This is a genomic window from Thauera butanivorans NBRC 103042, from assembly GCF_001591165.1.
Taxonomy (GTDB): Bacteria; Pseudomonadota; Gammaproteobacteria; order Burkholderiales; family Rhodocyclaceae; genus Thauera; species Thauera butanivorans.
Window position 1 is genome coordinate 1 of sequence record NZ_BCUG01000018.1, and the last position, 53,997, is coordinate 53,997.

Annotated in this window: 57 protein-coding genes (1 of these 57 only partly in view); 20 read left to right on the forward strand and 37 right to left on the reverse strand. The window is 68.7% G+C overall.

All coding sequences use genetic code 11. From position 1 onward, the window contains the following. Positions 1-135 precede the first annotated feature (135 nt). The 11 genes from TBU01S_RS08495 (at position 136) to TBU01S_RS08545 (ending at position 8,534) form a co-directional block, all read left to right on the forward strand. Positions 136-1,041: a DMT family transporter gene (locus tag TBU01S_RS08495; RefSeq protein WP_083953521.1), complete on the forward strand. Its 906-nt coding sequence runs from the start codon at positions 136-138 to the stop codon at positions 1,039-1,041. Positions 1,042-1,105: 64 nt separating this feature from the next. Continuing rightward, positions 1,106-1,714: a class I SAM-dependent methyltransferase gene (locus tag TBU01S_RS08500; RefSeq protein ID WP_068636217.1), complete on the forward strand. Its 609-nt coding sequence runs from the start codon at positions 1,106-1,108 to the stop codon at positions 1,712-1,714. A 251-nt stretch (positions 1,715-1,965) separates the two neighbouring features. Beyond that, complete coding sequence (locus tag TBU01S_RS08505; RefSeq protein WP_068636218.1) at positions 1,966-2,835, forward strand: urease accessory protein UreD; 870 nt, start codon at positions 1,966-1,968, stop codon at positions 2,833-2,835. 42 nt (positions 2,836-2,877) lie between these two features. Continuing rightward, positions 2,878-3,180, forward strand: a complete 303-nt coding sequence (ureA, locus tag TBU01S_RS08510) for an urease subunit gamma (protein WP_068636219.1) — start codon at positions 2,878-2,880, stop codon at positions 3,178-3,180. 10 nt (positions 3,181-3,190) lie between these two features. Next, on the forward strand, positions 3,191-3,574 hold the full coding sequence (locus tag TBU01S_RS08515; RefSeq protein ID WP_169802961.1) for an urease subunit beta: 384 nt from the start codon (positions 3,191-3,193) through the stop codon (positions 3,572-3,574). Between the two features lies 1 nt (position 3,575). Beyond that, positions 3,576-5,282, forward strand: coding sequence for an urease subunit alpha (gene ureC, locus TBU01S_RS08520; RefSeq protein ID WP_068636220.1), 1,707 nt, complete (start codon positions 3,576-3,578; stop codon positions 5,280-5,282). A 53-nt stretch (positions 5,283-5,335) separates the two neighbouring features. After that, positions 5,336-5,863: an urease accessory protein UreE gene (gene ureE / locus TBU01S_RS08525; protein ID WP_068636221.1), complete on the forward strand. Its 528-nt coding sequence runs from the start codon at positions 5,336-5,338 to the stop codon at positions 5,861-5,863. A gap of 35 nt (positions 5,864-5,898) precedes the next feature. Continuing rightward, on the forward strand, positions 5,899-6,585 hold the full coding sequence (locus TBU01S_RS08530) for an urease accessory protein UreF (protein WP_068636319.1): 687 nt from the start codon (positions 5,899-5,901) through the stop codon (positions 6,583-6,585). Then, positions 6,582-7,214, forward strand: a complete 633-nt coding sequence (gene ureG, locus TBU01S_RS08535; RefSeq protein WP_068636222.1) for an urease accessory protein UreG — start codon at positions 6,582-6,584, stop codon at positions 7,212-7,214. The genes TBU01S_RS08530 and ureG overlap by 4 nt, the downstream gene beginning before the upstream one ends. A gap of 58 nt (positions 7,215-7,272) precedes the next feature. Beyond that, a complete protein-coding gene (locus TBU01S_RS08540) occupies positions 7,273-7,845 on the forward strand; it encodes a HupE/UreJ family protein (protein ID WP_068636223.1) in 573 nt (190 codons plus the stop codon). A gap of 98 nt (positions 7,846-7,943) precedes the next feature. After that, positions 7,944-8,534 (forward strand): NADPH-dependent FMN reductase, encoded by a 591-nt coding sequence (locus tag TBU01S_RS08545; RefSeq protein ID WP_068636224.1) that lies wholly within the window; start codon positions 7,944-7,946, stop codon positions 8,532-8,534. 25 nt (positions 8,535-8,559) lie between these two features. Here the strand turns inward: TBU01S_RS08545 and TBU01S_RS08550 are convergent, their stop codons facing one another. Together TBU01S_RS08550 and TBU01S_RS08555 are read right to left on the reverse strand one after the other, a co-directional pair. After that, a complete protein-coding gene (locus TBU01S_RS08550; protein ID WP_068636225.1) occupies positions 8,560-8,907 on the reverse strand; it encodes a DUF1840 domain-containing protein in 348 nt (115 codons plus the stop codon). Between the two features lie 29 nt (positions 8,908-8,936). Further along, entirely contained in the window at positions 8,937-9,494 is a 558-nt protein-coding gene (locus tag TBU01S_RS08555) for a hypoxanthine-guanine phosphoribosyltransferase (RefSeq protein ID WP_068636320.1), read from the reverse strand. A gap of 150 nt (positions 9,495-9,644) precedes the next feature. Between TBU01S_RS08555 and upp the strand changes: the two genes are divergently transcribed. Beyond that, the gene (gene upp, locus TBU01S_RS08560; RefSeq protein WP_068636226.1) at positions 9,645-10,277 is read left to right on the forward strand and encodes a uracil phosphoribosyltransferase; all 633 of its coding nucleotides are present in this window, start codon (positions 9,645-9,647) and stop codon (positions 10,275-10,277) included. A 79-nt stretch (positions 10,278-10,356) separates the two neighbouring features. Here the strand turns inward: upp and TBU01S_RS08565 are convergent, their stop codons facing one another. The 3 genes from TBU01S_RS08565 to TBU01S_RS08575 are packed head-to-tail and all read right to left on the reverse strand — an operon-like array spanning position 10,357 to position 11,430. Further along, on the reverse strand, positions 10,357-10,704 hold the full coding sequence (locus tag TBU01S_RS08565) for a YqjK-like family protein (RefSeq protein ID WP_068636227.1): 348 nt from the start codon (positions 10,702-10,704) through the stop codon (positions 10,357-10,359). Positions 10,705-10,717: 13 nt separating this feature from the next. Beyond that, a complete protein-coding gene (locus tag TBU01S_RS08570) occupies positions 10,718-11,110 on the reverse strand; it encodes a phage holin family protein (RefSeq protein WP_068636228.1) in 393 nt (130 codons plus the stop codon). An 8-nt stretch (positions 11,111-11,118) separates the two neighbouring features. Then, positions 11,119-11,430 carry an ElaB/YgaM/YqjD family protein gene (locus TBU01S_RS08575; RefSeq protein ID WP_068636229.1) on the reverse strand — a complete coding sequence of 104 codons (312 nt, stop codon included), beginning with the start codon at positions 11,428-11,430 and terminating at the stop codon, positions 11,119-11,121. A 271-nt stretch (positions 11,431-11,701) separates the two neighbouring features. On the opposite strand from TBU01S_RS08575, the gene rquA reads away from it, so the two are divergent. Beyond that, complete coding sequence (rquA, locus tag TBU01S_RS08580) at positions 11,702-12,409, forward strand: rhodoquinone biosynthesis methyltransferase RquA (protein WP_068636230.1); 708 nt, start codon at positions 11,702-11,704, stop codon at positions 12,407-12,409. Positions 12,410-12,427: 18 nt separating this feature from the next. Here the strand turns inward: rquA and TBU01S_RS08585 are convergent, their stop codons facing one another. Next, positions 12,428-13,210 carry an exodeoxyribonuclease III gene (locus TBU01S_RS08585; RefSeq protein ID WP_068636231.1) on the reverse strand — a complete coding sequence of 261 codons (783 nt, stop codon included), beginning with the start codon at positions 13,208-13,210 and terminating at the stop codon, positions 12,428-12,430. A gap of 39 nt (positions 13,211-13,249) precedes the next feature. Here TBU01S_RS08585 and pyrE point away from each other — a divergent pair, with 39 nt between their 5' ends. The 3 genes from pyrE to TBU01S_RS08600 are packed head-to-tail and all read left to right on the forward strand — an operon-like array spanning position 13,250 to position 15,359. Continuing rightward, positions 13,250-13,894, forward strand: a complete 645-nt coding sequence (pyrE, locus tag TBU01S_RS08590) for an orotate phosphoribosyltransferase (RefSeq protein ID WP_068636321.1) — start codon at positions 13,250-13,252, stop codon at positions 13,892-13,894. Continuing rightward, positions 13,875-14,555 (forward strand): hypothetical protein, encoded by a 681-nt coding sequence (locus tag TBU01S_RS08595; protein WP_068636232.1) that lies wholly within the window; start codon positions 13,875-13,877, stop codon positions 14,553-14,555. Before pyrE ends, TBU01S_RS08595 begins: the two co-directional genes overlap by 20 nt. A gap of 12 nt (positions 14,556-14,567) precedes the next feature. Then, positions 14,568-15,359, forward strand: coding sequence for an NAD-dependent deacylase (locus tag TBU01S_RS08600; protein ID WP_068636233.1), 792 nt, complete (start codon positions 14,568-14,570; stop codon positions 15,357-15,359). A 113-nt stretch (positions 15,360-15,472) separates the two neighbouring features. Here the strand turns inward: TBU01S_RS08600 and TBU01S_RS08605 are convergent, their stop codons facing one another. The 4 genes from TBU01S_RS08605 to TBU01S_RS08620 all read right to left on the reverse strand — a co-directional run bounded on the left by TBU01S_RS08605 (position 15,473) and on the right by TBU01S_RS08620 (position 22,766). Continuing rightward, positions 15,473-19,354 (reverse strand): DUF3683 domain-containing protein, encoded by a 3,882-nt coding sequence (locus TBU01S_RS08605; RefSeq protein ID WP_068636234.1) that lies wholly within the window; start codon positions 19,352-19,354, stop codon positions 15,473-15,475. A gap of 242 nt (positions 19,355-19,596) precedes the next feature. Continuing rightward, entirely contained in the window at positions 19,597-21,906 is a 2,310-nt protein-coding gene (locus tag TBU01S_RS08610) for a DUF3141 domain-containing protein (protein ID WP_083953522.1), read from the reverse strand. Positions 21,907-22,045: 139 nt separating this feature from the next. Next, positions 22,046-22,282 carry a hypothetical protein gene (locus TBU01S_RS08615; RefSeq protein ID WP_068636235.1) on the reverse strand — a complete coding sequence of 79 codons (237 nt, stop codon included), beginning with the start codon at positions 22,280-22,282 and terminating at the stop codon, positions 22,046-22,048. Between the two features lie 79 nt (positions 22,283-22,361). Further along, positions 22,362-22,766 carry a YqaA family protein gene (locus TBU01S_RS08620; protein WP_068636236.1) on the reverse strand — a complete coding sequence of 135 codons (405 nt, stop codon included), beginning with the start codon at positions 22,764-22,766 and terminating at the stop codon, positions 22,362-22,364. Between the two features lie 115 nt (positions 22,767-22,881). On the opposite strand from TBU01S_RS08620, the gene TBU01S_RS08625 reads away from it, so the two are divergent. After that, entirely contained in the window at positions 22,882-23,244 is a 363-nt protein-coding gene (locus TBU01S_RS08625) for a PsiF family protein (RefSeq protein WP_245650875.1), read from the forward strand. A 97-nt stretch (positions 23,245-23,341) separates the two neighbouring features. On the opposite strand, the gene TBU01S_RS08630 is transcribed toward TBU01S_RS08625, so the two are convergent. The 3 genes from TBU01S_RS08630 to TBU01S_RS08640 all read right to left on the reverse strand — a co-directional run bounded on the left by TBU01S_RS08630 (position 23,342) and on the right by TBU01S_RS08640 (position 26,101). Then, entirely contained in the window at positions 23,342-24,208 is an 867-nt protein-coding gene (locus TBU01S_RS08630) for an FHA domain-containing protein (RefSeq protein WP_068636323.1), read from the reverse strand. A gap of 96 nt (positions 24,209-24,304) precedes the next feature. Continuing rightward, the gene (gene ttcA / locus TBU01S_RS08635) at positions 24,305-25,255 is read right to left on the reverse strand and encodes a tRNA 2-thiocytidine(32) synthetase TtcA (RefSeq protein ID WP_068636237.1); all 951 of its coding nucleotides are present in this window, start codon (positions 25,253-25,255) and stop codon (positions 24,305-24,307) included. 60 nt (positions 25,256-25,315) lie between these two features. After that, positions 25,316-26,101, reverse strand: coding sequence for a pteridine reductase (locus TBU01S_RS08640; protein ID WP_068636238.1), 786 nt, complete (start codon positions 26,099-26,101; stop codon positions 25,316-25,318). A 104-nt stretch (positions 26,102-26,205) separates the two neighbouring features. Here TBU01S_RS08640 and TBU01S_RS08645 point away from each other — a divergent pair, with 104 nt between their 5' ends. Then, positions 26,206-27,381 carry a class I SAM-dependent methyltransferase gene (locus TBU01S_RS08645; protein ID WP_068636239.1) on the forward strand — a complete coding sequence of 392 codons (1,176 nt, stop codon included), beginning with the start codon at positions 26,206-26,208 and terminating at the stop codon, positions 27,379-27,381. Between the two features lie 10 nt (positions 27,382-27,391). Here the strand turns inward: TBU01S_RS08645 and TBU01S_RS08650 are convergent, their stop codons facing one another. The 5 genes from TBU01S_RS08650 to TBU01S_RS08670 all read right to left on the reverse strand — a co-directional run bounded on the left by TBU01S_RS08650 (position 27,392) and on the right by TBU01S_RS08670 (position 33,370). Then, positions 27,392-28,195 (reverse strand): alpha/beta hydrolase, encoded by an 804-nt coding sequence (locus TBU01S_RS08650; protein ID WP_068636240.1) that lies wholly within the window; start codon positions 28,193-28,195, stop codon positions 27,392-27,394. A 168-nt stretch (positions 28,196-28,363) separates the two neighbouring features. Beyond that, positions 28,364-29,620: a multifunctional CCA addition/repair protein gene (locus tag TBU01S_RS08655; RefSeq protein WP_068636241.1), complete on the reverse strand. Its 1,257-nt coding sequence runs from the start codon at positions 29,618-29,620 to the stop codon at positions 28,364-28,366. After that, on the reverse strand, positions 29,620-30,264 hold the full coding sequence (locus tag TBU01S_RS08660; protein ID WP_068636242.1) for a glutathione S-transferase family protein: 645 nt from the start codon (positions 30,262-30,264) through the stop codon (positions 29,620-29,622). The genes TBU01S_RS08655 and TBU01S_RS08660 overlap by 1 nt, the downstream gene beginning before the upstream one ends. A gap of 158 nt (positions 30,265-30,422) precedes the next feature. Then, positions 30,423-31,382 carry a complex I NDUFA9 subunit family protein gene (locus tag TBU01S_RS08665; RefSeq protein ID WP_068636243.1) on the reverse strand — a complete coding sequence of 320 codons (960 nt, stop codon included), beginning with the start codon at positions 31,380-31,382 and terminating at the stop codon, positions 30,423-30,425. A gap of 41 nt (positions 31,383-31,423) precedes the next feature. Further along, positions 31,424-33,370 (reverse strand): lytic transglycosylase domain-containing protein, encoded by a 1,947-nt coding sequence (locus TBU01S_RS08670; RefSeq protein ID WP_068636244.1) that lies wholly within the window; start codon positions 33,368-33,370, stop codon positions 31,424-31,426. 37 nt (positions 33,371-33,407) lie between these two features. Between TBU01S_RS08670 and TBU01S_RS08675 the strand changes: the two genes are divergently transcribed. Further along, entirely contained in the window at positions 33,408-34,034 is a 627-nt protein-coding gene (locus TBU01S_RS08675) for a 5-formyltetrahydrofolate cyclo-ligase (protein WP_245650876.1), read from the forward strand. A gap of 40 nt (positions 34,035-34,074) precedes the next feature. Here TBU01S_RS08675 and ilvA read toward each other — a convergent pair whose 3' ends face one another. From ilvA to TBU01S_RS08765, 18 genes are all read right to left on the reverse strand, one after another. Continuing rightward, positions 34,075-35,595, reverse strand: coding sequence for a threonine ammonia-lyase, biosynthetic (ilvA, locus tag TBU01S_RS08680; protein WP_068636245.1), 1,521 nt, complete (start codon positions 35,593-35,595; stop codon positions 34,075-34,077). 97 nt (positions 35,596-35,692) lie between these two features. Beyond that, positions 35,693-36,640: an HPr(Ser) kinase/phosphatase gene (hprK, locus tag TBU01S_RS08685; RefSeq protein WP_068636246.1), complete on the reverse strand. Its 948-nt coding sequence runs from the start codon at positions 36,638-36,640 to the stop codon at positions 35,693-35,695. Then, positions 36,637-37,098, reverse strand: coding sequence for a PTS IIA-like nitrogen regulatory protein PtsN (ptsN, locus tag TBU01S_RS08690; protein WP_068636247.1), 462 nt, complete (start codon positions 37,096-37,098; stop codon positions 36,637-36,639). Before ptsN ends, hprK begins: the two co-directional genes overlap by 4 nt. Positions 37,099-37,341: 243 nt before the next feature. After that, positions 37,342-37,668 carry a ribosome hibernation-promoting factor, HPF/YfiA family gene (gene hpf, locus TBU01S_RS08695; protein ID WP_068636248.1) on the reverse strand — a complete coding sequence of 109 codons (327 nt, stop codon included), beginning with the start codon at positions 37,666-37,668 and terminating at the stop codon, positions 37,342-37,344. A 17-nt stretch (positions 37,669-37,685) separates the two neighbouring features. Then, entirely contained in the window at positions 37,686-39,146 is a 1,461-nt protein-coding gene (locus tag TBU01S_RS08700) for an RNA polymerase factor sigma-54 (protein ID WP_068636249.1), read from the reverse strand. A gap of 6 nt (positions 39,147-39,152) precedes the next feature. Continuing rightward, positions 39,153-39,875: an LPS export ABC transporter ATP-binding protein gene (gene lptB / locus TBU01S_RS08705; RefSeq protein ID WP_068636250.1), complete on the reverse strand. Its 723-nt coding sequence runs from the start codon at positions 39,873-39,875 to the stop codon at positions 39,153-39,155. Next, positions 39,862-40,311 (reverse strand): recombination regulator RecX, encoded by a 450-nt coding sequence (gene recX, locus TBU01S_RS08710; RefSeq protein WP_068636251.1) that lies wholly within the window; start codon positions 40,309-40,311, stop codon positions 39,862-39,864. The genes lptB and recX overlap by 14 nt, the downstream gene beginning before the upstream one ends. A gap of 20 nt (positions 40,312-40,331) precedes the next feature. Further along, positions 40,332-41,372 carry a recombinase RecA gene (gene recA, locus TBU01S_RS08715; protein ID WP_068636252.1) on the reverse strand — a complete coding sequence of 347 codons (1,041 nt, stop codon included), beginning with the start codon at positions 41,370-41,372 and terminating at the stop codon, positions 40,332-40,334. A gap of 133 nt (positions 41,373-41,505) precedes the next feature. Further along, positions 41,506-42,003, reverse strand: coding sequence for a CinA family protein (locus TBU01S_RS08720; RefSeq protein ID WP_068636253.1), 498 nt, complete (start codon positions 42,001-42,003; stop codon positions 41,506-41,508). 36 nt (positions 42,004-42,039) lie between these two features. Beyond that, entirely contained in the window at positions 42,040-42,522 is a 483-nt protein-coding gene (locus TBU01S_RS08725; protein WP_068636254.1) for a phosphatidylglycerophosphatase A family protein, read from the reverse strand. 64 nt (positions 42,523-42,586) lie between these two features. After that, positions 42,587-43,603: a thiamine-phosphate kinase gene (gene thiL, locus TBU01S_RS08730; protein ID WP_068636255.1), complete on the reverse strand. Its 1,017-nt coding sequence runs from the start codon at positions 43,601-43,603 to the stop codon at positions 42,587-42,589. A gap of 221 nt (positions 43,604-43,824) precedes the next feature. Beyond that, positions 43,825-44,358, reverse strand: coding sequence for a ubiquinone anaerobic biosynthesis accessory factor UbiT (ubiT, locus tag TBU01S_RS08735; protein WP_068636256.1), 534 nt, complete (start codon positions 44,356-44,358; stop codon positions 43,825-43,827). 66 nt (positions 44,359-44,424) lie between these two features. Then, positions 44,425-45,336 (reverse strand): U32 family peptidase, encoded by a 912-nt coding sequence (locus TBU01S_RS08740; protein WP_068636257.1) that lies wholly within the window; start codon positions 45,334-45,336, stop codon positions 44,425-44,427. 14 nt (positions 45,337-45,350) lie between these two features. Continuing rightward, positions 45,351-46,367, reverse strand: a complete 1,017-nt coding sequence (gene ubiU / locus TBU01S_RS08745; RefSeq protein WP_068636258.1) for a ubiquinone anaerobic biosynthesis protein UbiU — start codon at positions 46,365-46,367, stop codon at positions 45,351-45,353. A gap of 131 nt (positions 46,368-46,498) precedes the next feature. Continuing rightward, positions 46,499-47,926, reverse strand: a complete 1,428-nt coding sequence (locus tag TBU01S_RS08750; protein WP_068636259.1) for a high affinity choline transporter 1 — start codon at positions 47,924-47,926, stop codon at positions 46,499-46,501. Between the two features lie 247 nt (positions 47,927-48,173). Then, positions 48,174-50,282, reverse strand: coding sequence for an ornithine--oxo-acid transaminase (gene rocD, locus TBU01S_RS24970; RefSeq protein WP_068636260.1), 2,109 nt, complete (start codon positions 50,280-50,282; stop codon positions 48,174-48,176). 92 nt (positions 50,283-50,374) lie between these two features. Further along, positions 50,375-51,904 carry a ubiquinone biosynthesis regulatory protein kinase UbiB gene (gene ubiB, locus TBU01S_RS08760; protein WP_068636261.1) on the reverse strand — a complete coding sequence of 510 codons (1,530 nt, stop codon included), beginning with the start codon at positions 51,902-51,904 and terminating at the stop codon, positions 50,375-50,377. Positions 51,905-51,999: 95 nt separating this feature from the next. After that, positions 52,000-52,386 (reverse strand): hypothetical protein, encoded by a 387-nt coding sequence (locus tag TBU01S_RS08765; RefSeq protein WP_068636262.1) that lies wholly within the window; start codon positions 52,384-52,386, stop codon positions 52,000-52,002. A 279-nt stretch (positions 52,387-52,665) separates the two neighbouring features. Between TBU01S_RS08765 and TBU01S_RS08770 the strand changes: the two genes are divergently transcribed. Beyond that, complete coding sequence (locus TBU01S_RS08770) at positions 52,666-52,983, forward strand: hypothetical protein (protein WP_157659113.1); 318 nt, start codon at positions 52,666-52,668, stop codon at positions 52,981-52,983. 63 nt (positions 52,984-53,046) lie between these two features. Here TBU01S_RS08770 and TBU01S_RS08775 read toward each other — a convergent pair whose 3' ends face one another. Next, positions 53,047-53,997, reverse strand: partial view of a TonB-dependent receptor domain-containing protein gene (locus TBU01S_RS08775; protein ID WP_068636264.1) — the 3' portion only. 1,185 nt of this gene lie beyond the right edge of the window; 951 of the gene's 2,136 nt are visible here — the last part of the coding sequence; the start codon falls outside the window, past its right edge; its stop codon occupies positions 53,047-53,049.

Sequence of the window (53,997 nt, forward strand, 5' to 3'; positions counted from 1 at the left end):
AGACTCGGCGCTGGGCGAGGGCGGCCGGCGAGGCAGGCCGGCAGCAGGCTTCGTTCCGATCATGAAATCAGATGGTGGGATCGCACCCGCCACGCTGCCGCCCCTGCGGCTGCCGGCTTCGAGGAGACACGGTCGATGAATGGAAACGAGGCGGCGGCATCGCAGGATGCAGCCGGAGCGGCAAGGCAGGCCATGCTCATCGTCCTGCTGACGGCCGCCACCATGCTGGCTTTCGCGGCCAATTCGCTGCTTACCCGGCTGGCTTTGCAGACCACGGCCATCGACCCGACATCCTTCATCGTCGTCCGTCTCGCCTCGGGTGCGGCGATGCTGGCGCTGATCGTGATGCTCCAGCGCCTCAGGCTGCCGTCGCTGCAGAAATCCTGGCCGTCCGCCGTGCTGCTGTTCATCTATGCGGTGGCTTTTTCCTTCGCCTATCGCGGCATCGACACCGGTGCGGGGGCGCTGCTGCTGTTCGCCAGCGCGCAACTGACGATGATCGCCTACGGCTATGCCCGCGGCGAGCGTGCCAGCCTGCCGGGCGTGCTGCTGGCACTCGCCGGTCTGGTGGCCTTCCTGGCGCCGGGCGCGGCGGCGCCGGCGCTGCTGCCTGCCGGGTTGATGACGATCGCCGGCATCGCCTGGGGCGGCTTCTCGCTGCTCGGGCGCTTCAGCCAGGACACGCCGGTGGGCAACACCGCCAGCAGTTTCATCTGGGCCCTGCCGCTGGCGCTCGGCCTGATGTTCCTGCAGCGCGACGCCATCCGGCTGGACGGCGTCGGCGTGGCCTATGCGTTGTTGTCCGGCGCCGTGATGTCGGGGCTGGGCTATGCGGTGTGGTACTGGGTCCGGGTGCGGATGACCGCGATCGCCGCCGGTTCGGTGCAACTGAGCGTGCCGGTGCTCAGTGCCCTGCTCGGCATGATGATGCTCGGCGAGCACCTGGGCGCGGAGCGCTGGCTGGCGGGCGCGGCGGTGCTGGCCGGCGTGGCGATCACCACCTTGTCGGCGGCCAGGCGTGCCCGGCAGCGCAAGGGCTGAAGTCTCCCTGCCGGCATCCGCCGCGGTCTGCCCGGTGTGCCGGGGTGCCGGCGCGCGTTCTTTCATGTGTGTCGAAGGGCGGGACTATCTTCGCTGCGGACGCTGCGAGGCGACTTTTCTGCTGCCCGCGCAGCGCCCGGCGGCGGCGGCCGAGCGGGCGGAATACGCGCTGCATTGCAACGATGCCGCCGATCCGGCTTATCGCCGCTTTCTCGGCCGTCTGGCCGCGCCGCTGCTGGCCCGATTGGCGCCGGCGAGTACGGGGCTGGACTACGGCTGTGGCCCCGGCCCGGCACTGGCCGGCATGCTGCGTGCAGCCGGACATGCGGTGGCGCTGTACGACCCCTTCTTCGCGCCGGATGCTGCGGTGCTGGCGCGAAGCTACGACTTCATCACCTGCACCGAGGCCGCGGAGCATTTCCATGACCCGGCAGCCGAATTCGCCCGCCTCGACGGCCTGCTGCGGCCCGGCGGCTGGCTGGCGGTGATGACCTGCTTCCAGGCCGACGATGCCCGCTTCGCCGGCTGGCATTACCGCCGTGATCCGACGCACGTGGTGTTCTACCGCGAGTCGACCTTCCGCTGGCTGGCGGATCGTTTCGGCTGGCAGTGCGAAGTGCCGTGCAAGGACGTGGTGCTGATGAGGAAAGCGCAGGGCGGCGAAACGCCGTAAGGCAGGGCGCTGGCCGCTGCGGCTTCAGCCTGCGGGATCGGGGCACGGCAGCAGGTTCGATGCACTCGGTGGCCTTGCCTCGAGACGCCGATCGAGTTCATGCACCGAGATGGTGCAAGTCTTCGAGTGCAGACCGTCCGATTGCCTGCCATCGACCGCTCCGGTGCCGGAGTGGCGCTGAAATTTCCTTGATCGACAAGCAGATACGGCCTTCATGCCAGTGCTGGAACGCCGTTTGCTTGTCGTCCGGCATGAACGCCGTAAGCACGCCCGAAACCCATGCCCTGGCCGAGCAGCCCGCCGGCCGTGGCTGGCGGGCCGAATTGCGCCTTGGCTATGAGCGGCGCGGCGGGCGGACGGTGCTGGCGCGCCGCGAACATGTCGGACCGCTGGTGGTGCAGCGGGCGCTGTATCCCGAAGGGGAGGCGGTGTGCCACACCATTCTGGTGCATCCACCGGCGGGAATTGCGGGCGGCGACCGCCTGAGCGTCGATCTCGACGTCGGTCCGGGCGCGCATGCGCTGGTGACCACCCCGGGCGCGGGCAAGTGGTACCGCAGTGCGGGGCAGGTGGGTTCTCTGGTGCAGCGCATCGAAGTCGCTGCCGGCGGCGTCTGCGAATGGTTGCCGCAGGAGAGCATCGTCTTCGACGGCGCGCTGGGCGAGCTGTCCTCCGAAGTGCGCCTGCATGGCGACGCCTGCTTCATCGGCACCGAGATGCTGTGCTTCGGGCGCACCGCGTCCGGCGAGCGCTTCGGCCATGGCGAACTGGCGATGCGCACCCGGATCGAGCGCGACGGCCGCCCGCTGTGGCTCGAGCGCGGTGTGCTGGCGGGCGGCAGCGCTTTGCTCGGCGCGGCGGTGGGCATGCAGGGACAGCCGGTCGGCGGCAGCTTCGTCGTCGCCTCGCCGCACTGTGATGGTGCATTGCTCGAATGCTGGCGCGGCATCGAAACCGAGGCGGGCGAGGGCGCGGTGACGCTGCTGCCCGGCCTGCTGCTGGCGCGCTGGCTGGGGCCGGCATGCGAGCCGGGGCGGGCGTGGTTCGCGCGCCTGTGGGCGGCGGCGCGGCCGGTGGTGGCCGGGCGGCCGGCGCAGACCCCGCGCATCTGGAATACCTGATCAATTGTGTTGCAGGCGGCGCCCGGCGCCGCGGAGAGGACGATGGAACTGACGCCACGCGAGAAGGACAAGCTGCTGATCTTCACCGCCGGCCTGCTGGCCGAGCGGCGGCGCGCACGAGGCTTGAAGCTGAACTACCCGGAGGCGGTGGCGCTGATCACCTGCGCGATCCTCGAGGGCGCGCGCGACGGCCGCACGGTGGCCGAACTGATGAGCCACGGCGCGACGCTGCTGACGCGCGAGGAGGTGATGGAAGGGGTGGCGGAGATGATCCCGGACATCCAGGTCGAGGCGACGTTTCCGGATGGAACCAAGCTGGTGACGGTGCATGCGCCGATCGTGTGAGGAGAAAAGGATGATCCCAGGAGAATTCTTCGTCGCCGACGGCGACATCGAGCTCAACGCCGGCCGCGCCACGCTGAGCCTGGCGGTGAGCAATACCGGCGACCGCCCGATCCAGGTCGGTTCGCACTACCACTTTGCCGAGACCAATGACGCGCTGGTATTCGACCGCGCGGCGGCGCGTGGCTTCCGGCTGAACATCGCGGCGGGCACGGCGGTGCGCTTCGAGCCGGGGCAGTCGCGCACCGTCGAGCTGGTGGCGCTGGCCGGCGAGCGTGAGGTGTATGGCTTCAACGGCCAGGTGATGGGAGCACTGGGCGAACCTCCGCGCGCATTGCATTCGCTGCCCCCCATGGGGACGCGGGCCTCCCTCGGGGCGGCCCGGCAGGAGGCCTGAGATGGCAATGATTTCGCGCCGCGCCTATGCGGAAATGTTCGGCCCGACGGTGGGCGACCGGCTGCGGCTGGCGGACACCGAGCTCGTGATCGAGGTCGAGAAGGACTGGACGATCTATGGTGAGGAGGTGAAGTTCGGCGGCGGCAAGGTGATCCGTGACGGCATGGGCCAGGGCCAGGACGTGTCGGCCAACGTGGCGGACACCCTCATCACCAACGCGTTGATCATCGATGCGGTGACCGGCATCGTCAAGGCCGACGTCGGCCTCAAGGACGGGCGCATCTGGTGCATCGGCAAGGGCGGCAACCCGGACATCCAGCCGGGGGTGACGATTCCGGTCGGCGCCGGCACCGAGGTCATCGCCGGCGAGGGCATGATCCTGACCGCCGGCGGCATCGACAGCCACATCCACTGGATCTGCCCGCAGCAGATCGACGAGGCGCTGAGCAGCGGCGTCACCACCATGCTGGGCGGTGGCACCGGGCCGGCGACCGGCACTTTCGCCACCACCTGCACGCCGGGGCCGTGGCACATCCATCGCATGCTGGAGGCGGCGGATGCCTTTCCGATGAACATGGGTTTCTTCGGCAAGGGCAACGCCAGCCTGCCGGCGCCGCTGAAGGAGCAGGTGGCGGCGGGCGCGATCGGCCTGAAGCTGCACGAGGACTGGGGCACGACGCCGGCGGCGATCGACAACTGCCTGACGGTGGCCGACGAGATGGACGTGCAGGTGGCGATCCACTCCGATACGCTCAACGAGTCCGGCTTCGTCGAGACCACGCTGGCCGCGTTCAAGGACCGCACGATCCACACCTTCCACACCGAAGGCGCCGGTGGCGGCCATGCGCCGGACATCATCAAGGCGATCAGCCGGCCCAACGTGCTGCCGTCGTCCACCAACCCGACGCGGCCCTACACCGTCAACACCATCGACGAGCATCTCGACATGCTGATGGTATGCCACCACCTCGACCCCGCGATCGCCGAGGACGTCGCTTTCGCCGAGTCGCGCATCCGGCGCGAGACCATCGCCGCCGAGGACATCCTGCACGACACCGGCGCGTTCTCGATGATGTCCTCGGATTCGCAGGCGATGGGCCGCGTGGGCGAGGTGGTGATCCGCACCTGGCAGACCGCGCACAAGATGAAGCTGCAGCGCGGCCCGCTGGCCGAGGATGCAGGCAGCGGCCATGACAACTTCCGCGTGCGCCGCTACATCGCCAAATACACCATCAATCCGGCGATCACGCACGGCATCGCGCACGTGGTCGGTTCGATCGAGGAAGGCAAGCTCGCCGACCTGGTGCTGTGGCGGCCGGCCTTCTTCGGCGTCAAGCCGAGCCTGGTGCTGAAGGGCGGCATGATCGTGGTGGCGGCGATGGGCGACCCGAATGCGTCGATCCCGACGCCGCAGCCGGTGCATTACCGGCCGATGTTCGGCAGCTTCGGCCGCGCGCTGAGGACCTCCGTCACCTTCGTGTCGCAGGCCGCGCTGCACAACCCGGCAGTGGCGGCGCTCGGCCTGCACAAGCCGCTGGTGGCGGTGAAAGGCTGCCGCACGGTGCAGAAGCGCGACATGGTGCTCAACGGCGCCACGCCGGACATCGAAGTCGATCCTGAAACCTACGTCGTCCGCGCCGATGGCGAGCACCTGGTGTGCGAGCCGGCGGACACGCTGCCGATGGCGCAGCGCTATTTCCTGTTCTGAATCCAGCCATGACGACTACCCTGACTCCAGACACCGGTGCGCCGGCCGCCGGGATGCCGGCCAACGATACCCTGGTCGAAACCGCTGCGGTGTTGCTGATCGAATCGCTGCACGAGGGCGCCGAAGTGGCGGCCGAGGTGCTCGAACTCGATTTCAACTACCGCACCAAGAGCCGCCTGCGCGCGAAGCTGGCGTCGGGCGCCGAGGCCGGGCTGTTCCTGCCGCGCGGCACCATCCTGCGCGGCGGGCAGAAGCTGCGCGCGAACGACGGCCGCATCGTCGAAGTCCGCGCCGCGCCCGAAGAGCTGATCGAAGCCCGCTGCGCCTCGGCGGTCGAGCTTGCGCGCGCGGCCTACCACCTGGGCAACCGCCACGTCGCGGTGCAGGTCGGCAGCGATGCCGGCGGCGGCTGGCTGCGCATCCAGGCCGACCATGTGCTCGAAGGCATGCTCGCCGGCCTGGGCGCGCAGCTCGTGAAGCTGCATGCGCCGTTCGAGCCCGAGGCCGGCGCCTATGCCCATGGCCACCAGCACCCCGGCGACGGCAGCGGCGCGCGCATCCACCTGATGGCGGGGCGCTGAAGGTGGCCGTGCCGCTCGTTCCGGGCGCCACCGGCATGGGCTTGCTGCCCTTGCTGCGCCTGCTGCAGTTGAGCAGCCCGGCGCTGCCGGTGGGTGCCTACACCTATTCGCAGGGGCTGGAGTGGGCGGTGGAAAGCGGCGCGGTGCGCACCGAGGCGGAGGCCGCGGCGTGGATCGGCGGCCTGCTGGAATGGAGCCTGGCGCGCTTCGAGGCGCCGTTGCTGGCCTGCCAGCTCGCGGCCTGGCGCGCAGGCGACGATGGCGAGGTGCTGCGCCTCAACGACGACTTCCTCGCCAGCCGCGAAAGCGCCGAGCTGCGCGCCGAGAGCGTGCAGATGGGCTGGTCGCTGGTGCGCCTGCTGGCCGAGCTGGACGCTTTCGCCGCGCTGCCCGGCTGGCGCGAACGCCTGCTCGCCGTCGATACGCCGGCCTTCCCGACCGCGTGGTCGGCCGCCGCCGCGGCCTGGCGGGTGCCGGCCGAGCAGGCGCTGGCGGCCTACCTGTGGGCCTGGGCCGAGAACCAGGTGATGGCGGCGGTGAAATGCGTGCCGCTGGGCCAGAGCGCCGGCCAGCGCCTGCTCGCCGCGCTGGGCGAACGCATCGCGCCGCTGGCGGGCACGGCGCTGTCTCTGCCCGAAGCGCGCTGGAGCAACCACACCCCCGGCCTGGCGATCGCCAGCAGCCGGCACGAAACCCAATACACGAGGCTTTTCAGATCATGAGCACGCATGTCCCCAACCAGCGCGGACCCTTGCGCGTCGGTATCGGCGGTCCGGTCGGTTCGGGCAAGACCGCGCTGACGCTGGCGTTGTGCCTGACCCTGCGCGACAAGTACGACATCGCCGTCGTCACCAACGACATCTACACCGCCGAGGACGCGCAGTTCCTGGTGCGCAACGAGGCGCTGGCGCCGGAGCGCATCATCGGCGTCGAGACCGGCGGCTGTCCGCACACCGCGATCCGCGAGGATGCGTCGATCAACCTGGAAGCGGTGGATCGCCTCAACGCGCGCTTTCCGGGGCTGGACATCATCTTCGTCGAATCCGGCGGCGACAACCTGGCGGCGACCTTCTCGCCCGAGCTGTCCGACCTGACGATCTACGTCATCGACGTCTCCGCCGGCGACAAGATCCCGCGCAAGGGCGGGCCGGGCATCACCCGCAGCGACCTGCTGGTCATCAACAAGATCGATCTCGCGCCGCTGGTGGGGGCATCCTTGGACGTCATGGAGCGCGACGCATGCAGGATGCGCGGCCCGCGCCCCTTCGTCTTCTCCAACCAGAAGACCGGGCAGGGACTGGCCGAGATCATCGGCTTCATCGAACGCCAGGGCATGCTGGTCGCCGCCTGATGCGGCTGCAAACCAGGGACACCAGAAAGAACGACACCCGATCACAGGAGCCATCGCCATGAAGAGCCGTTTCGCACTTGCCGCAATCCTTGCCGCCGCCTCGGGCGCGGCACTCGCCCATCCCGGCCACGAAACGGCCGGCTTCCTTTCCGGCTTCGCCCATCCGCTGGGCGGCCTCGACCACCTGTTGGCGATGCTGGCCGTCGGCCTGTACGCCGCACGCCAGCCGGGCGCGGCGCGCTGGATGCTGCCGGCCGGCTTCGTGCTGGCGATGCTTGCAGGCGCCGGGCTCGGCGCCCTTGGCGTGGCGCTGCCGGCGGTCGAGGCGGGCATCGCCGCCTCGGTGCTGGTGTTCGGCCTGCTGATCGCATTTGCCGCACGCTTGCCACTGGCGGCCAGCCTGCCGCTGGTCGCCGCGTTCGCGCTGTTTCACGGCCATGCGCACCATGCCGAAATGGGCAGCGCCAGTCTCGCGGCCTATGCGCTGGGGTTTGCGCTGGCGACCATGCTGCTGCACGGCACCGGCTATCTGATTGCGCGCTGGATGCCGGAAACGCCCGTCGCGCAGGGCATCAGGCGGGCGCTGGGCGCGCTCGTCGCGGGAACGGGGGCGGTGTTGCTGGGGGTGTGATCCGGTGTGTCGGTGCCGCCGAATTCGGGCGTCGCCGCGAAAGTTGTGCCAGAGTACGGCCCGAAAAGCTGTTTCTCGCTGACACGGAGCAAGCGCGCATGAAAGAAACGCCCCGCATCGTCGTGATGGCCGGCAGCAGCCGGCGGGATGCCTTGTCGCGCAAGCTTGCCGCCGCCTGCGTCGCGCCCTTGCAGGCAGCCGGCGCCGAGGCGCGCCTGATCGAGCTTGCCGATTACCCCGCGCCGCTGTACAACGGCGATCTCGAAGCCGAATCCGGCCTGCCGCCGTGCATCGTCGAGCTGCAGCGGACGCTGTATGACAGCGATGGCCTGCTGGTGGTGAATCCGGAGTACAACGGTTCGATCACGCCACTGCTGAAGAACACGCTCGACTGGTGCTCGCGCCCGAATGCGGCCGATCGGACACGTTCAGGCGGCGCGGTGTATGCCGGCCGGGCGGCGGCGGTGCTCGGCACGTCGGCCGGTGCGCTGGGCGGCATGCGCGTGCTGTTCCACGTGCGCGACATCCTCGGCTATCTCGGCATGCAGGTGATTCCGCAGCAGCTTGCGATCGCCCATGCGGACAGAGCAGTCGGCGACGACGGCAGCCTGTGCGACGCGGCGCAGCGCACAGCGCTGGACAGGCTGTCGGCGGCCCTGGTCGATACCGCGCGGCGGCTGCGCGGCTGAAGCGCCGCGCAGGCCGGGTGCTGCCTCAGCTACCCCAGGTGACCGGCACCGCTTCTTTCTGCGCGGTTTCGAGCATGTCGAGCAGCGGCCAGGCGCGTTGCGCGAGCCCGACCGGCGCCGCCATGCCGCTGCGGCCGGCCTCGCGGTCGGCGGCATCGTCCTTTTCGGTGCGCTGGCGTTCGAGCTCGGCCTGGCGCGCGCGGTCTTCCTCGATCGCGGCGCGCAGGCGGACGATCGCATCCGGCAACTGCTCGACCGTGACGATGCCCTGGCTGTCGGCAGCGTCCTTGCCCATGATGGCGATGAGCTTCTTCGCCGAGTCGCCCAGCATCAGCACGTCGGCGCTGGCGGAAGACTTGAAGGTGTAGAGCATGGCGAGTCTCCTGGTGGTCGGGGTCGGTCTTACAGGCCTTTGACGGCGTAGATGCCCGGGGCGTTGCGCCAATAGCCCTTGTAGTCCATGCCGCAGCCGAACAGGAAGCGGTCGGCGACGTCGAGGCCGCTGAAATCGGCACGCATGCCGGGGCTGGCCTTGCGTTCGTGCAGCTTGTGTACCAGCACCGCGGACAGCACTTCGGCGGCGCCTTCGTGCTTCAGGTGTTCGACGATGGCTTTCAGCGTGTGGCCCTCGTCGAGGATGTCGTCCAGCACCAGCACGCTGCGGCCGCGCAGGTCCTGCGTCGGACGCACGCGCCAGTCGAGCTGCGTGCCCTGCAGCGCATGGCCGTAGCGGGTGGCGTGCAGGTAGGCGACTTCGAGCGGGAACTGGAGGCGCGGCAGGATGCGTCCGGCCAGGATGAGGCCGCCGTTCATCACCGCATAGACCAGCGGATTGCTGTCGGCCAGGCGCGCGGTGATGGCCGCCGCCATGCGGTCGAGCGCCGCATCCACGGTTGCGCCGTCGGCGAGGCAGTCCGCTTCCTCGCGGGCGCGTTTGATTTCTTCCAGATCTGCTTGCATGTCGATGAGCCGCGGAGCCATGCCTGGCGAATGTTCAGGCCTGTCATTCTAGCGCCGAACCGGAAACGGCGCCGGGTGCCGTGTGTTCTTGTGCGCGCTTCGGCGGCGCGGTAAAAGAGGCAGGTCTTTGCCCTGCAGCCTGGAACCGCCATGCCCATCCACGAAATCTGCCACCCGCTCGTGCGCCACAAGATCGGCCTGATGCGCGAAGGCGATGTCAGTACCAAGAAATTCCGCGAGCTCACGGCCGAGATCGCGCGCCTGCTGGCCTACGAGGCCTGCAAGGATTTTCCGCTGGAAACGGTCGAGATCGATGGCTGGGCGGGTCCGGTCCGGATCGAGCGCATCAAGGGCAAGAAAGTCACCGTGGTGCCCATCCTGCGCGCCGGGCTGGGCATGCTCGACGGCGTGCTCGACATGGTGCCGAGTGCCAAGGTCAGCGTCGTCGGCATCGCGCGCGACGAGGAAACCCTGCAGCCGGTGCCGTACTTCGAGAAATTCGTCGGCCAGCTGGACGAGCGGATGGCGCTGATCATCGATCCGATGCTGGCCACCGGCGGCTCGCTGGCGGCCACGGTCGATATGCTCAAGCGCAAGGGCTGCAGGCAGGTTCGTGCGCTGGTGCTGGTGGCGGCGCCAGAGGGCATCGCGCTGATGAACGCGCAGCACCCGGATGTCGACATCTTCACCGCCAGCATCGACAGCCACCTCGACGGCCAGGGCTACATCATTCCCGGGCTCGGCGATGCGGGCGACAAGATCTTCGGTACCCGCCACGACTGATCTGCGGTGTGCCGCGGCGGACCTTGCTTCCGGGCAATGAGGCCGCCGGCCGGCGGCACGTGGGGAATGATGGCGCCGTTCAGGCCGACAGCGCGCGCTTCAGCGAGCGCAGCAGGCGCCGCAGCACCGGGACGGCAAACGGCAGCAGACGGCTGCCGCGAGCCTGGCGCAGCAGCAGCCAGCCCAGCCAGGCGCGCCGGGCCAGGCGCAAGGTGAGGCGTGGCTTGAACAGCAGCACGGTGATCACGCCGATCGACAGCAGCGGCACCTTTTCCTTCGCCCACGACAACTGGTCGCGCACGGCATCGAGGCGCGACAGGCCGGCTTCGATGCCGGCCAGGCGCGCCGCCATGTCTTCGCGCTGGGCCTCGGCGCGAAGCTGCAGGCGCTGCTTGCGCAGGGCGATGTCGACGAGTCGCGGGTCCATGGCGGAAAGCCGTTCAGCCGTCGTCGTCGGGCGCGCGCAGGGCATCCCGGTCGCGGGCGAGTTCGGCGAGGCTGGCGGCGAACAGCCGGCTGCCCTGCTTGAAATCGCGTGCCACGTTGGTGGCGGTGAACAGCGCACCGCCGAGGCAGATCGCGGTGGACAGGCCGAGTGCGAGCAGGCGGTGCTCCTCCCAGAACAGCACGGTCAGGAACACCATCAGGAAGACCAGGCCGAAGCCCAGCAGCAGCCCGCACAGCACGATGTTGATCGCCAGGCGGGCGAGGCGCAGCTTTTCTTCCTGCGCCTCGAGTGCCAGCAGTTCGAGCCGCGTCTGCAGCGTCTGCAGCGCGGCATCGGCGATGCCGCGCAGGCGCCCGGCCAGGCGAGGCTTGCGGGCCTGCTCCATCTTCGGCGTCAGCGGCGGCTGGCGAGCAGGCCGAGCAGGAAGGCGACGCCGGCGGCGACGCCCAGCGACTGCCAGGGGTGCTCATGCACGTAGTCGTCGGTGGCGCGGGCGGCCTTCTTGCCCGAATCGATCAGCGCGGCTTCGGCGTCGGACAGCTTGGCCTTGGCTGCGGCGAGGCGTTCGGTGATGCGGCCGCGCAGGTCGCCCAGCTTGTCGCCGGTCTGGTCGGCGGTCAGGGCAAGCAGATCTTCTGCGTCGGTGATGATGGCCCTGAGATCATCGACGAGCTTGTCTTTCGAGGGGACTGCAGCTTTGGCCATGGTATCTCTCCTTGTTCATCCGTCATGAATGATCGCGCTTCTGCGCGCCCATCCACAGGCTAACGCCGCCGGGGGGCAAAGGCAATGCAAAAGCGGGTAACAAAAAATGGGTGCGTACCCTGAAATGGGCGCCAGTGCTGGCGCCGGAGGGTTTGTGCGGCGCAAAACCGCGTATAGTCCGACGAAGACCAACAGCCTGACGGCATCGTCCGGATACGCCATCCGTGTGGCGGGCGGCCAGCCAGGCAGCGATTCCCTTTCCCTCTGCCCGATGAGCATACGTACCGAATCCGTGCCGCAGGCCGGTAACAAGGCGTCCGGCGCGAAGCTGCCGGAATATCTGCGCCGCACCTATACCTGGGCCTACCTGAGCCCGCGCACCATGCCCTGGCTGGACCGGGCGCCGGTGGTGTCGGCAATCCTGTGGGGCAACGCCGGCCGCCTGATGCGCTGGGCGGCGGCGCAGTTCGCGCCGGGCGAGCACGTTTTGCAGGCGGCCTGCGTGTATGGCGATTTCTCGCCGATGCTGGCGCGGCGCGTCGGCCCGCAGGGGCGCCTGTCGATCCGCGACGTGGCGCCGATCCAGATCGACAACGTGCGGCGCAAGCTCGCCGGCCTGCCGCAGGCCGACGCCGAAGTGGCCGATCTCGTCGATCCACTGCCCACGCGTTATGACGCCGTGTGCTGTTTCTTCCTGCTCCACGAGGTGCCCGAGGCCGAGCGGCGGCGCATCGTCGCCAACCTGCTCGCGGCGGTGAAGCCCGGCGGCCGCGCGGTGTTCGTCGATTACCACCGGCCGCGCCCCTGGCATCCGCTGGCGCCGGTGATGGCGGGCGTGTTCCGTTGGCTGGAGCCCTTCGCCGAATCCCTGCTCGACGAGCCGCTGGGGACCCTCGCCGACGAGGCGGGCGACTTCGAGTGGCACAAGCAGACCCGCTTCGGCGGCCTCTACCAGCTCGTGGTGGCGCGCCGCCGCTGAGGCTGTGCGTGGCCTGCCCTACAGCGCCCAGTCGTAGTCGACCGTCAGCGGCGCATGATCCGAGAAGCGCTGCTCCTTGTACACCGCAGTGGCCAGCGCCGTGCCCGCGATGGCGGGCGTGGCGATCTGGTAGTCCAGCCTCCAGCCGACGTTCTTCGCCCAGGCCTGGCCGCGGTTCGACCACCACGTGTAGCAGGCATCGGTGGCCTCGGGGTGCAGGCGGCGATAGACGTCGATCCAGCCCTGCTCGTCGAACAGGCGGCTGAGCCAGGCGCGCTCCTCGGGCAGGAAGCCCGAGTTCTTCTGGTTCGATTTCCAGTTCTTCAGGTCGATCTCGCGGTGGGCGATGTTCCAGTCGCCGCAGACGACGACTTCCTGGCCGCTGGCGGCGAGCGCGGCCATGTGCGGCAGGAAGCGGTCCATGAAGCTGAACTTGATCTGCAGGCGCTCTTCCGAGCTCGATCCCGAGGGCAGGTACAGCGACACCACCGACAGCTTGCCGAAATCGAGCTGCAGGAAGCGGCCCTCGGCGTCGATGTCGGCGATGCCCAGGCCTTCGACGACGCGGTCCGGCTCGATGCGGCTGTAGATGCCGACGCCGCTGTAGCCCTTCTTCTCGGCATGGTGGAACCAGCCTTTCATGCCTTCCGGGCTGCGCATTTCCGGATTCAGGTCGCCGGCCTGTGCTTTCAGCTCCTGCATGCAGACGATGTCGGCCTGCTGGCGGGGCAGCCAGTCCAGGTAACCCTTGCTGACTGCGGAGCGGATGCCGTTGAGGTTGAGGGAGATGATGCGTAACATGGATGCTTTCCAGAAATGCTGCACAGCAGCCGGACAGCCGTGGATTTTAGCCGGGATTTCATCGCTCTCGCCTGTCGCAAGGGGGTGCTGCGCTTCGGCGCCTTCGTGACCAAGGCGGGGCGCAACTCGCCGTATTTCTTCAATGCCGGTCTGTTCGACGACGGTGCCTCCTTCCGCGAGCTGTGCGGCTACTACGCCCGCGCGATCCGCGCTTCGGGCGTGGCCTGCGACATGCTGTTCGGGCCGGCCTACAAGGGCATCCCGCTGGTCGCCGGCACGGCGATCCGCCTCGCCGAGGACGGCATCGACCTGCCGTTCGCCTTCAACCGCAAGGAAGCCAAGGACCATGGCGAAGGCGGCACCCTGATCGGCGCGCCGCTGAAGGGCGGCGTGCTGATCCTCGACGACGTGATCTCGGCCGGCACTTCGGTGCGCGAGTCGGTGGAGATCATCCGTGCCGCGGGCGCGACGCCGGCAGGCGTGGTGATCGCTCTCGATCGCATGGAGCGCGGCAAGGGGGCGCTGTCGGCGGTGCAGGAAGTACGCGAGCAGTTCGGCATTCCGGTGATCGCGGTGGCGACGCTCGAAGACCTGATCGCCTACCTGGCCGACAGTCCCGAGCTTGCGGCGAACCTGGGTGCAGTGCAGGCCTACCGCGAACAATATGGCATTGCGTCGAACTGAGCAGCCGTCCGGCAGGGGCGTGCTGGCGGGCGTGCTGGCCGCTGCGGCGCTGATGGCCGCCGATGGGGCGCTGGCCCAGGCGCAAGGCGGGCGCGTGATCTATTGCTGCGACGTCGGCAGCCAGGCGGTCTGCGGCGACATCCTGCCCCCTGTCTGCTATGGCCGGGCCTATCGCGAGATGAATCCATCGGGTACCGTGCGCCGCATCGTGCCGGCACCCTTGACCACCGAGGAAATCGCCCGGCGCAATGCGCTGGAACGGGAGCGCCGCGCCCAGGAGGCGCTCCGCCTGAAGCAACTGCGCATGGACGAGGCCCTGCTCGAAACCTATCGCAGCCTGCAGCATCTCGACGAGCGGCGCGACCGGGAAATCGGTGCGCTGGACAAGTCCATCCAGATCCTGCGCCAGCGCGAGGCCGAACTGATCGAGCGCCAGCACGAGCTGATCGAGGAAGCGTCGCGGGCGGGCGAGGGCAATGCCGACCCGGTGATCGAGGAGAACATCCGCAGCCTGGACGGCGAGATCGTCGCCCAGCGCAGCGTGATCGATGCCAAGATGCGCGAGCGCTCGGCGATACTCGACCGTTTCGACGAGGACCGGCAGCGCTACATCGAGCTGACCTCGCCCGCCTCTTCCGCCCCGCAGCCCGGGGTGCGCTGAGTTCCTCGAGCCATGTACCGCGATCATCCGGATCCCGAACTGGACCGCGTCGCCACGCTGCTGGCCCGGGCGCAGCGCATCCTCTTCATCACCGGCGCGGGCATCTCGGCCGATTCCGGCCTGCCCACTTACCGCGGCATCGGCGGCCTGTACCACGAGCGCCTGACGGCCGAAGGGCTGACGATCGAGGAAGCGCTGTCGGGCGAGATGATGGCGCTGCGGCCCGAGGTCTCGTGGAAATACATCGCCGAGATCGAGGCCAACTGCCGCGGCGCCCGCCCCAATGCCGCGCACCGCCTGATCGCCGCGCTCGAGCAGGAGAAGCCGATGGTCTGCGTGCTGACGCAGAACGTCGACGGCCTGCATGCCGATGCCGGCTCGCGCAACCTGATCGAGATGCACGGCACGGTGCACCGCCTGCGCTGCGACGACTGCATGAATGCGCGCCGGGTGGCCGATTACGCCGGGCTGCAGATCCCGCCCGAATGCCCGCGCTGCGGCGGCATCATGCGGCCGGACATCGTGCTGTTCGGCGAGCAGTTGCCGCAGCGTGCGCTGGAGCGCCTGGAGCACGTATTGCAGCAGCAGCTCGACCTGGTGATCTCGATCGGCACCACCAGCGTCTTTCCCTACATCGCCGGGCCCGTCGTATGGGCGGCGCAGGACGGCGTGCCGACGGTGGAGATCAATCCGGGCGATACCGAGGTCAGCAGCATCGTCCGCCATCGCCTGCGCATGACCGCGAGCGAAGCGCTGCGCGCGCTGTGGGACCGAACCCATCCCAGCGAAGCTGCCGAAGGCTGAAGCTGCGCTGCCCGGCGTGATGGCTGGGTCGTCCGGCCTTGCTGTAGCGGGGTCGAATGCAAAGGGCCGGGGTCTTGCGATCCCGGCCCTTTGCTTTGCTGCGTCGCCTCCGCCTACAGCAGCACGCGCTCGATGCCGCCGTTGTTGGCCTTGCCGACGTAGTCGGGCAGCCAGTTCTCGCCGAGCAGGTGGCGGGCGAGTTCGACCACGATGTAGTCGGGCTCGACGCCGCCGGCGTCGTTGGCGTAGCGGTGCATGCCCTGCAGGCAGCTCGGGCAGGAGGTCAGCAGCTTGATGCGGGCGTTGGGGTCATCCTCGCGCAGCTTGGCCGCGCCCTTCTCGATCTCTTCCTGCTTGCGGAAGCGCACCTGGGTCGAGATGTCGGGGCGGGCGACGGCGAGCGTGCCGGATTCGCCGCAGCAGCGGTCGGACAGGTCGACGCGCGTGCCCATCAGCTCGTTGGCCACCTTGATGCCGGAATGCACCTTCATCGGCGTGTGGCAGGGCTCGTGGTACATGTACTTCACGCCTTGCACGCCGTCGAGCTTGACGCCCTTTTCCATCAGGTACTCGTGGATGTCGAGCAGCCGGCAACCGGGGAAGATCTTCTCGAACTCGTACTTCTGCAACTGATCCATGCAGGTGCCGCAGGACACGATCACGGTCTTGATGTCGAGATAGTTCAGCGTGTTGGCGACGCGGTGGAACAGCACGCGGTTGTCGGTGGTGATCTTCTGGCCCTTTTCGTCCTCGCCGGCGGCGGTCTGCGGGTAGCCGCAGCACAGGTAGCCCGGCGGCAGCACGGTCTGGGCGCCGACGTGGTAGAGCATGGCCTGGGTGGCCAGCCCGACCTGGCTGAACAGGCGCTCGGAGCCGCAGCCGGGGAAGTAGAACACCGCTTCAGACTCGCCGTTGACTTTCCGCGGGTCGCGGATCACCGGGATGACCTTGTCGTCCTCGATGTCGAGCAGCGCGCGGCTGGTGCGCTTGGGCAGGTTGCCGGGCATCGGCTTGTTGATGAAGTGGATCACCTGGGCCTTGATCGGCGGCTTGCCGAGCGTCGCCGGCGGTGCCTTCAACTGCTGCTGGATCAGGCCGAACTTTTTCGCCATGTCGTGCGCCCAGCGCTGGGCCTTGTAGCCCCAGCCCATCATGCCGACGCGCATCGCCTTGATCGTGGCCGGGTCCTTGATGGTCAGGAAGGCCATCGCCGCCGCCTTGCCCGGATTGAACGACTTCTTGCCCTGCTTGCGCAGCAGGTTGCGCATCTTGATCGACACGTCGCCGAAGTCGATATCCACCGGACAGGGCTTCTCGCACTTGTGGCAGATCGTGCAGTGGTCGGCGACGTCCTCGAACTCGGCCCAGTGCGCCAGCGACACGCCGCGGCGGGTCTGTTCCTCGTACAGGAAGGCCTCGATCAGCAGCGAAGTGGACAGGATCTTGTTGCGCGGGCTGTACAGCAGGTTGGCGCGCGGCACGTGGGTGGAGCACACCGGCTTGCACTTGCCGCAGCGCAGGCAGTCCTTGATGTCGTGGGCGATGTCGCCGACGTCGGTCTGCTCCATGATGATGGACTCGTGTCCCATCAGGTTGAAGCTGGGGGTGTAGGCGTTGTCCAGGTTGCCCTTGATCGGCCCCTGGCGCATCAGCTTGCCGCGGTTGAAGCGGCCTTCCGGGTCGACTTTCTGCTTGTACGCCCAGAACTCGCCCATTTCCTCGTCGGTCAGGTAGTCGAGCTTGGTGATGCCGATGCCGTGCTCGCCCGAGATCACGCCGTCAAGGCTGCGCGCCAGCGCCATGATGCGGTCGACCGCGCGGTTGGCGGTCTGCAGCATCTCGTAGTGGTCGGAGTTGACCGGCAGGTTGGTGTGCACGTTGCCGTCGCCGGCGTGCATGTGCAGCGCGACGAAGACGCGGCCGCGCAGCACTTCGCGGTGGATGTCGGCGATGCGGGCGAGGATGCGCGCGAACAGCGCGCCGTCGAAGACCTGCTCGAGCAGCGGGCGCAGCTCGGTCTTCCACGACACGCGGATCGAGTAGTCCTGCAGGCGGTGGAACAGCACCGGATCGGCGGCGCGGTTGCTGAGTTCGCCGGCGTCGATGCCGTAGTCGGCGAACTGCGGCTCGGCTTCGGCCAGCGCCAGGTCGAGGTTGTCGAGCAGCCACTGCCAGCGCCGCCGCACCGCGGCGACGTAGGCCAGCGCCTGGGCGCGGTGGTCGGCGATCAGCGTCTCGCGGTCGACGATCTCGTCCTTGACGTCGAGCGGCAGTTCGCCGCGCAGGAAGGTTTCCAGCGTGTCGCACAGCTCGATCTTGTTCTGCAGCGACAGCTCGATGTTGATGCGCTCGATGCCGTCGCAGTACTCGCCCATGCGCGGCAGCGGGATGACCACGTCCTCGTTGATCTTGAAGGCGTTGGTGTGGCGCGAGATCGCCGCAGTGCGGCTGCGTTCGAGCCAGAAGCGCTTGCGCTGCTCGGGGCTGACGGCGATGAAGCCTTCGGCGCCGCGGCTGTTGGTCATGCGCACGACGTCGGAGGCGGCCTGCATCACCGCGTTCTCGTCGAAGCCGACGATGTCGCCGATCAGCACCATCTTCGGCCGGCCGTGGCGCTTGGCCTTGGTGGCGTAGCCGACTGCCTTGACGTAGCGTTCGTCGAGGTGTTCGAGGCCGGCCAGCAGCACGCCGGCGAGGTTGCCGGCGCCGCCCGGCTTGAAGTAGTCGGTGATCTCGACGATCGCCGGCACCGCCTCGCGCACCTGGCCGAAGAACTCCAGGCACACGGTGCGGGTGATCGGCGGCATCTTGTGCAGCACCCAGCGCGCGGCGACGATCAGGCCGTCGGTGCCTTCCTTCTGCACGCCGGGGATGCCGCCGAGGAACTTGTCGGTGACGTCCTTGCCCAGGCCGTCCTTGCGGCAGTGCGCGCCGGGCATCGACAGCACCTCCTCGCCCAGCGGCTTGTAGCTGAGGCCGTCGAAGCGGCGCAGGCGGAAGCGCGCGGTGTGCTGCTCGTGGATCTTGCCGAAGTTGTGGTCCAGGCGCTCGACTTCCAGCCAGTTGCCGTCCGGCGTGACCATCTTCCACCACGCCAGGTTGTCGAGCGCGGTGCCCCACAGCACGGCCTTCTTGCCGCCGGCGTTCATGGCGATGTTGCCGCCCACACAGGAGGCGCTGGCCGAGGTCGGGTCGACCGCGAACACGCGGCCGGCCAGCGCCGCCGCCTCGGACACGCGCTCGGTGACGACGCCGGCGCCGGTGCGGATCGTCGCGTAAGGCGAATCCATCGGCCTGCCTTCGGCATCGGGCAGCACCATGTCCTCGACCGCGCCGATGGCGATCAGCTTCTCGGTGTTGATCACCACCGAGTCGGCGTCCAGCGGCACGGCGCCGCCGGTGTAGCCGGTGCCGCCGCCGCGCGGGATGATGGTGAGGCCGAGCGTGATGCATGCGCGCACCAGCGGCGCCATTTCCTCCTCGGTGTCGGGGTAGAGGACGACGAAGGGGTACTCGACGCGCCAGTCGGTGGCGTCGGTGACGTGCGACACGCGGGCGTGGCCGTCGAAGCAGATGTTGTCGCGGCGGGTGTGGCGCGACAGCGCCTTGAGCACCGACTTGCGCCGCCGCGCGGTGGCGTCGAACCAGCTCTCGAAGCTGGAGATGGCATCGCGCGTGCGTGCGATCAGCAGGGTCACGCGGTCGTTGCCCTGGCGGCGCTTCTCGATCTCGGCCAGGCGGTGGTTCAGCGCGCCGATCAGCGCCTCGCGCCGCTCGCGGCTGTCGAGCAGGTCGTCCTCGAGGTAGGGGTTGCGGCGCACCACCCAGATGTCGCCGAGGACTTCGTACAGCATGCGCGCCGAACGGCCGGTGACGCGCTCCGCGCGCAGTTCGTCGAGCACCGCCCAGGCTTCGCTGCCGAGCAGGCGCATGACGATCTCGCGGTCCGAGAACGAAGTGTAGTTGTACGGAATTTCGCGCAGGCGTTGGGTCATCGGGATACCGGGAGAGCTGCTGCTGGGGAACGTGCCATTTTAGCCCACCGCAGTGCACCATGCAGCAAAAAACAAAACCTTACCGGGAGCGTGGGCACGCGTCGGCATGCTGGAGCCGGTTCAGCGTGCGGTGGGGATCAGCCGCTCACCAGCTTCGCCACGCCGGCGCTGATCATCACGACGTCCACGGTCTCCATGCGGAAGGGGCTCCTGTCGGTTGCGCGGCTGCCTGGGCCGCAGGGCTACTCGGTTGTACGGCGGCCGGCGGGCCTGCGCGGCCTGGTTTTTCCGCTCGAGGCTTTGCCGGTTCCGCCTGCCGCCGTCGTTCCTGCGGCAGTTTCCGTCGTTGCTTGGTGCGCCACCGCTTCGAATGCATCCAGCATCTGCCGAAGGCGCTCGGCTTCGCCGGCCGACAAGGGATCGCCGTGTCCGGTCATCGATTCCAGCACCTGGGCTGCGCTGCGGATGTCGTCCGGCGCCGCCTGCGCGAGCAGTTGCGGCAATGCTGCCAGCGCAGCCTGCGCGTTGCGGCGTATCAGCAGGGCCTGGCCGCGGACGTGCTGGCGGAATGCCGCGAAGTCGAAGCCGGGCTGGCTCACCCGCGGCTGGAGCAGGCTCCAGGCGTGGCGGAAGAGCCGCTCGTCGCTGCCGCCGCGCTCCTGCAGCACGTAGAACAGCGCGCGTTGCGTCGCTTCGACCAATCCGCCCGTCGTCATCTCGGCGTCCTGGCGAGCGAGCTCGCGGGCGAGATAGTCCCTGTGCTCCGGGGAACTGCCCGGATGCGATCGTGCCGGGGAGGCGTCATGCTGGCTGCGGCCTGCCAGTGCCTGCACCGCGGGCGAACCGTAGATGGCATCGAAGACCCGCGCATACATGAGGTCGCGCTGGTCGCGGTAATGGTCGAGGAAGCGCTCGATCGCACTGGACACCGCTTCCTGCACCTGCAGGAAGGGGTTGTCGGCTGCGGCCGGCTGCCGATGCCCGCGTACCCATTGCGCCTGCGCAGCCACCGGAGCGGCGAGCGGATTGCGGTCCGACCACGACTCGTAGCCGACCCGCAGCGGATGAAAAAGCTGCTGCCAGTGTGCGCCCAGCGGCGTCGCCAGCGTCTGGACCCAGGGCTGCATCAGATTGCGGTAGAACGCCAGGTTGATCTCCGAGATCCGCGCCGCTGCGGCGAAGCGGGCGTCGCGCCGGGGATCGGGTCTGACGATGCCGCGCACCTCCTCGACGCCACTCTTGCGCAGCCGCATCAGGTATTCGTCACCGGCCAGTTCGTCCGCCGGCATGCCGTCGGGCCGGTCCTCGACGGTGGCGCGGTAGATGCCGGCCGGCAGCAGGTCGATGATGTCGATGTTGCCGGCGAATTCGTTGTGTTCCTTGCGGCCGACGCTGCCCGAGACGAAGATGCCCAGGTGGCCGATGCTGTCGTGGGTGGCGAAGACGATGGTCTGGTCGTGGCCGACGACGTCGTCGTCGTCCCGGTAGAGGTCGGTGATCCAGCCCAGCGCCTGCCCCGGTGGCGTGATGTTGTCGCCGTAGGAGCAGAACACCACGATCGGCGAGCGGATGTTGCGGAAGTCGATGCGCAGGCCGTCGGAGGTGGTCAGCTCGGCGTTCGACAGGCGGTTGCCGATGAACAGATTGTCGACGATGTATTGCATCTCGCCGCCGTCCAGGAACACATGCCCGCCCCAGTATTTCTCGAACTCCAGGTAGCGCGGGCCCTCGGTGTCGACCTTGGCGTAGACGCCGTACTGCTTGGTCCACAGCGTGTTGGCCGGGTCGAGCTGCTCGAAGTTCTGCACCAGCCAGGCGCCGTCGAAGCGGCCGTTGCCGAGGTCGCTGGTCATCGCCGTCAGCCAGCTGCCGCCCATCAGGCCGCCGGCGTAGCGCATCGGGTTGTCGCCGGCCCAGTAGGACAGCGGCGTGCCGGCGACGATGATCGGGCCGAACAGCTCCGGCCAGATCGATGCCGTCATCAGCACCTGCCAGCCGGCCTGGCAGTTGCCGATCACCGCCGGCTTGCCGACGCTGTCCGGATGCAGTTCGGCGACCTTGCGCAGGAAGGCGGCTTCCGCGCGCATGACGTCCTCGATCGTCTGGCCCGGCACCGGATCGGGCAGGAAGCCGACGAAGTAGCACGGGTGCCCGGCCTTCAGCGCCGCACCGATCTCGCTGTCCGGCTTGAAGCCGCCGATGCCCGGACCGTGGCCTGCACGCGGATCGACGACGACGAAGGGGCGCTTGCGGGGATCGATCCGGATGCCGGCGGGCGGCACGATGCGCGCCAGTCCGTAGTTCGCCGGCTGCGGCAGGCTGAGCCCGGACATTACCAGCTCCGCCTCGAAGTGGAGCACGTTGGGCACCCTCTCCAGCATGTGCGCGCGGTACTGGTTGCCGCGCTGGCGCCGGATGTCCGCATACAGGATGGAGCGCTGCCAGGCGTCGGTGGCGTATTCGGTCGCTGCCGTTGCCAGTGCGAACGGATTCATCCAGCGGCTCCAGTTCGGCACGATGGCCGCGACGGCTGTCTTTTCGGGTTCGTTCATGCGGATGCTCCTTGGATGGTCTTGCCCGGTTGCGGTCGGCAAGCCGGCGCTCGTCACTCCTGACCGCTTGAGGCCGTTGACCGTTCCTGAGTGCCGGGGACCTTGCCCACGGCCTTCTGGATGGCGACGTAGCGGGTATTCAGCCGCCTTCGGCTTGCAGGTCGCGGCGGGCCTGCAGATGGCTGCGCTGGCTGCCGAGCACGGCGGCGAGGCCGGCGGTGCCGCTGCCGTAGCGGGCCTGTGCCAGTTGCCAGGCATCACCGGCGCTTCGCACGCGGAGCGCCAGTCGGTGAGTCTTTTGCTGCTCTGCAGTATAACTGCTCAGGGCGCCGCCGATTTCCCGCCAGGCCTCGAGCACGGTCGGCTGGCAGCTCACCGCGGCTTCCTTCCAGTTCGCGCAGTTGCACCACGCTCTTGCGCCGGCCGCACGTCGCCGGCATGCGCGGCGCCAGCTCTCACGCCATCAACCAGGCGATCGCGCCGTAGCGCAAACCTTTCCCCAAGGCCATCCAGGCCATGCAGGCGAGCCAGTTCAGGCGCAGCACGCCTGCCGCAGCGCACAGCGCGTCGCCGATCAGCGGTACCCAGGACAGCAGCAGGATCAGGCTGCCGTGGCGGCGCACCAGTTCGAGCCGCGGCGGCAGCTCCTTGCGTGGCAGCAGGCGGCCGAGGGCATACGTGCTCATGCCGCCCGCGGTGTTGCCGAGGGTCGCCAGTGCGAGTGCGGGCAGGCTCAGGTCCGGCCGAAGGACGACGAGGCCGGCGAACACCGCTTCCGAGCCGCCGGGCAGCAACGTTGCGGCGAGGAAGGCGGCAAGCGTCAGCGAGCCGAGCAGGGCGAGATCGGTGTCAGCGCCCATGGCAGGGGCGGCAGTGCGCCGCTGATGATGACGTTCGATTCAAATAAATTGACATTAGAATATGACGAAAGCAGAATCGGGCCGCAGCCTTGCTGCGTATCCCAGAGGAGATTCGATGATGAAGAACACATTGCACGCTTTTGTCGCCAGCCTTGCCGTCCTGATGCTGGCTCCTGCCGATGCATTGGCCAATCCGCAGCACGAGCGCATGAGGAATTGCAATGCCGAAGCCAAGGCGCAGGCGCTGAAAGGCGATGAGCGGAAAGCGTTCATGAGCACTTGCCTGAAGGGCAAGCACGCCGCGGCGGAGACGGGGGCTGCAGCCGCCGCGCCGGTCGCCGCCGAGCAGCCGGTTTCCCAGGCCGCGGTGCCGGATGACGGTGCCGACAAGAAGAAGGTCTGCAACCAGGCGGCGACCGAGCAGTCGCTGACCGGCGCCAAGCGCAAGGCCTTCATTGCCGAGTGCACCAAGGCCTGACGGGTTCTTTCTGGACATGCGCCGCCGACTCGCCAAGGGCGGGGAGGCGGCGCAATGCTTCGTGGGCGCCGGGAGATGGCGTGGCGGGGACTCGATCTCAGACGATGTCGAAGAACACCAGGTCGCGCTCGATTTCATCGGCGGAGAAGCCACAGCCGATCCGGCCAGGGCCGCGCAGCACCAGCTTGTCGTGACGGATGCGGCGCTCCTCGCCGCCTTCGATCGACACGAAAGTGCCGTTGGTGCTTTCGTCGATGAGGGTGAAGCCCTCGCGCTGCCGCTCGATGCGCGCATGCTGGCGCGAGGCGCGAGGGTCCATGATCACGATGTCGTTGCCCAGTTCGCGGCCCAGCAGCAGGACCGGCCGCTGTTCCTCGACGAACACGACGTCCTGCTGGTGGCGCAGGCGCAGGCGCTGCGACAGCCGTGCGGTGGGCGGGATGGACGTCACCGTGCCCATGCGCTGGGCGATGGCGTAGATCGGCCAGTCGAGCGCCTGCAGGGCCGGTGCCTGCAGCGGATGGGCGCTCGCGGTGTGGCGGGCGGCGGGCGTCAGCAGCAGCACTGCGGTGCTGCTGGCCAGTGCCTGTTCCGATTCGGCGTGGGCGGCGATGCGCTGGGCGATGTCGATGCCTTCCCCCGTTCCCTGCGATGGATCGACGATGCCGTAGTGCAGGCCGATCCGCACCGGTTGGCGCAGCCCGTTCATGCTCGGCAGGTTCCTGATCCGGTCGAGCATGTCGCTTGCCGCGAGCACGCCGGTGTCGCAGCGCTCGAAGGCCGCCACGATCGAGCCGCCCTGCTGCTGCAGCACTTGGCCGCCGTGTGCGGCGATTGCGCGCTCGATGCGGTTCAGGCAGCGTTCGGCCGCATGGCTGGCTTCCGTGCTGCCGAGGCGTGCGACGAAGCTGTCGTCGGCAAGCGCATTGGCGGCGAGCACGCAGAGGTTCTTGCGGTCGGGCATGGCTTCGATGTCGTCTGGATGCAGGGAGCGTGCGTGGCAGCGTCCAATGATGTTGAAATGCGGCCTGTTGCGCAAGCCCTCGCCGGGGCAGCGGCTTCAGTCCGCATCCTGCAGCCGCGACACGATCTGGACGGCCTGCGGCACCAGGCGCGGCAGTTCGGGCGGATCGAAGGCGGTGTCGCCTTCCTCCACTTCCGTCTGCTGCGTGAGACCGGTGAAATCGAACAGGCGCTGATCGGCCAGGTGCGAGGGCACGACGTTCTTCAGCGAGGTCGCCAGCGATTCGATGCGGCCGGGGAAGTCGCGTGCCCAGCCCTGCAGCATCGCCTTGATCTGCTTGCGCTGGGCGTTTTCCTGCGAGCCGCACAGGTTGCACGGGATGATGGGGAAGTCCATCGCGCGGGCGAAGCGGGCGATGTCGGCCTCGGTGCAGTAGGCCAGCGGCCGGATCACGACGTGGTTGCCGTCGTCGCTGACGAGCTTGGGCGGCATGGCCTTGATCTTGCCGCCGAAGAACATGTTGAGGAACAGCGTCTCGAGGATGTCGTCGCGATGGTGGCCGAGCGCGATGCGGGTGGCGCCGATTTCCTTCGCAGTGCGGTAGATGATGCCGCGGCGCAGGCGCGAGCACAGCGAACAGGTGGTCTTGCCTTCCGGGATCTTGTCCTTGACGATGGAATAGGTGTCTTCGGTGACGATGCGGTAGTCGACGCCGATCGATTCGAAATAGCCCGGCAGCACGTGGTCGGGAAAGCCGGGCTGCTTCTGGTCGAGGTTCATCGCCACGATGCGGAAATCGACCGGCGCGCGTTCGCGCAGCGCCAGCAGGCAGGACAGCAGCGTGTAGGAGTCCTTGCCGCCCGAGATGCAGACCATCACGGTGTCGCCGTCGCCGATCATGCCGTAGTCGCCGATGGCTTCGCCGACGCTGCGTTCCAGCTTCTTCTTCAGGCGCAGGAAGGTGTTCGAATGGCGGGCTTCCGGCCCGGCTCCGGTGGCATCGGCGGCGGGAGCAAGGGTTTCAAGCGGGGCGGTGACTGCGTTCACGGGGCGGCTCGATCAGTGAAAAAAAGCGAAGAATTATACACTTGGCGCTGTCCGCCGGACCTAGAGGTGGGCGCTGCGGCCGCCGTCGACGGCGATGATCTGGCCGGTGACGTAGGGGGCATCGAAGATCAGGAAGCGCACCGTGCGGGCGATGTCCGCTGCCGAGCCGGTGCGCTTGAGCAGGGTATCGCCGATGATCCGCTGGCGTTCCTCGGCGGAGAACTGGCCGTCCTCCGGCCATTCGATCGGCCCCGGCGAGATGCCGTTGACGCGCGCTTCGGGCGCCAGCTCGATCGCCAGCGCGCGCGTCAGCCCGGCCAGTCCGGCCTTGGCCGCGCTGTACACCGGGTAGTGCGGCAGCGGCCGTTCGGCGTGAATGTCGACGATGTTGACGATGGCGCCGTACCGGCGCCGGATCTCGGGCGCCAGCGCCTGCGACAGGAACAGCGGACCCATCAGGTTCGAGCCGACCAGTTCGTCCCAGGCGGCGCGGTCGATGCGGCCGAGCGGCGTGGGGAAGAAGCTGGAGGCGTTGTTCACCAGTCCGTCGATGCGGCCGAAGTGGGCGAGGGCGGCGGCGGCGACTTCGTCGGCGGTGCCGAAACGGGCGAGATCGCCGCCGACGGTGGCGGCCGAGGCGGCGCGTTGCGTGTTCAGTTCCGCCGCGAGCCTTTCAGCCTCGTCGCCGCTGTTGCGGTAGTGCAGCACGACGCGGGCGCCGGCGGCGTGCAACTGGCGGGCGATCTCGGCACCGACGCGGCGGGCGGCGCCGGTGACGAGGACGACGGGGGCGCTGCCCGTGGCGGGCGCGTTCGGATCGGTCTTGGAAGGATCGAGAAGCGTCATGTCGGATCGAAGTGTCGAAGGTTTTGGTCTGCCCACGGCATGAGCATGGACGATCGGGCTTGCCGGTACAATCCCGCACTTCCGTTTCACTGCCTGCCGCGCCCATGTCCTCATTGCCCCAGCCCTCCGCCGATGCGCTCGATCAGAGCTCCCGCCTGCTCCGACTCGTCGAGGCCGACATCGATGCGGCCGGCGGCTGGCTGCCGTTCTCCCGCTACATGGAGCGGGTGCTGTACGCACCGGGCCTGGGCTATTACAGCGGCGGCGCGCGAAAGTTCGGCCCCGGCGGCGATTTCATCACCGCGCCCGAACTCACGCCGCTGTTCGGCCAGGCGCTGGCCGCCCAGGTCGAACAGGTGATGCGGGCGAGCGCGCCGCAGGTGATCGAAGTCGGCGCCGGCACCGGCCTGCTCGCCACCGACCTGCTGCTCGAGCTGGAGCGCCGCGGCTGCCTGCCCGAGCACTACGGCATTCTCGAACTGTCGGGCGAACTGCGCGAGCGCCAGTTCGACACCCTGGCGCAGAAGGCGCCGCATCTGGCCGCGCGGGTGCGCTGGCTGGACGAACTGCCCGGATGCTTCAGCGGCGCGGTGGTGGCGAACGAAGTGCTCGACGTGATGCCGGTGCATCTGCTGGCTTCGCGCGCGGAGGGCCTGTTCGAGCGCGGCGTGGGGCTTGCCGACGACGGCGCCGGCGGGCGCCGCCTGTGCTGGGCCGACGTGCCGGCGGCAGGCGCGGTGTGCGAGGCCGCGCAGGCGCTGGCGCTGCCCGCGCCCGCCAGCGGCGAGTACGTGACCGAGCTGAATCTGGCCGGAGGCGCCTGGGTGGCGGCCTGGGCCGAGCGGCTGGAGTGCGGGGCGATGCTGCTGATCGACTACGGCTACCCGCGCGCCGAGTACTACCTGCCTTCGCGTTCAGGCGGCACCTTGCTGTGCTACTACCGCCATCATGCCCACGGCGATCCCTTCCTGTGGCCGGGGCTGAACGACATCACCGCCTTCGTCGATTTCACCGCAGTGGCGGAAGCGGGCTTCGCGGCGGGGCTGGACGTGCTGGGCTACACCTCCCAGGCCCATTTCCTGTTCAACTGCGGCGTGCTCGATTGCCTGGCGCGGCGCGGCCCGCAGGAAAGCGCCGACTACATCCGCGCCGCGCGGGCGGTGCAGCGGCTGACGGCGCCGCAGGAGATGGGCGAACTGTTCAAGGTGCTGGCGCTCGGCCGCGGCATGGCCGAACCACTGCAGGGCTTCGCCCGCGGCGACCGGCTGCACACCCTGTAGGCACGCCGCTTCAGCAGCGCTGCGCCTGCAGCCAGGCGGCGATGCGCTCGGCGACTTTTTCCCAGTCGCGCTCGAGCATCAGGCCGTGCCCCATGCCGGGGAAGATCTCCGCCTCGCGGCCATAGGTCATGGCGGTCATCCGTACCTGGTCGGGCGGGATCAGAGTGTCGTGTTCGGCGCCGAGGATCAGCATCGGCACCTTGCGTACCTGCATCGGGTTGGGCAGGTTGAACAGCGTCATGTCCCAGATCGCGCGGTGCGATTCGGGCTGGCACAGGCTGTAGTAGCGCTGCAGGTCGCGGGCGTCCACCGGCTGGTGGAACAGCGCCTCGCGCAGGCTGTCGATGTCGATGTCGTTGCCGGCCATGATGCGGTTGAGGTCGCTCATCAGCGTGGGGCGCTGCATCATCAGGCCGAGCGCCGAACTCATCAGCCCTTGCGGCGGCACCGAGGACATCAGCACGGCTGCGGGCGCGTCGTGCCGCTCGAGGTATTTCTGCACCACCAGGCCGCCCATCGAGTGGCCGACCAGCACCGGCGGCGCCGGCAGCGATGCGGCCACTTCGGCGACGTCGCGCACGTAGTCGTCGATGGAGTAGGTGTCGAGATGTTCCGGCTGCCGGCTGTAGCCGTGGCCGGACAGCGACACCGCGTAGGACGTCCAGCCGCGCGCGGCGAACCAGGGCAGGAAGTGCTCTTCCCAGCACCAAGCCGACACGTAGGCGCCGTGCACGAACAGCAGCGGCGTCGCATGGACCGGGGTGGCGGGCGAGTGGCAGAGGACTTCGAGGTCACCGAAGCGGCGAGTGTTCATTTGGGCTCCTGGGGAAGAGGGCGGCAGGCGCGGCACGGGGGCGTTCGTGCTCGGCGGAGAAGAGACGTGATGCGCTTTTTGTTCTTGAGGGGTGTCGTATCCGCTGTTGTGTCTGAAGTCGCAGGCCGATTTTTGCACGCAGCCTGCCGCGGCGCCAAGCCGAGTGGTTCACGTTCGCGTAATGTTTGCCGGATTCGGGCTGGCGGCAGAAGCGCGGAGGCCGAGCGCGCGCACCGCGTCGACCCGGGCGGCGTGGATGGCCTGCGGTATCCGGTCCTTGTTGGCGCAGCTGCGCGCGATCGCGCCGGCGTCGAGGCTGCGCACCGCGTCCAGCGCCGCCAGCCAGGCCGCGCGCGGCGCCCATTCGGGCCGCGGGCCGCCGCCGCGGCCGAAGTAATCGCAAGCCGCCGCATCGAGCGCGAGCGCGAAGCGTTCCGGCCGCCGCAAGGCGTCGCAGCGCTCCAGCACCTTGACCATGGTCTCGGGCCGCAGGATCGCCGCCTGGCCGAAGATGCCGTGCTCGCGCGCGACCATTTCGGCCAGGTCGCGGCAGTCGGCCGGCGCTTTCAGCCGCATCGACACTTCGCGCGCGCGCCGCGCGCTGGCCTGCTCGTGGCCGTAGTGGTGCGGCAGGATGCCGGCCGGCGTGTCGCCCTTGCCGAGATCGTGCAGCAGGCAGGCCCAGCGCACGGCGAGCGGCTGCCGGGTGGCGGCGGCATGGTCGATGACCATCATGACGTGCTCGCCGGTGTCGATCTCCGGGTGGTGCTGGGCGGGCTGGGGCACGCCGAACAGCCTGTCCACTTCCGGCAGGATGTGGGCAAGGGCGCCGCAGTCGCGCAGGCTGCGGATCATGCGCGAAGGCTTGTCCTCCATCAGGCCGCGGGCGAACTCCTGCCATACCCGCTCGGCGACGAGGTGGTCGACTTCGCCGGCCTCGACCATCCGGCGCATCAGCGCGAGCGTTTCCGGCGCGGTGCCGAAGTCGGCGTAGCGCGCGGCGAAGCGCGCCACCCGCAGGATGCGCAGCGGGTCTTCGGCGAAAGCCGGCGAGACATGGCGGAACACCCGGGCTTCGAGGTCGCGGACGCCGCCGTAGGGGTCGATCAGGCTGCCATCGGCGTCGCGCGCGATGGCGTTGATGGTCAGGTCGCGGCGCAGCAGATCCTCTTCGAGCGTGACCTCGGGCGAGGCATGGCAGACGAAGCCGGCATAGCCCTTGCCCGATTTGCGCTCGGTGCGGGCGAGAGCGTATTCCTCCTGGGTCTGCGGATGCAGGAAGACCGGGAAATCCTTGCCCACCGGGCGGAAGCCCCGGGCCAGCATGTCCTCGGGAGTGGCGCCGACCACCACCCAGTCATGGTCGGTGACCGGCAGCCCGAGCAGGGCGTCGCGCACCGCGCCGCCCACCACGTAGCACTGCATCAGTCGTACAGGTCCTCGGCCGGGATCGATTCGGTCTCGGCGCGTGCCGCCGCCGCCCAGTCCTGCATGTGCGGATTGGCCAGCATCGTGGCGAGGTACTCGCCGGCAGCGCCGTCCGGCTGCACGCCATAGGTCTGGAAGCGGAAGCAGACCGGCGCGAAGGCGGCATCGGCGAGGCTGAAGCGGCCGAACAGGTAAGGGCCGCCCTGGCCGAAGCGGGCGCGGCAGTCGTTCCAGATCGCGGTGATGCGGGCGATGTCGGCATCGACTTCCGGCGTGTGGCCGAAGCCGCGGTAGTCCTTGCGGATGTTCATCGGCATCTTGCTGCGCAGGGCCTGGAAGCCGGAGTGCATTTCCGCGGTGACCGAACGGGCGGTGGCACGCGCGGCAGCGTCGGCGGGCAACAGCGCGGGCTGCTTCTCGGCGAGGTATTCGCCGATCGCCAGCGAATCCCATACCAGCACGCCGTTGTCGTTGAGGCAGGGCACCTTGCCCGAGGGCGAGTGCGCCAGGATGCGTTCGCGGCTGCCCGGGATGAACAGCGGGATGTCGATTTCCCCGAAGCTGAAGCCGCCTTCGCGCGCGGCGAGCCAGGCGCGCAGGGACCAGGACGAGTAATTCTTGTTGCCGATGATGAGCTTCATGGCCGACTCCGGGTGGTTTGTGTGGTTAGCGGCAATGCTGTTCACTCAGGAGATTCCCGCTTGGCGTAGGAGCGGCTTCAGCCGCGAAAGGCGCTTGTTCGCGGCTGAAGCCGCTCCTACGGTGAAAGAAGCTCCTGCTTGAACGAACGGTATTGGGCTTAGCGGCGCGCGTGGCGCCGGAAGGGATAGTAGCGCGAGCGGACGGTTCCATCGCCCAGCCAGCTCGGCACCACCGCTTCGATGGAGGTCGGCTGCAGGCCGAACGGTAGCGGCGCGCCGTCGGTGACGACGTTGTCGACACGCATCGAGCGGACATTGTCGCGGCTCATCAGCGGCTGGGGCGCGAGCTCCAGCAGGCTGGCCTGCAGCATCGCCAGGCCTTCCGGCAGGCCGATCACCGGGCGCGGCTTGCCGATCTGGGCGGAAACGTATTCGACGAGCTGGCGCAGGGTGTAGACCCGGGGGCCGGCGACGTCGAAGATCCGGCCGGCCGCGCCCGGCGTGCTCAGGCTGCGCCAGACGACTTCGGCGACGTCCTCGACGTAGACCGGCTGGAAGCGGGTATCGGCGCCGGCCAGCGGCAGTATCGGGAAAGCCGAGGCGAGATCGGCGAACAGGTTGAGGAAGCGGTCGTCGCGGCCGAAGATCACCGAGGGCCGCAGGATGACCCAGTCGAGGTCGGCGCCGGTACTGCGGATCGCCGCTTCGCCCGCGGCCTTGGAGCGCTGGTAGCCGGAGGGGCCGTCGGCACTGGCGCCGAGCGCGCTGATGTGCACCAGCCGGCGTATGCCGGTGTTGCGGCAGGCGGTGACGATCTTCTTCGGCAGTTCGACGTGGGCCTGGGCGAAATCGGGGCCATAAGGTTCGCCGCCGCGCGAGTGCAGGATGCCGACCAGATTGACCACCGCGTCGGCGCCGGCGAGCAGATGTTCCAGCGTGGCGGGATCATGCACATTGGCTTCGACGGCCTCGACCGTCGGCAGCAGCACGACGTGGCCGGCACGGCTGCGGCGGCGGGTGGGGACGACGACCTGGACGCCGGCTTCGACGAGGCGGTTGGCGACGGCATGACCGACGAAGCCGGTGCCGCCGATGAGGACGACGCGTTTGATGTTCATGGCAGGGACTCGCTGTTGTTGCTCGATCGGAAAAGCTGTGTTCATTCGCTGGCCGGGCGCGGGCCGATCACGCCCAGCCGTGCTTTCAGCGACTGGGGCCGGTGCTCGAACATCGCGCCGTAGATGACTGCATTGACCATCACCTTCTTGACGTAGTCGCGCGTCTCGTTGAAGGGGATGGTCTCGATGTAGATGGCCGCTTCGAGCGGCTTGTCGTCGCGCCAGCGGCGGGCACGCCCCGGGCCGGCGTTGTAGCCGGCGCTGGCCAGCACCGGATGATCGTCCAGGTCGTTCAGGATCAGGCGCATGTAGCTGGTGCCGAGCAGCACGTTGGTGCTGGGGTCGTTCAACTGGCGGGGATGGTAGCCGCGCAGGCCGATCTTGTTCGCCACCCATTTCCCGGTCGCCGGCATCACCTGCATCAGGCCCTGGGCGCCGGCGCTGGAGCGGGCCGGGACGACGAAGCGGCTTTCCTGGCGCATCAGGCCGTACACCCAGCCCAGGTCGAGCCCCTGCATATGCACCTGCGGCTCGATCAACTCACGATAGGGGGTCAGGAAGCGCAGCGCATAGTTTGCGCGCGGGTTCGACAGTTCGGCGCTGTTGATGGCGCGGTCGTAGAGCTCGTTGCGCAGCGCGAGGTGGGCGGCGGCAAGGCGGAAGGTTTCGTCGCGGCCGCGCAAGGCCCAGGTCCATTCGCGGGTCGCTTCGGTGCGCAGGCCGAGCCGGTACAGCGCGAGGGCGCGGCGCAGCGCGGGATCGTTCTCGGCCTCGTCGAGCGGGGGCACGGCAAGCGAGTCCCCGCTTGCGGGAAGCGCAAAGGGCCGGCCGAGTTCCTCGGCGGCGAGGATGCCGTAGAAATGCGGTTCGGCGGCAATATGGCTGAACAGCGCCTCGGCGTCGCCGGCGCGGCCGGCGGCAGCATGCGCACGTCCGAGCCAGTATGTCCATTCGGGCTGCTGGCGCTCGGATTCCGGCATCGCTTCGATGGCCGTGCGGACGGCGGCCCAGTCTCCGGCCCGCAGCGCGGCGCGCACGCGCCAGGCACGCTGCAGCGGCGTCAGCTCGGCATTGCCCACCGCTCGGTAGAAGGCCATCGCCTCGGGCATCTGGTCGATGGCGGCATGCATGGCGATGACGGCCTGGATGTCGCCGCGCTCCTCGCTGCCAAGGCGGTCCTGCAACTGCAGCAGGCGGGCATGGGCGAGGCGGGCGTCCTGCCAGGCGATGCGTGTCAGTGCGGCGAGGACGAGCTCCCGGCCGGCGCGGGTGACGGCGAAATTGGCCGGCAGGCGGTCGAGCCAGGCGGCGGAAGAGCGCAAGGCCTGTTCGGCATCGGCGGCGGCCGGCGCGATTTCGGCGGGCAGCCAGTTCCAGCTCAGCAGCGCATCGTCGGGTTTGCGCGTGTCGGCCTGGCGGCGCGCACGGCGCCAGAGCGCGTCGTCATCGACCCTGCCGGTGGCATGGGTGGCACGCAGCGCGGTGTCGCAGGCCGCCGGCGCATTGTCCAGCGTGCGCCATTCCAGCGCGACTTCGTCGAGCGCGCGGGTGTCGCCGGTCATCAGGCGGGCGGTCCAGTCCGTGCAGCGCGTTTCGCGGTCGGGATTCAGCAGGCCGGGATAGAGCGCCGTGAAGCGCGTCCAGTCGCCATCCGTCGCCAGCCGGCGCAGCCAGTCGGCACGCAGGCGCTCGGCCAGCACGGTGCCGGCTTCCCGCTGCAGGAAAGCCTCGAGCTCCCGCGCCGGGGGAGGCAGTTCGGGGCGCGCCAGCACATTGACGAAGCGCCAGTAGCGGACGTAGGCATCCAGCACGTGCGGGCTGGACTCGGCGGCGAGCACGTCGAGCGTGTCGCGGTCCCCCTTGCGCACCGCCTCGTGAGCGGCGACGATGCGATCGTCGCCGAAAGCCCGCGGCACCTGGGCCGGCGCCGTCGCCGGCAGCAACATCCCGGCGACGCAGAGCGCAGCCGCCATCAAGCCCGTTTTCATACTTCCCCTGCTCTCCATTGCAAGCAACCATACCACAGTGACGAAGCCTGTTTCCGACCCCGCCGATGACATCGAGAAACGCCGCAGATTCCTGCGGCAGCAGGCAATCCAGGCCCGCGAGGCGCTGGACGAGGCGCAGCGGGCACGGCTCACCGCGCGCCTGTCAGCCCATCTCGGCGGCGTGATCGACGAACTGGCGCCGCGTACGCTGGGTTTCTGCTGGCCTTTCCGTGCCGAACCCGATCTCAGGGACTGGGTCCGGCACTGGCTGGCCGGCGATGCGCTGCGCGTGGCGGCCTTGCCGGTGGTCGTCGCAGCAGGGGCGGCGATGCATTTCCGCCGCTGGACGCCGGGGGCCGGGATGGTGTTCGACCGCCATGGCATCCCGCATCCGGCGACGCCGGAGGAGGTGGCGCCCGAGGTCGTGATCGTGCCGCTGAACGCCTTCGATGCGGCCGGTTACCGCCTGGGTTACGGTGGCGGCTATTTCGACCGCACGCTGGCGGGGATGGACGTGATTGCCATCGGCGCCGGCTTCGAGCTGGGCCGCGTGCCGAGCGTGCTGCCGCAGCCGCACGACCGGCCGATGGACTGGATCGTCACGGAAGCGGGGGCAGTCCGCGCTGGCGCGGTACCCATCGGCACGGCCCGCGCCAGCCGCTGAAACGCGCGCAGCACACCGCCGGAAACCCGGCGGAAGAGCGTCAGGCGGCGAGGAACAGCCGGTAGGCGGGGTTGTCGGTCTCGGCCACGTATTCGTAGCCGAGCCGTTGCAGGAAGTCCTCGAAGGCTTGCGTGTCCTCGGGCGGAACCTGCATGCCGATCAGCACGCGGCCGTAGTCCGAACCGTGGTTGCGGTAGTGGAACAGCGAGATGTTCCAGTCCGAATGCAGCTTGGAGAGGAAATTCATCAGCGCGCCCGGCCGTTCGGGGAAGACGAAGCGGTAGAGCACTTCGTTCTTGGCCTGCGGCGAGCGGCCGCCGACCATGTAGCGGCCGTGGGTCTTGGCCAGTTCGTCGTCGGTCAGGTCGATCGCCGGCAGTTCGTGGCGTTCGAGCATTTCCACCAGGCGGCCGGCTTCGTTGCGGTTGTGCACCGTGACGCCGACGAAGATGTGGGCCTGCTCGGGGTCGGCGTAGCGATAGTTGAACTCGGTGATGTTGCGGTTGCCCAGCAGGCTGATGAACTTGCGGAATGCACCCGGCCGCTCCGGAATCGTCACTGCCAGCACGGCTTCGCGCTGTTCGCCGAGCTCGGCGCGTTCGGCGACGAAGCGCAGGCGGTCGAAGTTCATGTTGGCGCCGGAGGCGACGGCGACCAGGTTCCTGTCGCGCAGCTTGTGGCGCTTGGCGTATTCCTTGGCACCGGCAATGGCGAGCGCGCCCGAGGGTTCGAGGATCGAGCGGGTGTCCTCGAAGACGTCCTTGATCGCGGCGCAGATGGCGTCGTTGTCGACGACGATCATCTCGTCCACGTACTGCTGGCACAGGCGGAAGGTCTCGGCGCCGACCTGCTTGACCGCGGTGCCGTCGGCGAACAGGCCGACCTGTTCCAGTGCCACGCGCTTGCCGGTGGCGAGCGACTGCGTCATCGCGTCGGCGTCGACGGTCTCGACGCCGATGATCTTCGTCTCCGGGCGCACCCGCTTGACGTAGGCCGCCACGCCGGCGAGCAGTCCGCCGCCGCCGACCGCACAGAAGATGGCATGGATGGGCCTGGCATGGGCGCGCAGGATCTCCATGCCGATCGTGCCCTGGCCGGCGATGACGTCCGGGTCGTCGTAGGGATGGACGAAAGTCAGCTTCTCGCTCTTTTCCAGTTCCTGCGCATGGGCGTAGGCGTCGGAATAGGATTCGCCGGCGAGCACGACTTCGCCGCCGCGCGCCTTGACCGCGTCGATCTTGATCTGGGGCGTGGTGCTGGGCATCACGATGACGGCGCGGGTGCCGAGCCGTGCCGCCGACAAGGCGACGCCTTGGGCGTGGTTGCCGGCCGAGGCGCAGATGACGCCGCGCTTCAGGGCCTGCGGCGACAGCCGCGCCATCTTGTTGTAGGCGCCGCGGATCTTGAAGCTGAACACCGGCTGCATGTCCTCGCGCTTGAGATGGATGCGGTTATGCACGCGCGCGGACAGGTTGGCGGCGAGATCGAGCGGCGTCTCGACGGCGACGTCGTAGACGTGGGCGTTGAGAATGCGCTCGAGGTAATCCGTGGGGGTGCTCATCGAAGGCTCGCGGGGCAGCAAAGCCGTCGAGGTTAGCAGCCGATGCGGCACTGCGGCAATAGCACCGCCGATAGGCCGCTTGCCGGCCGGGGCGTGCTTACGCCGCGCCGTCGCCGTCGGCGGCGCTCATCGCCTGCATCTGGCGGTCGATGAACTCCTGCATCGCGTCGATGCCGCGCAACTGCAGGATGGTCGAGCGCACGGCGGCTTCGAGCAGCACCGCGAGGTTGCGGCCCGCGGCGACGGGCAGCACCACGCGCATGACCTTGACGCCGAGGATGTCCTTCACTTCCTGCTGCACCGGCAGCCGGCTCGGGTCACCGTCGCCGGGCTGGCGGCGTTCGAGATGGCAGACCAGGCGCAGGCGCATCTTCCGGCGGCAGGCGGTCTCGCCGAAGATGGTGCGGATGTTGAGGATGCCGAGGCCGCGGACTTCGATGAAGTCCTGCAGCATCGGCGGACAGCGGCCCTCCAGCACGGTCGGGGCGATGCGCGAGAACTCGACGACGTCGTCGGCGACCAGGCCGTGGCCGCGCGAGATCAACTCGAGCGCGAGCTCGGATTTCCCCGCGCCGGAGTCGCCGGTGATCAGCACGCCGACGCCGAGCACGTCCATGAAGACGCCGTGCAGCGAGATCTTCTCGGCCAGCTCGCGCGACAGGTAGAGCCGCAGCTGGTCGATGACGCTGGCCGAAGGCTGGGGGGTGGTGAAGAGCGCGACGTCGTGCGCTTCGCAGACGCCGCGGATGATGTTCGACACCGCGCAGCCGTCGGCGACGATGATCGCCGGCGGCTGGCTGGACAGGATCTCGTTGAGGTGGTGGGCGACCTTGTCGGTGGTCTGGCGCTGGGCCCAGGCCAATTCGGCGGCGCCGACGATCTGCAGCCGGGAAGGATGGATCAGGTTCAGGTGGCCGACGAGGTCGGCCGGCCAGATCCGTTCTTCGGCCACCGCCAGCACGGCATCCAGCCGTCCGCTGACATGGCTGAGCTGAAGGAGCTCCCGTTCAGCCTCGAACAGCCGCGCGACGCTGGTCTGCCTCATTCATCGGCGCCCCAGTTCACGAACAGCTTGTGGATGTGCGCGGCGTCGGGTGCGTCCAGCAGGGCCTCGCGGAATTCGCGGTCGCTGAACATCTGCGCCAGTTCGGACAACAGCTGCAGATGGGTCTCGTTGGCCTGTTCGGGCACCAGCAGCACGAACAGCATGCTGACCGGCTTGCCGTCGGGCGAATCGAACTGAACCGGCGCCGCCAGGCGGAGAAAGGCGCCCGCCGCGTCCTTGAGGCCCTTGATGCGGCCGTGGGGAATGGCGATACCCTGGCCGAGGCCGGTGGAGCCGAGCCGTTCGCGGGCGAACAGGCTGTCGAATACGAGGCTCTGGGCGATGCCCTGGTTGTTCTCGAACAGCAGGCCTGCTTGTTCGAAGACGCGCTTCTTGCTGCTGGCGTCCAGATCGACCACCACGTTCGACAGTGGCAGGAGTTGAGATATCAGGCTCATTCGCTATGGAGCTTGCGCAGCGCCGTTACCGCTGGCGCCACGTTGGGCGACGGGGGTTGGACCGGGGTGCGTTGAAGCCGCGTCTTGAAAACGCGCGCATTATAACCACACCCCGGAAGGAAAGCCGCAAGAGACGATCCACCGGTTCGCCTTCGAAGCGATGACCGCGTTGCCCAGCCTTGCCGTGCAATGAGCACCGTCTGCGGCTTCGCGTCTTGTCCTCGCTTCGAATGCAAGCCGGTATCAGGCCTCGGGCGGCGCCTGGTGCTTCAGGGCTTCGTGGTTGTGGTCGGCCATTTTCTGCTTGTACTTCTGGACCTGGCGATCGAGCTTGTCGGCCATCGCGTCGATGGCGGCGTACAGGTCGGTATCCTCGCTTTCGACGAAAATGTCCTTGCCGCGCACGTGCAGCGTGACTTCGGCCTTCTGCTGCAGCTTTTCGACCGAGAGGATCACCGCCACGCTGGTGACGTTGTCGAAGTGGCGGATGACGCGGTCGAGCTTGGCGCCGACGTAGTCGCGAATGGCCGGCGTGACTTCGACGTGGCGCCCGGTGATGTTGAGATTCATGCTAACTCCTGTTGTTGTCAGATCGATTTGCGCAAACTGACCGGCGGGATATTGAGTGATTCGCGGTATTTCGCGATGGTGCGACGTGCGACCACGATACCCTGCTGGCCCAGAACTTCTGCAATTCGTGCGTCGGACAAGGGTTTCTTCCTGTCCTCTGCGTCCACCAACTGGCGGATCAGTGCGCGGATTGCCGTTGAGGAAGCTGCTCCGCCGGTGTCGGTGGAAACGTGGCTGCCAAAGAAATACTTGAGTTCGAACACGCCACGCGGTGTCGCCATGTACTTCTGCGTGGTGACGCGTGATACGGTGGATTCGTGCAGCTCGAGCTGGTCTGCGATCTCCCGGAGGGTCAGTGGCCTCATCGCCACGTCACCATGATCGAAGAACTGTCTTTGCTGGTCAACGATGGCCTGGGACACGCGCAGGATGGTGTCGAAGCGCTGCTGCACGTTCTTGATCAGCCAGCGAGCCTCCTGGAGCTGGCCGGTGAGTCCGCCGCCCTGTCCCCTGTTCTGCTGCAGCAGGCTGGCGTACAGGCGATTGACGCGCAGGCGCGGCATCGCCTCCTGGTTCAGGCTCACGCTCCAGCGCCCGCGGACCTTGCGCACGACGACGTCGGGCAGCACGTAGCGCGTTTCGGAAGCCGAGTGGCGCAGGCCGGGATGCGGGTCCAGGCTGCAGATCAGGGCGTGCGCGGCGCGCAGTTCGTCGTCGTTGCAGCCGGTCAGCTTCTTCAGGCGGACGAAGTTGCGTTCGGCCAGCAGTTCGAGGTGCCCGTCGACGATCTCGAGCGCCAGCATCTGGATCGAGCTTTCGGGCATCGCGCGCAGCTGCAGCGCCAGGCACTCCTGCGGCGTGCGGGCGCCGATGCCCGCCGGGTCGAGGTTCTGCACGTGGCGCAGCGCGATCGACAGATCGTCGAGGTCGATCTCGAGCTCGGGCGGCAGCAGTTCGAGCAGTTCCTCGAGCGGCTGGTACAGGTAGCCGTCGTCGTCGAGCGCTTCGATGATGAAGCGCACCAGTGCGCGGTCGAGGTCGTTCAGCGGCGACAGCGCGACCTGCTGGTCGAGGTGTTCGCGCAGCGACAGCTCGGCGGCCTGGATTTCCTGGAAGTCGACGTCGTCGTCATCGTCGCGCTTGGCCGAGGTGCCGGTGCCGACGTTCGACCAGTCGATGCCTTCGTCGCCGCCTTCGCGCTCGGCTGTACCGCCGTTGTCGCCGTCGCCGCCCCCGTCGGTGTCGGCTTCGCGCTGCTGTTCACGCTCGCGCTCGGCCGGCGAGGAACTGGTTGAGGGTTCGAGCCTGGGCGGCGGCTCGTCGAATTCCTCGCGCTCCAGCATCGGATTCTCGAGCAGGAAGCGCTCGATCTCCTGGTTCAGCTCGATCGTCGACAACTGCAGCAGCTTGATCGACTGCTGCAGTTGCGGCGTCAGCGTGAGGTGCTGGGAAAGCTTGAGCTGGAGACTGGGTTTCATCCTGGACTAGAGGCGGAAATGCTCGCCGAGGTAGACCTGGCGGACTTTTTCGTTGGCGATGATCTCGCCCGGCTGGCCGCTGGCGAGCACGCGGCCTTCGCTGATGATGTAGGCGCGGTCGCAGATGCCGAGCGTCTCGCGGACGTTGTGGTCGGTGATCAGCACGCCGATGCCGCGTTCCTTGAGGAAGCGGATGATCTTCTGGATGTCGATCACCGCGATCGGATCGACGCCGGCGAAGGGCTCGTCGAGCAGGATCAGGCGCGGGTCGGTGGCCAGCGCGCGCGCGATCTCGCAGCGGCGGCGCTCGCCGCCCGACAGCGAGATGGCGGTGTTGTCGCGCAGATGGCTGATGCCGAGCTCTTCGAGCAGCTCCTGCAGGCGCTCGTCCACCTGGCGGTTCTCGAGCCCCTGAAGCTCCAGCACGGCACGGATGTTTTCGGCCACGGTGAGCTTGCGGAACACGCTCATTTCCTGCGGCAGGTAGGACAGGCCCAGCCGCGCCCGGGCGTGGATCGGCAGGTGGGTCAGGTCCTTGCCGTCGAGGCCGATCTGGCCGCCGTCGGCGCGCACCAGGCCGACGATCATGTAGAAGCAGGTGGTCTTGCCGGCGCCGTTGGGGCCGAGCAGGCCGACGACCTCGCCCGAGCCGACTTCGAAACCGACGTCATGTACGACGGTGCGTGCCTTGTAGCGCTTTTGCAGGCCAGCGACCTTAAGCAGACTCATCGTGGGGCTCTTTCAGCAGCTTGCGGATCAGGTCGGGTGCGAAGCCGCGGGTTTGCAGGAAGCGCGCCTGCCGCGCCCATTCGCGGGCATCGGCGGGCGGCGTGGTGAAGCGGCTGCGCAGCACGCTGCGCGCACGCTCCGATTCCGATTCTGCACATTCGCTGGCGATTGCCTCGTCGACCAGGTCACGGTCGAGGCCACGCCGCGCCATTTCGCTGCGCAGGCGGCTGGCGCCGAAGCGCGCCGCCTTGCTGCGCACGAAAGCCTGGGCGAAGCGTTCGTCGGACTGCAGGCCGAGCTCGCCCATGCGTTCGATCACCGCCCGGATCTCGTCCTCGTCGCCGTAGGCCGCGAGCTTCTTCGCCAGTTCGGCGCGAGAGTGGTCGCGGCGGGCGAGGTGGCGCAGGGCGCGTTCGCGCAGGCTCGGTTCAGCCATGGCAGCCGCTGGTGTCCCTGTCAGGCCTCGTCCGCCGCGACGGCCGAGGCTGCGCCGCCCGACGGCATTTCGGGCAGGCTGACGGCGGCACGGACCTTGTTCTCGATCTCGCGTGCCAGCGCCGGGTTGTTGCGCAGGAACTCGCGCGAGTTGTCCTTGCCCTGGCCGATCTTGTCGCCGTTGTAGGAATACCATGCGCCGGACTTGTCGACGATCTTGTGCACCACGCCGAGGTCGATGATCTCGCCTTCGCGCGAGATGCCTTCGCCGTACAGGATGTCGAAGTGCGCTTCCTTGAACGGCGGTGAGACCTTGTTCTTGACGACCTTGACGCGGGTCTCGGAGCCGACCACCTCGTCGCCCTTCTTGATCGTGCCGGTGCGGCGGATGTCCATGCGCACCGAGGCGTAGAACTTCAGCGCGTTGCCGCCGGTGGTGGTCTCGGGGCTGCCGAACATGACGCCGATCTTCATGCGGATCTGGTTGATGAAGATCACCAGCGTGTTGGTGCGCTTGATGTTGGCGGTCAGCTTGCGCAGCGCCTGCGACATCAGGCGGGCCTGCAGGCCGGGCAGCTGGTCGCCCATCTCGCCTTCGATTTCGGCCTTGGGCGTCAGCGCGGCGACCGAGTCGACGACGACGATGTCGACGCCGCCCGAGCGCACCAGCATGTCGGCGATCTCGAGCGCCTGTTCGCCGGTGTCGGGCTGCGAGATCAGCAGGTCCTCGATATTGACGCCGAGCTTCTCGGCGTAGCCGACGTCGAGCGCATGCTCGGCGTCGATGAAGGCGGCGGTACCGCCGAGCTTCTGCATCTCGGCGATGACCTGCAGCGTCAGCGTGGTCTTGCCGGAGGATTCAGGACCGTAGATCTCGACCACGCGGCCGCGCGGCAGGCCGCCGAGGCCGAGTGCGATGTCGAGGCCGAGCGAGCCGGTGGAGACGGTCTGGATGTCGCGCTCGACGTTGCCGTCGCCCATGCGCATGATCGAGCCCTTGCCGAACTGCTTTTCGATCTGCGAGAGCGCGGCGGCGAGTGCCTTGGCCTTGTTGTCGTCCATGAAAACTTTTCCTGAGTGATGGGCGGATTATGGCACAGAGCTTGCAGGGATTTTCGGCGGCGAGCTGTCGCAGCCCTGAACAAGGTCTCTGACGGCGTCAGCTTAGCATCTGTATTTATATACAGCAAATATGTCATGCAATATCCGCGCCAGCCAGTTCGATCAAGCGGCGCAGCGCCTGGATGACGGTCTGGCGCCGCACTGCCTCGCGGTCGCCGGCCAGCTGCAGCGTCTGCACCAGCGTGGCCGCGCCGCGCCGCGCCCAGGCCACGCACACCATGCCGACGGGCTTTGCCGGCGTGCCGCCGCCGGGGCCGGCGACGCCGGAAACGGCGATCGCGACGTCTGCCGTGCTGTGGATCAGCGCGCCTTCCGCCATTTCGGTGACGGTCGCTTCGCTGACGGCGCCATGCGCTTCGAGGGTCGTGGCGGCGACGCCCAGCATGTCGGTCTTGGCCGCGTTGGAATAGGTCACGAAGCCGCGGTCGAACCAGGCCGAGCTGCCGCTGGTGGCGGTGACGGTCGCCGCGATCCAGCCGCCGGTGCAGGATTCCGCGGTGGCCAGCAGCCAGCCCCGCGCGGCCAGCGCGGCACCGGCCGCGGCCGAGAGTTCGTTCAGTTCGCTATCCATCGTTCGCATGTGTGCTGAAGGGGGGACCGGGGCTGGTCAGCGGCCGAACAGCTGGACCAGGATGGCCAGCACGAGCAGGGTGTAGCCGGCGGCGATGATGTCGTCGAACATCACGCCGAAGCCGCCCTTGAAGCTGCGGTCGGCCCAGCGCACCGGCGGCGGCTTGACGATGTCGAAGAAGCGGAACAGCGCCACCGCGACCGCCTGCCAGCCCAGCGTCGCCGGCGTGAATGCCAGCACCAGCCAGATCGCCACCATCTCGTCCCAGACGATGCCGCCGTGGTCGGGCACGCCGAGCGTGCGGCCGGTGCGTTCGGCGGCGAGCACGCCGACGATGAACAGGCTGGCAAGAAAGGCCAGGAAGACGAACTCCGACAGCGGCGCGCTGAGCAGCGGATACAGCGCCCAGCCCAGCAGCGTGCCCGCCGTGCCCGGCGCCCATGGCGACAGGCCGGAGCCGAAGCCGAGCGAGATGAAGTGGGCGGGGTGGCTCATCATCAGTTTCAGAGTGGGGCGCATCGGCTCGCTCCGGAAGGTCGGGGAGGGGGGGGCGGAAGAACGGGCGTGACGGCGGCGGCGATGTTCATGCGAAGTGATCGTAGCCGCTCGGATGCAGGACCTGCTCCTCGCCGTCGGCCGTGCGCAGCAGGCATTCGCCCGCCCGGCCGGTGATCCGGCCGATGCGGTGCAGCGGCAGCGCGAGCCGGCGCGACAGCGCGTCGATGTCGGCGCGCGCGGAGGCCGCTGCGGTGAACAGCAGTTCGTAGTCGTCGCCGCCCGCCAGCAGGCAGGCGCGGGCCTTGTCCTCGGGCGCGCTGGTCGCGAGCAGCGCCGCCAGTGGCAGGGCCGCGCTATCGATGACGGCGCCGGCACCCGACTGCGCCAGGACGTGGGCCAGGTCGCCGAGCAGGCCGTCGGAGACGTCGAGCATCGCGCTGGCGAGCCCGCGCAGGGCCAACCCCAGCGCCACGCGCGGCTGCGGGCGCTGCAGCGCGGCGATGCAGCCTTGGCGGCCGGGCGGGTCCAGATCGACTTCGCCGCGCAGCGCGGCGAGGCCGAGCGCAGCCAGGCCGGGCTGGCCCGAAACCCACAAGTCGTCGCCGGCGCGGGCGCCGGCGCGGCCGATCGCTGCGCCCGCCGGCACTTCGCCGATGATCGTGACGGACAGGTTCAGTGGCCCGCGGGTGGTGTCGCCACCGGCCAGGTCCACGCCGAAAGCGTCGGCGCAGGCGTAGAAGCCGCGCGCGAAGGCGGTGATCCAGTCCTCGTCGGCCGCCGGCAGCGCCAGCGCGAGGAAGGCCCAGCGCGGTTCCGCGCCCATCGCCGCGAGGTCGGACACATTGACCGCCAGCGTCTTCCAGCCGAGGTCCTGCGGGTCGGTGTCGGCGAAGAAGTGCGTGCCGGACACCAGCATGTCGGTCGACACGGCCAACTGCATGCCCGGCCGCGCACTCAGCAGTGCCGCATCGTCGCCGCCGGCGAGATCGGTATGCCGCGTGCCGCGGCTGAAATGCCGCCGGATCAGGTCGAACTCGGATGGCGGCGCAGATGCGGGCCGTGGAAACGTGGCGGGCGAGGCGGATTCGGTCGGGCGGGGCATGGCGCGGGCGCGGCAGCGAAGCGGGGGCGCAAGCTTAACGCAGATGCTGCCGGCTCGCCTGCCATCCCCATGGCCACTGTCGTTTGCGCGAGGCCATCATCGGTCCGCGAGCATTCTCGCCGACAGCCCGGTTCTTCGTAGGAGCGGCTTCAGCCGCGAATGGGGCTGAGATGCCGTTTCCACAGTTGCTTTCGCGGCTGAAGCCGCTCCTACGGATAGCGTCAGCGGCCGAGGCCCAGCTTTGCCTTCAGCGCATCCCAGTCGACCGCGTCGAGGGTGTTCTTGACCAGCAAGCCCAGTTCGGTATCGCCTTCCATGCGCAGGCGGCGGCTGAAGAACAGCGTGTCGGGGTCCTCCTCGCGCAGGGCCAGGGCGATGAAGTCGCGCGTGGTGGCGGAAATGACCAGATCGGGCTTGCCGTCGCCGGCAGCCGGCGCGGCGCGCTGGAAGCCCTTGTCGCCCAGCGTGAAGTCGAGCCTGAGGCCGGCATCGAGCACCCGCATCTGCAGGTGGCGGCCGCTCAGCGGCGCCAGCGTGTCGCGCGGCAGGATGCGGTCGAGCGCCAGGTTCAGCGCTAGCGTCAGCGCCATCGTGGGCGGCTGCTGCGGCAGGCGGCCGGCCAGCTTCGCCAGTGCGGCGGGCACGGTGAAGTCCGGCACGCGGAAGTGCTCCAGGCGCTCGCCGATGCGGCGGCGCAGGTTGCCGGGCAGCAACACGGCCGGCGGCGGGAAGGGCAGGGAAGGCAGGGCGGGCATGTTCGGGCTCCGGATGTTCTCAGGGCGGATATGCGGCAGGAAGCGGGGCGATGCGGGCTGCCGCGCTCACGCCGCCACGTACTGCTCGGCGCCGGCGCGGCCGTGCCAGAAGCCGTTGCACGGCGCTTCCACCATCAGTTCGCGGCTGGCGGCGAGTGCGGCGGCCGGTGTCTGTGCATCGTCGAGGGCGGCGCGGAACAGTTCGACGACACGGCGGGTGTCCGAACCCTGCGGGCTGATGCGCAGCACTTCGGCGTTCTGCCGTACCGCCGGCAGGTCGCCGAGCAGGTTGTGCACGCGGGCCGACTGGGTCTGCACGCCGTTCAGGGTCAGGAAAGGCTCGCCCTCGCGGGTGCGCAGCGTGATGCCGTCCATGATGGCCAGGCAGCGGAACTCGCAGGTGTCCTTCTGCAGGTTGAAGTGGCGCGCGGTGAAGCAGCGCGCCGAGTGCGCCAGCGGCAGGCGGCCGTAGGCGAAGACTTCGGTCTCGACCGGTGCGGCGAGCGCGGCGCGCACGGCGGCGAGCGCCTCGCCCGACATCTCGGGCGCGACCGCCCAGCGCGTGGCGCCGGCGTCGATCATCAGTTGCAGCGTCGCCGGGTTGAAGATGTTCAGCGTCGGGCCGGCGACCCAATCAGTGGCGCCGGCTTCGCCGAGCAGGCGCACCGCGCCCATGTCGTTGGCTTCGACGCGGAAGCCCGGCGCGCCGTCCGCGCTCTGGCGCACGATGCGGCGCAGCACCTTGAGGTCGGATTCGGATTCGATCAGGCCCTGGGTGCTGATCACCACTTCCTTGTCGGCGGCGGCGAGCATTTCGCCGACTTCGAGCCAGTCGTCGAGGCGCAGTTCGTGGCGGCGCGAACACACTGTTTCGCCGAGATAGACGCTATCGACAGACGTTTCGGCGATGTCGGCGTAGAAGTCGAGCACGCTCTGGCGCGGCCAGTAGTAGAGCAGGGGGCCGAGGGCGAGTTTCATCGGGCGGGTTTCCATCATTTCCACGGACGGTAGTAGGCGCCGAGCGTGTGGCTCTGGCCTTCGGATACCTTGTTGAGTTCGGCCATCCAGCCCGGCAGCACGCTGAAGGCGTCGGCGCCGCCGGCGGCGAGTTTGTCGAGCGCGGCGCGCCACACCTGTGTGACCTGGGCGACGTAAGCCGGGCTGCGCTGGCGGCCTTCGATCTTGATCGCGCGGATGCCGATGCGCGCCAGCTCGGGCAGCAGTTCCAGGGTGTTGAGGCTGGTCGGCTCCTCGAGCGCGTAGTAGGTCTCGTCGTTGACCTCGAAGCGGCCCTTGCACAGCGTCGGGTAGCCGGCGCGCTCGCCGTCGGCGAAGCGGTCGATCAGGATGCCGTTGAGGCGGGTTTCCATGCCTTTCGGGGTCTCTTCCCAGCGCACGTGCTTGCCGGGCGAGCAGGCGCCGTTGCAGTTGGGCGATTCGCCGGTGGCGTAGGCCGACAGCGCGCAGCGGCCTTCGACCATCACGCACAGGCCGCCGAAGCCGAAGACTTCGATCTCCACCGCGGTGTTGGCGACGACGTGGGCGACCTGGGGCAGCGACAGCACCCGCGGCAGCACCGCGCGGCGGATGTCGAAACGCTCGGCGTACCAGTTGATCGCCTCGTAGCTGGTGGCCGAGCCCTGCACCGACAGGTGCAGGCGCAGCTGCGGATGCGTACGGGTGGCGTAGTCCATCAGGCCGGGGTCGGCCAGGATCAGCGCATCGACGCCGAACTCGGCGGCGCGGTCGATGGCCTGCGTCCAGCTCGGCCAGTTGTCCGCCTGCGGATAGGTGTTGAGCGCCAGCAGCACCTTGCGGCCGCGGGCGTGGGCATAGGCGACGCCTTCGCGCATCTGCGGCGGGTCGAAGTTCAGGCCGGTGAAGTTGCGCGCGTTGGTCGCATCCTTGAAGCCGAGATAGACGCAGTCGGCGCCGTGGTCGACGGCGGTCTTGAGGGCCGGCAGGCTGCCGGCGGGGCAGACGAGCTCGATCGGGGCAGGCACGATGATGGTGTCCGGAACGGGAAAAACTCCACCACCTTAGACGAGCGGGGCGGGCCGTTCGTTGATCACCATCAAAGCCGGGCGCCGGGAGCGCCGGCGAGGCGGGCTGCGCTCGCCGGCGCTGCCCGCGGTTTTGCTCAGTGTGCGGTGCGATGGGCGCCGGATGCCGGGTGCGGGCCGACGAGGCCGCCGATCAGCATGCCGAGGGCGCTGGTGCACAGGCCGTAGAGCTGAGGCTCGATATCGCCTTCGGCGACGAAGATCTCGCACAGGATCCAGGTGCCCAGGCCGAGGCCGACCGCCAGCGCCGCGCCCAGATTGTTGGCCCGCTTCCAGAACAGGCCGGCGGCCAGCGGCACGAAGGCGCCGGCCAGCGTGACGCGGTAGGCGTTCTCGACCATGTGGTGGATGGAGGCGTCGGTGCCGGTGGCGTACCAGGTCACCAGTGCGGTGAACACGGTGATGGTGATGCGGGTGCTCCACAGGAACTGATGGTCCTTCATGCCCGGGATGAAGCCGCGCAGCACGTTCTCGGTGAAGGTCACCGACGGCGCCAGCAGCGTGCCCGAAGCCGTGCTCATGATCACCGACAGCAGCGCGCCGAAGAAGATGACCTGGGCGTAGAAGGGCATGTACTGCAGCACCAGGGTCGGCAGGATGAGCTGGGAGTCTTGCTCCATCAGGCGCTCGACCATCGCCGGGTCGATGATGTTGGCGGTGTAGGCCAGGAACAGCGGCACCGCGGCGAAGAAGAAATAGCTGACGCCGCCGAGCGTGGTGGCCCAGACGGCGACGAATTCGTTCTTCGACGAGTTGACGCGCTGGAACACGTCCTGTTGCGGAATCGAGCCCAGCGCCATGGTGGCGAAGGCGGCGATCCAGCCGATGATGTCGAGAAGGTCCAGTGTCGGCAGGAAGTCGAGCTTGCCTTCGGCGGCGGCCTTCGACACCACGACCTCGAAGCCCCCCGCCATGTCGCCGGCGAGCCAGGTGACGTAGAGCAGGCCGAGCACGATGACGATCATCTGCACGAAAGTGGTCACCGCCACCGACCACATGCCGCCGAACAAGGTGTAGAGCAGCACCACCGAGGCGCCGATCAGCATGCCCTGGTTCATCGACACCGCGTCCGCCGACAGCACGTTGAACACCAGGCCGAGCGCGGTGACCTGCGCCGCGACCCAGCCCAGGTAGGACAGCACGATGCAGATCGACAGCACCAGCTCGGTCGTGCGGTTGTAGCGCATGCGGAAGAAGTCGCCCAGCGTCAGCAGGTTGAGCCGGTACAGCGGACGGGCGAAGACGAGGCCGAACAGCACCAGGCAGACCGAGGCGCCGAGCGGGTCGGAGATCAGGCCGCGAAAGCCTTCCTCGAGAAAGGTGGCCGAGATGCCGAGCACCGTTTCGGCGCCGAACCAGGTCGCGAACACCATTGCCAGCACCACTGCCATCGGCAGGTTGCGGCCGGCGGTGACGTAGTCCCGGGCGTTGTGCACCCGGGTGGCGGCGATGAGCCCGATCGCGATGGACACGACCAGGTAGGCGACGACGAGCCAGAACATCATGTTGGGCGTCTCCAGGCGGCGGGTAGGGGGCCGGGGGAAAGGGGGCGAATCCGGTGGAACGACGGCAAAACCGGCGGATTCTAGCAACGAATCGGCCGCGTGTTGCAGTGCAATTTGCCTCTGTTCGAGCGGTTGCCCGATGGAGTACCGGAGAAGGCGGGGAGGGGGGCGCGGCAGGCCACCCGGAAACGACCCCGGAGCGGGCCCGGCACTGCTGTGCCGCACCCGCATGGCCGTGCCGGCGCCGTCAGTCCGACAGGCTGGCCAGCGTGTCGATGACGACGTTCGCGCCTTCGCGCAGCACCGCTTCGTCGATGATCAGCGGCGGCGCCAGCCGCAGCACGTTGCGGTTGGTGTCGCGGGTGGCGATGCCGCGTGCCAGCAGGCATTCGGCGGCGCGAGCGGCGCTGAAGGCGGGGTCGAGCTCGATGCCGACCAGCAGGCCGCGCCCGCGCACCTCGCGCACGCAGGGCGGCGCGGCGGCGCGCAACTGCATGCGCAACGCTTCGCCCAGCCGTTCGGCCGGCTCCCAGGGCCGGGTTTCGGCCAGCAGCGCGAGCACTTCGGTGCCGACCGCGGCCGCCAGCGGATTGCCGCCGAAAGTCGAGCCGTGGTCGCCGGGGCGGAACACGTCCATCACCGCGCAGTCGGCGAGGAAGGCCGAAACCGGCAGCAGGCCGCCGCCGAGCGCCTTGCCCAGGATCAGGCCGTCGGGGCGCACGCCTTCGTGTTCGCAGGCCAGCAGGCGGCCGGTACGGCCGAGCCCGGTCTGGACTTCGTCGGCGATCAGCAGCACGCCGTGGCGGTGGCAGATCTCGGCACAGCGTGCCAGGTAGCCGGCCGGCGGCACGACGATGCCGCCTTCGCCCTGGATCGGTTCGACCAGGAAGGCCGCGGTGCGCGGCGTGATCGCCGCTTCCAGCGCATCCGCGTCGCCATAGGGGATGCGGCGCAGGCCGGGCGGGAAGGGGCCGAAGCCGTCGCGATACTGGCGATGGGACGAAAAGCCGACGATGGCGATCGAACGGCCGTGGAAATTGCCGTCGCAGGCGATGATCTCGGCTTCGTCCTCGGCGATGCCCTTGACCTTGTAGCCCCATTTGCGCGCCGCCTTCAGCGCCGTTTCGACGGCTTCCAGGCCGGTATTGACCGGCAGTGCGCGTTCGTAGCCGAAGGTGGCGCACAGGCGTTCGAGGAAGACCGGCAGGCGGTCGCTGGAAAAGGCGCGCGAAGTCAGCGCCAGGCGCTGCGCCTGTTCGGTCAGTGCGCGCACCAGGCGCGGGTGGCTGTGGCCGAAGCTGACGGCGGAATAGGCGCTCATCATGTCGAGATAACGCCGCCCTTCCACGTCCCACAGCCACACGCCCGCGCCGCGCTGGAACACCACCGGCAGCGGCGCATAGTTGGCGGCGCCATGACGCCGTTCGCGCTCGCGCAGTTCGCTGCTGTCCGGGCCCAGCGCCGCTGCGGCGAATTCGAGCGCCCAGTGTGCGCTGCGGCCGTCGGCATCGAGATCGGGGCGGTATTCGACGATCTCGAGGGCGAGGAAATCGTCGCAGCTGCGCAGCGCCAGCAAGGCGTCGGCGAGCTCGCGGGGGTCGAGGCCGCCGGCTTCCGGGCAGGTCACGGCGGGCACGGCCTGCGGCTCGAGTGCGTCGAGATCGAGGCTGAGGCCGAAGCCGCCCCCGCCCGCGCGTGCGATCGTCAACGCGTCGCGGAACGCCGCTGTCAGGCCGCGCCGCCTGATCTCGGCCATGTCGAAGATGCGCACGCCGCGCCGCTGCAGCAACTGCAGCTCTTCCACTTCCCAGGCACGCGCGCCGACGATGCAGACCCGTGTCGGATCGAGCCGCGGGCCGGGGATGCCGGCCAGGGCCGGATCGCCTTCGCCCAGCAGCGCCGCCAGCGGCATGCCGTGGATGTTGCCGGAATGGGTGGTGGTGGCGGTATGGCTGTCGAGATGGGCATCGACCCAGATCAGGCCGGGAGCGTGGCCGGCGCGCCGGGCGATGCCGCGCCAGGTGCCGGTGGCGACGGCGTGGTCGCCGCCGATCACCAGCGCGGTGGTGCCGGCCGGCAGCGCGGCGAGCTGGTCGGCGAGGCGGCGGGCGAAGTCGCCGTTGGCCTGCAGGCGCGCATCCATGCCGGCAGCGGCCGACGCGGCGGCAGGCGCTTCCAGCGTCGTGCTCCATTCGACGGTGAGCCCGATCGAGGCCAGGCGTTCGGCCAGGCCGCCTTGCCGCAATGCGTCGGGCGCGGCGGCGCTGCCGGAGTGAGGGGCGCCGAGCGCGGAGCCGGCACCGATGATCTTCAGCGGGGAATGCGGCGCGGACGGCCGCAGGGCTGTCTTCTCCATGGCACACCTCCCGTCCCGCTTTGGCGCGGGCGCCGCAGGATTGTTCTGGCAGGGCCGCTTTGCGGAATTGGACGGAGGCAGGCGGGATTCGTTCAGCCGAACAGGCGGTACAGCTCCAGGCCGAGCAGCGCCGCGGCCAGCGCGCCGATCACGGCCAGCATGCGTCCCTGCAGGCGCTGGCCGGCGGCGAGCTGGTCGAGGCGCTGCTGCTGGGCGGCCTGCTGCCTGCCGGCGTCGGTCAGGTTCTGGTGGATCAGGCGCGGCAGCTGCGGCAGCGCGCCGGCCCAGGCGGGGGCTTCTTCCTTGACGCCGTGCACCAGCGCGCGCCAGCCCATGCGCTCGTCCATCCAGCGTTCGAGGAAGGGCTTGGCGGTCTTCCACAGGTCCAGCTCCGGGTCGAGTTGGCGGCCCAGGCCTTCGATGTTGAGCAGGGTCTTCTGCAGCAGCACCAGTTGCGGCTGCACTTCCATCTCGAAGCGGCGCGCGGTCTGGAACAGGCGCAGCAGGGTCTTGCCGAAGGAGATGTCCTTCAGCGGCTTGTCGAAGATCGGTTCGCAGACGGTGCGGATCGCCGCCTCGAACTCATCCACCCGGGTCTTCGCCGGTACCCAGCCGGCTTCGATGTGGGCCAGGGCCACGCGCCGGTAGTCGCGCTTGAAGAAGGCGAGGAAGTTCTGCGCGAGATAGTTCTTGTCCACCTCGTTGAGCGTGCCCATGATGCCGAAGTCGAGCGCGATGTAGCGCCCGTCGCGATGCACGAAGATGTTGCCCGGGTGCATGTCGGCATGGAAGAAGCCGTCGCGGAACACCTGGGTGAAGAAGATCTCGACGCCGGCGCGCGACAGCGCCTTCAGGTCGTTGCCCTGGGCGAGCAGGGCCGGCGTCTGCGAAATCGGCACGCCGTGCATCCGCTCCATCACCATGACCCGGCTGCCGCACCAGTCCCAGTGCACTTCGGGCACCAGCAGCAGCGAGGAATCCTTGAAGTTGCGCCGCAGTTGCGAGCAGTTGGCTGCCTCGCGCATCAGGTCGAGCTCGTCGTGCAGGTGCTTGTCGAACTCGGCCACCACTTCGCGCGGCTTCAGCCGCCGGCCTTCCGGCCAGACCTTTTCCAGCAGCATCGCCGCGGCTTCGAGCAGGGCGAGGTCGTGGGCGATGACGCGGTCGATGCCCGGCCGCAGCACCTTGACCGCCACTTCGGTGCCGTCCGGCAGGCGGGCGAAATGGACCTGCGCCACCGAGGCCGACGCCACCGGCGTGCGCTCGAAGTCGCGGAACACCTCGTCGATCGGCCGGCCGTAGAAGCCTTCCAGCACGCCGAGCGCCTGCTCGATCGGAATCGGCGGCACGCGGTCCTGCAGCAGCGCGAGTTCGTCGGCGAGGTCGGGTGGCAGCAGGTCGCGGCGGGTGGACAGCATCTGGCCGAACTTGACGAAGATCGGCCCGAGCGACTCCAGCGCGAGGCGCAGCCGCACGCCGCGCGGCTGGGCAAAGCTGCGCCAGAAGAACACGGCTTGCCAGACCCGTGCCAGCCGGCCGCTGCTGTCGGCGTCGAGGATCAGGCGGTCCAGGCCGAAGCGCAGGCTGACGGAAACGATCTTGATGAGGCGGAAGAGGCGCACGGCGGAAGGGGGGCGGCGGCAAAGGCCGGACTTTAGCCGGAAAGCGCCGGGCGGGGAACGGGTGAGCCTGGGCGTGGGCGCGTGACCGCCGCGTTCTAGCGGGTTTCCGCCTGGTGCAGCGACTTGACCAGATCCCTGACGACCTGCTGATGGGCGTCGCTGAGCGCCGCGATGTCGCGCATCAACTGATAATCGAACGCCGCCCCCGGCTCCCTGGCGCTGAAAGCCGCATTTCCCGCGCCGAAGCGCAACCATTCGGCGCTGACGCCGAGCCAGTCGGCCAGCACGCGCAGCTTGTCCTGGGCCGGGATGGCGTCGCCGCCCAGCCACTTGCGGGCGGCATGCAGCGTCACCGGCTCTCCGGCGTAGCGGCGGTTGAATTCGCGGGCCAGCGCTGTCGGCCGTGCGGCATCGGGCGCGACGCGCACGAGGGCTTCCCGCAGGCGGGTGCTGAAGGCGTCGCGTTCGAGGTAGGGTTGCATGGATGCAACGCTAGCAACCGCGATGTCGTCTGAAGGTATATGTTTTTTCGTCGACCGGAAGTATAGTTCTGCGGCATATGCGGAATGCTTGGCCGCGGGAGTGTCGCGGCGGCTGGGGATGTCAAGGAACGAACGACGATGGCAGGCAAGCAGCGGCCTCCCTACTTCAGGGTGGTTTTCCCGGGGCCGGTGAGGTCCGTGACGGGAGAGATGGCGTGGGAAGGGCACTGGCGCAGCCGGGCCTATATCGATTTCGGGCGGTACCGCTTGGGGGACGTCGTGACCTGCCCTCGGATGGATCGTGTGCTCGATGAGTGCGGCAGCGATCCCGACGCGGTCGTCAGACTCGGGCATTTCCTGATCTGGCGCTGGGTGCTGTCGGTCAGCAGCGGCGGGCAGATCGAGCGCCAGGGGCTGCTGCCCTTCGCCCTCGGCCTGCTGCTCATCACTGCCACGTTCGCGGTCGGCGGCTTCGTGTGCCTGTTCATCGGCATCGGCGTGCTGGAGATGGCCGATGGCGTCTTGCCCGGCCTGGCGCTCGCCGTGCTGTGGGCGGTGCATATGGCGATGAATCTCAAAGCCTGGCTGGGCGCCTGAGCGCCGCGGGGCGCGAAGTGGAAAGGATCACCCGCCGCCCATGGGCGGCGGGCCGTGTGGCGGTCAGAAGTCCAGCCTGACGCCCACCGTGACGTTGCGCCCGACCAGCGGCGCGGCGTGCTTGATGAAGGAGCTGTGGTTGTAGGCGAGCTTGTCGGTCAGGTTGTTGGCCTTGACGTAGAGCAGCCAGGGCATGCCTTCGTATTTGCCGCGGTAGCTGGCGCCGAGGTTCAGCATCGTGTAGCCGGCGGTTTCGCTCTCGAACTCGGCGACCTTGTTCTGGCGGCCGACGCGGTAGACCTCGGCTTCGCCCGTCCAGGCGTTCCAGTTCGCGTCCAGCCGCAGGCCGGCGCGGTGGGCGGGAATGCGCGGCAGGTCGCGGTTGCCGCCGCTGTCGAGGCGGGCGCGGACGTAGTCGCCGAACACGGTGGCGCCGAAGATCGGGTTCAACTGCTGGCGAAGCTGGCCTTCGATGCCGGTGAAGCGGGCGTCGCGCTGGGCATACTCGATCAACTGGAAGCCTTCGTGCACGTCCAGGGTGTTGGCATAGATGTAGTCCTTGACCCGGTTGTGGAAGACACCGACCGAGAAGGTGGTGGCGCCTTCGGTCTTGCGCAGCGACAGGTCGATGTTGCGCGAGGTCTCCGCCTTCAGGTCGGGGTTGCCCAACTCCCAGGTGCTGGTCGCCAGGTGGATGCCGTTGGCGTAGAGCTCCTCGGCGCTCGGCAGCCGCTGGGTGCGCGACAGCGACAGCCCCAGCGCGTACTGCGGGGCGAAGTTCCACACCGCGCCGAGCGACAGCGAATTGCCGCGGTGGCTGCGGTCGCGCTGCGCCGAGTCGACGTCGATGTCCTGCCATTCGTGACGCAGGCCGGCTTCGAAGCGCCAGTCGCTGAGCGCGTATTCCTCGACCAGGAAGACGGCGTGCTTCCTCGTCAGCGTCGGCGGGACGTAGGCTTCTTCGCCATTGGCGCTGAAGTCGCGGCGCGAGGTCTGCAGGCCGACGACGCCGCG

What these genes read in the sequence shown, in the direction of transcription:
- TBU01S_RS08495 (WP_083953521.1), top strand. Translation starts at nt 136, where the DNA reads ATGAATGGAAACGAGGCGGCGGCATCGCAGGATGCAGCCGGAGCGGCA.
- TBU01S_RS08500 (WP_068636217.1), top strand. Translation starts at nt 1,106, where the DNA reads ATGTGTGTCGAAGGGCGGGACTATCTTCGCTGCGGACGCTGCGAGGCG.
- TBU01S_RS08505 (WP_068636218.1), top strand. Translation starts at nt 1,966, where the DNA reads ATGAACGCCGTAAGCACGCCCGAAACCCATGCCCTGGCCGAGCAGCCC.
- ureA (WP_068636219.1), top strand. Translation starts at nt 2,878, where the DNA reads ATGGAACTGACGCCACGCGAGAAGGACAAGCTGCTGATCTTCACCGCC.
- TBU01S_RS08515 (WP_169802961.1), top strand. Translation starts at nt 3,191, where the DNA reads ATGATCCCAGGAGAATTCTTCGTCGCCGACGGCGACATCGAGCTCAAC.
- ureC (WP_068636220.1), top strand. Translation starts at nt 3,576, where the DNA reads ATGGCAATGATTTCGCGCCGCGCCTATGCGGAAATGTTCGGCCCGACG.
- ureE (WP_068636221.1), top strand. Translation starts at nt 5,336, where the DNA reads ATGCCGGCCAACGATACCCTGGTCGAAACCGCTGCGGTGTTGCTGATC.
- TBU01S_RS08530 (WP_068636319.1), top strand. Translation starts at nt 5,899, where the DNA reads ATGGGCTTGCTGCCCTTGCTGCGCCTGCTGCAGTTGAGCAGCCCGGCG.
- ureG (WP_068636222.1), top strand. Translation starts at nt 6,582, where the DNA reads ATGAGCACGCATGTCCCCAACCAGCGCGGACCCTTGCGCGTCGGTATC.
- TBU01S_RS08540 (WP_068636223.1), top strand. Translation starts at nt 7,273, where the DNA reads ATGAAGAGCCGTTTCGCACTTGCCGCAATCCTTGCCGCCGCCTCGGGC.
- TBU01S_RS08545 (WP_068636224.1), top strand. Translation starts at nt 7,944, where the DNA reads ATGAAAGAAACGCCCCGCATCGTCGTGATGGCCGGCAGCAGCCGGCGG.
- TBU01S_RS08550 (WP_068636225.1), bottom strand. Translation starts at nt 8,907, where the DNA reads ATGCTCTACACCTTCAAGTCTTCCGCCAGCGCCGACGTGCTGATGCTG.
- TBU01S_RS08555 (WP_068636320.1), bottom strand. Translation starts at nt 9,494, where the DNA reads ATGCAAGCAGATCTGGAAGAAATCAAACGCGCCCGCGAGGAAGCGGAC.
- upp (WP_068636226.1), top strand. Translation starts at nt 9,645, where the DNA reads ATGCCCATCCACGAAATCTGCCACCCGCTCGTGCGCCACAAGATCGGC.
- TBU01S_RS08565 (WP_068636227.1), bottom strand. Translation starts at nt 10,704, where the DNA reads ATGGACCCGCGACTCGTCGACATCGCCCTGCGCAAGCAGCGCCTGCAG.
- TBU01S_RS08570 (WP_068636228.1), bottom strand. Translation starts at nt 11,110, where the DNA reads ATGGAGCAGGCCCGCAAGCCTCGCCTGGCCGGGCGCCTGCGCGGCATC.
- TBU01S_RS08575 (WP_068636229.1), bottom strand. Translation starts at nt 11,430, where the DNA reads ATGGCCAAAGCTGCAGTCCCCTCGAAAGACAAGCTCGTCGATGATCTC.
- rquA (WP_068636230.1), top strand. Translation starts at nt 11,702, where the DNA reads ATGAGCATACGTACCGAATCCGTGCCGCAGGCCGGTAACAAGGCGTCC.
- TBU01S_RS08585 (WP_068636231.1), bottom strand. Translation starts at nt 13,210, where the DNA reads ATGTTACGCATCATCTCCCTCAACCTCAACGGCATCCGCTCCGCAGTC.
- TBU01S_RS08595 (WP_068636232.1), top strand. Translation starts at nt 13,875, where the DNA reads ATGGCATTGCGTCGAACTGAGCAGCCGTCCGGCAGGGGCGTGCTGGCG.
- TBU01S_RS08600 (WP_068636233.1), top strand. Translation starts at nt 14,568, where the DNA reads ATGTACCGCGATCATCCGGATCCCGAACTGGACCGCGTCGCCACGCTG.
- TBU01S_RS08605 (WP_068636234.1), bottom strand. Translation starts at nt 19,354, where the DNA reads ATGACCCAACGCCTGCGCGAAATTCCGTACAACTACACTTCGTTCTCG.
- TBU01S_RS08610 (WP_083953522.1), bottom strand. Translation starts at nt 21,906, where the DNA reads ATGAACGAACCCGAAAAGACAGCCGTCGCGGCCATCGTGCCGAACTGG.
- TBU01S_RS08620 (WP_068636236.1), bottom strand. Translation starts at nt 22,766, where the DNA reads ATGGGCGCTGACACCGATCTCGCCCTGCTCGGCTCGCTGACGCTTGCC.
- TBU01S_RS08625 (WP_245650875.1), top strand. Translation starts at nt 22,882, where the DNA reads ATGATGAAGAACACATTGCACGCTTTTGTCGCCAGCCTTGCCGTCCTG.
- TBU01S_RS08630 (WP_068636323.1), bottom strand. Translation starts at nt 24,208, where the DNA reads ATGCCCGACCGCAAGAACCTCTGCGTGCTCGCCGCCAATGCGCTTGCC.
- TBU01S_RS08640 (WP_068636238.1), bottom strand. Translation starts at nt 26,101, where the DNA reads ATGACGCTTCTCGATCCTTCCAAGACCGATCCGAACGCGCCCGCCACG.
- TBU01S_RS08645 (WP_068636239.1), top strand. Translation starts at nt 26,206, where the DNA reads ATGTCCTCATTGCCCCAGCCCTCCGCCGATGCGCTCGATCAGAGCTCC.
- TBU01S_RS08650 (WP_068636240.1), bottom strand. Translation starts at nt 28,195, where the DNA reads ATGAACACTCGCCGCTTCGGTGACCTCGAAGTCCTCTGCCACTCGCCC.
- TBU01S_RS08655 (WP_068636241.1), bottom strand. Translation starts at nt 29,620, where the DNA reads ATGCAGTGCTACGTGGTGGGCGGCGCGGTGCGCGACGCCCTGCTCGGG.
- TBU01S_RS08660 (WP_068636242.1), bottom strand. Translation starts at nt 30,264, where the DNA reads ATGAAGCTCATCATCGGCAACAAGAATTACTCGTCCTGGTCCCTGCGC.
- TBU01S_RS08665 (WP_068636243.1), bottom strand. Translation starts at nt 31,382, where the DNA reads ATGAACATCAAACGCGTCGTCCTCATCGGCGGCACCGGCTTCGTCGGT.
- TBU01S_RS08670 (WP_068636244.1), bottom strand. Translation starts at nt 33,370, where the DNA reads ATGAAAACGGGCTTGATGGCGGCTGCGCTCTGCGTCGCCGGGATGTTG.
- ilvA (WP_068636245.1), bottom strand. Translation starts at nt 35,595, where the DNA reads ATGAGCACCCCCACGGATTACCTCGAGCGCATTCTCAACGCCCACGTC.
- hprK (WP_068636246.1), bottom strand. Translation starts at nt 36,640, where the DNA reads ATGAGGCAGACCAGCGTCGCGCGGCTGTTCGAGGCTGAACGGGAGCTC.
- ptsN (WP_068636247.1), bottom strand. Translation starts at nt 37,098, where the DNA reads ATGAGCCTGATATCTCAACTCCTGCCACTGTCGAACGTGGTGGTCGAT.
- hpf (WP_068636248.1), bottom strand. Translation starts at nt 37,668, where the DNA reads ATGAATCTCAACATCACCGGGCGCCACGTCGAAGTCACGCCGGCCATT.
- TBU01S_RS08700 (WP_068636249.1), bottom strand. Translation starts at nt 39,146, where the DNA reads ATGAAACCCAGTCTCCAGCTCAAGCTTTCCCAGCACCTCACGCTGACG.
- lptB (WP_068636250.1), bottom strand. Translation starts at nt 39,875, where the DNA reads ATGAGTCTGCTTAAGGTCGCTGGCCTGCAAAAGCGCTACAAGGCACGC.
- recX (WP_068636251.1), bottom strand. Translation starts at nt 40,311, where the DNA reads ATGGCTGAACCGAGCCTGCGCGAACGCGCCCTGCGCCACCTCGCCCGC.
- recA (WP_068636252.1), bottom strand. Translation starts at nt 41,372, where the DNA reads ATGGACGACAACAAGGCCAAGGCACTCGCCGCCGCGCTCTCGCAGATC.
- TBU01S_RS08720 (WP_068636253.1), bottom strand. Translation starts at nt 42,003, where the DNA reads ATGGATAGCGAACTGAACGAACTCTCGGCCGCGGCCGGTGCCGCGCTG.
- TBU01S_RS08725 (WP_068636254.1), bottom strand. Translation starts at nt 42,522, where the DNA reads ATGCGCCCCACTCTGAAACTGATGATGAGCCACCCCGCCCACTTCATC.
- thiL (WP_068636255.1), bottom strand. Translation starts at nt 43,603, where the DNA reads ATGCCCCGCCCGACCGAATCCGCCTCGCCCGCCACGTTTCCACGGCCC.
- ubiT (WP_068636256.1), bottom strand. Translation starts at nt 44,358, where the DNA reads ATGCCCGCCCTGCCTTCCCTGCCCTTCCCGCCGCCGGCCGTGTTGCTG.
- TBU01S_RS08740 (WP_068636257.1), bottom strand. Translation starts at nt 45,336, where the DNA reads ATGAAACTCGCCCTCGGCCCCCTGCTCTACTACTGGCCGCGCCAGAGC.
- TBU01S_RS08750 (WP_068636259.1), bottom strand. Translation starts at nt 47,926, where the DNA reads ATGATGTTCTGGCTCGTCGTCGCCTACCTGGTCGTGTCCATCGCGATC.
- rocD (WP_068636260.1), bottom strand. Translation starts at nt 50,282, where the DNA reads ATGGAGAAGACAGCCCTGCGGCCGTCCGCGCCGCATTCCCCGCTGAAG.
- TBU01S_RS08765 (WP_068636262.1), bottom strand. Translation starts at nt 52,386, where the DNA reads ATGCAACCCTACCTCGAACGCGACGCCTTCAGCACCCGCCTGCGGGAA.